Source organism: Photobacterium sp. 270122K (assembly GCF_059941365.1).
This window is the reverse complement of the sequence record NZ_JBPOEN010000016.1, coordinates 57,672-100,847: the sequence shown is the minus strand read 5'-3', so window position 1 is coordinate 100,847 and position 43,176 is coordinate 57,672. Positions and strand designations below refer to the sequence as shown.

Here is a 43,176-nt window from a genome sequence, read left to right as displayed (position 1 = left end):
CACACAGATTGCATGGTCAAATTGTTAAAGAACAACACTGACGGGTTAGCGACTTAAGTTGCCGTTCTCCGTGTCAGTGAGGCGGCATTATAGAGACTTCGCGCACACTGACAAGCCTTTTTTCCTAAAAAAATATCACATGGTGATTAATTGAGCTAACGTGGTAAAACTGACTCTAATTTCAACATTAGAGGGTTGTCACATTCACTCACTAGCAATTCTAAGTCAATAAAAGTAATATCAATGTGACTCTGTTGTTAAAATAACCAATAACGTCTTTCTTCTCTTTTCTTATGACGATGTAGTTTTTAATATGAAATTATCCAATCAAACCCTAATGCCGATTCTTGCAATCGCTGTTGTCGGAGGGATCATCTTTAGTCTCCTTCCTGTTTCAGCCGGCATCGCCTTTGCCCTCGGTGTACTGTGTACTGCTTTTGTTTTGCCGATCATCCCTTCTTTTCAACCTGCCACTTCTACGCAAGACGACACAACGCAAGCCAGTAAAACCCTCTATGTGGGGAACCTGCCTTATCGAGCAAATGAAAATGAGGTCAAACAACTGTTTTCTGAGCATGGTGAAGTGTTTGCGGTTCGCTTAATGAAGGATAAACGAACCGGTAAACGACGTGGCTTTGGCTTTGTCGTGATGAACAGTAAAGATGCAGAAAATGCGATAACGCATTTAAATAATAAAGAGTATGGCCAGCGCACCTTGAAAGTGCGTGAAGCCAATGAGCCTAAAGCCGAGGATAATGAAGAGATGTAACTGCCTCTAGGTGTAAACGCTCGAGACTCCGATTCAGTGCCGCCACGGATTTTCCGGCGGCACTGTTGTATGTCAGGTTCGGTAACGACAACGCCCCCTCCTCGGTTTCCCCCAACAACTCGTTCACTCGTGCTGCTATCGCCCGCCCAGAGTCAATGATCTGTACCGGATCTTGAAAGGCTTCGCGTATTTCCTCTTTTATTAACGGAAAATGCGTACACCCCAACACGATGCTGTCTACCCGTTGCTGCCAAGGACGTAAAATCTCTCGGACTTCCTCAATAAAGATCGTTTGACCGCGAAGCTTTTCTTCGGCCATTTCAACCAAACGGGTTGAACCTATGCGCATGACCTCACAATCGCTGGCAAACTGGTTGATCAACGTATCGATATAGGCACGCCGTACCGTTGCAGGTGTGGCCAATAAACCAATCACTTTACGCTGGCTGGATAACGCGGCAGGTTTAATCGCCGGTACCACCCCTACAACAGGAATGCTCAGTTGTTCTCGTAACGTCGGCAATACAATGGTACTGGCGGTATTACAGGCAACCACGACCAAATCAACCTGATGACGTGCCACCAGCAAAGTAATGATATTGCTGGCGCGTTCGATTAACTCCGCCTCTGGCAGTTCCCCATAGGGAAAAGCGGCATCATCAAATGCATAGATATACTGAAGATGAGGCAATTGCGCGTATATCTCCTGGTATACCGATAACCCACCCACACCAGAATCAAAAATCAGAACCCGCTTCACTCTTCATTACCTTCATCACCGCCTTTCGAGGGGACTTATGATACTGCGAATCCCGATGAGTACCAAAAATCTTACTGTTTATTGCTGCGGATCTTGCAGCTGGTAGCGCTGATAATGGAATCGTGCTTGCCGATCAATTTCCAGCACCTTAATGTTCAGGCGGCCATTAAAACATGGCGCTTCAACCACTAAGGTATGGAATTCCCCATCCTCACCACACGGATCTACGTTTTCTGGCAGTGAGTCAATGAAGGCGTGGCTATACCATTGCCCGCAATGCTCCCCCGACAACTGGCTGGTATCGACCGTAGCCACTAACGTTTTGATCCCACAATCAACAATCTCTCGGGCCAACGGACCACTCGGCTCTCCCATTAACGGAAAAACACACTGCCAACCGGCTGGTTCTATATAGCTACGTCGGTAGTCTGCAATGCCATTACAGAACATATCGCCAAATGCGACGGCATCAATGCCGAGCCCACTATTGCGTAATCCGTCAACAATCAGAGACTGATACACCGCATTGGGCGGGAAGACCTCGGGTAATACAATTTCCACCAGCGGCAAGCCCGCGAGTGCTGCCTGTGCGCGGACAACCTCAATCGGGGTTGCCTGGAACGGCACTTCATCTGCCACATACGAGGTATATAAGCCGACGACGTCATAGCGAGGGTCACGCAGCAGACGTAATAAAGTGAGGGTGGAATCTTTACCGGATGACCAACTCACGATGGTTTTGATAGGAGACATCACTTTTCCTTTCAATCACTGTCAAAAAAGCCACCCGAAGGTGGCTTCTTAGCATTAAAATTCTAGGGTCGCATTCAAGAAGTACATACGCTCTGGCGCTTTATAGCTCTTTGCCATCTCATACTCTTTATCAAATAAGTTTTCCACTCGACCTCTCACGATAATACTATCGTTAACCCAGTATCCTACAGACATGTCCCATAGGCTTACCGATGGTAAGTACTGTTCACTCGTTGGATTAGGAGACGGCAAATCTAAACGCTTACCCGTAAAGGTATAGGTCGAACTAATTTCAAAATCACCAATATCCGCAAGTGCTATCCATTTGTAATTTTCTTCAGCACGTCGAGCAAGTTGAACATCATTATCATCTTTATGATCCTTAAATTCGGCAACCAATGTATGGTTGATTGGACCCGTATCAAAGTTTACATCCAGCTCAATGCCTTTAATTCGCGCATCAACATTGTCTGAATACCAGTTACCTACTGGGTACTCGTACCAGATAATTAAGTTATCAACCTTGTTGTCATACAGAGACAGGTTCCAGCGTGCAAAACTGTAATCACCACTCAAACCTAACTCTAAATTTTTCGCTTCTTCCGGTTTCAGATCTGGTGTGGTAGTTAAATCTGCATATGTTGGCGCTTTATAAGCAGTACCATAACTTGCCCGCACCTTGTGTGCTTCATCAATTTGATAACCTACAGCTAAAGACCAGGTAGTGTAATTATCGTATTCATCATGCTTGTCATAGCGCACATTCGCTTCGAGAGTAAATGGGTTTAAAAATGCTTGTGCTGAAGCGTACACGCCATAGGTATCACGATTTTGCCCCGCTAATACGTGAGGAGAACCATAATTCTTAGCGTTATCCTTTAACTCTTCACGACGACCATCAATACCAGCTCCAAGGAGAATTTTGTCATTCAATTGATATTGGTTGGCCCATTGAACCTGCCACAAATCAATCTCAGCACGAGTTCCTGCGTTGTCATATCCTTCAGCTTGCGAATAATTGGTATTTTCTGTTTGCTGATAATTCACACTCAAAAACGAACGCAATAGATCATTTTGATAGCTCAGCTGAGTAGTTAAACTCTGATTTTCAGAATACCCATGGCTCAAGCCACTAAAAGTATCATAGTCAGACAGGCTCTCAATCCACAGTGCAGAAACGTAAGCTTGCCAATGTTGGTTAAACTGATGGTCATAGCTGGCAAGGATATTCTTTCCTTCATAACCATAATCAATCCCTGTCTCTGGGATCTTAATGTCATAGCCATCGGTTGACTCAAAACCAGCTCCTACCTGAAGATGACCTTTTTCATTCACATCAGAACGAGCAGCAAAACTTGCCATTTTACTGCTGTTACTCCCTATCCCAATATCAAGCTGCTTATGATTATTTCCTCGATAGGTACGTGTAATGATATTAATTACACCACCGATCGCATCTGATCCATATAACGCAGCGCCTGGACCACGAATGACTTCCAAACGTTCAACCAAGCCTACTGGTATATGATTTATGGCAAAACCTCCCGCAGAAGAGTCGATACGCACGCCATCAATCAATACCAACACATGGTTACTATTCGTACCTCGCAGAAAAACTGATGCGTTTTGTCCTAAACCACCGTTGTTTACCACTTCTACGCCAGGTAAACGACGTAATACTTCCGTGATATTGTTGGCTTGATAACGTTCTATCTCATCTCGGGTTACTACAGATATGGGGGCAAGTACAGAAGACTCTGTCTGTTCAAATCGGTTGGCTGTTACCACCATGACTTCATCGGGGGATTGTGCAGCAGCACTGTATGGCAGGCACAGGGGTGCCAACGCCACAGCTAAAAGCGTTTTTTTCATTGTATGGATTACCTTAAGTCGCGTTGATTACTGAGTCGGTGTTGACTCGGTACACTGGTCGGTCTTCGGACTTAAGAGCATGGTTGGATAACCACCTAGGCAACAACTTCCCACTTCAAGCGCTTACTTTGCATAAGCTGTTGAAGCAGTGTTCGGAACTTACGTCCATGTGCTTTCGTTCTCTATCACCGCTGCGCGTCAGTTACGGATTTTCACCGTATTCCCTGTGCCTGAATCATCAGGCTAACCAGCGCAAACGAATGCTAGTTTTCCCCTTGGGCAATGTCTAGTGTCATTTCCCTTAGATAACGAAATATCGTCGGTTTCAACATTTTTATCGGGCACAACACTGGACATCGGTCAACAATGCAATAAAATCTGCGCTCTTATTTTGAGCAGTTTCTGAGGCAACCACTATGGCATCTACCGACATCAATCCAGCTGAGTATCAAGCACAGCTCGATGAAAAGGCAGCGCGTATTCAAAATATCTTCAGTGATTTTGAAACCCCTGAGCTTGAGGTGTTTGCCTCTCCTGCCGAGCATTACCGCATGCGTGCAGAGTTCCGCGTTTGGCACGAAGGCGACGATCTTTACTACATCATGTTCAACCAAGAGACGCGCGAAAAATATCGCGTGGATCAGTTCCCTGCGGCAAGCCGCCTGATCAACGACATCATGCCGTTACTGGTTGAAGCCATCAAACCAATCCCAGCGCTACGCCATAAGCTGTTCCAGGTAGATTTCTTATCAACACTCAGCGGTGAAATTTTGGTGTCTATGCTGTACCACCGTCAGCTTGACGACGCGTGGATCGCAGAAGCGAACGCACTGAAACAGCGTTTGAATGATGAAGGCTTTAAACTGAACTTCATCGGCCGTGCACGTAAGCAAAAAATCGTTCTGGATCAAGAATTCGTGATCGAAAAGCTAAACGTGAACGATCGCGTACTGACGTACAAGCAAGTAGAGAACAGCTTTACCCAGCCAAACGGCGAAGTGGCGCAAAAAATGTTGGAATGGGCGGTCGATTGCACCCAAGACAGCCAAGGCGATCTGTTGGAGCTGTACTGTGGTAACGGTAACTTCTCACTGGCATTGGCGCAAAACTTTGAACGCGTACTGGCAACTGAACTGGCTAAGCCATCGGTAGATTCAGCACAGTTCAACATTGCGGTGAATAACATCGACAACGTACAGATCATTCGCATGTCAGCCGAAGACTTCACCGATGCAATGGAAGGCCGTCGCGAGTTCCGTCGCCTGAAAGATCAAGGCGTGGATCTGCAAAGCTACAACTGCAACACAATCTTTGTTGATCCACCGCGTTCAGGTATGGATGAAGGCACGTGCCGCATGGTACAGGGCTACGAGCGCATCATGTATATCTCGTGCAACCCAGACACACTGAAAGACAATCTGGCGATTTTGAGCGAAACGCACCGCATTACCCGCTTTGCGTTGTTTGATCAGTTCCCATACACCCACCACATGGAAGCCGGTGTGCTACTAGAACGTAAGTAAACGTTCCCTATCACAAACAACCGAGCATAAAAAAAGGCGCATCATCATGATGCGCCTTTTTCGTGCTCGCGATAACGACCGCACAAAGTCTTATGCTTGTGCTTCTGACTCTGCTTTTGGATTCATGATGCCCAGCTTGATGGCCACCCAGAACAACAGACCCAAACAGATCATCAGTGGCAAGAAGTTAGAGCCCATGTCTGGCAACTGTGCGCGCAAGAAGGCTGAGTAACCAAATGCACCCACCAAGAAGCAGGCAAACGCAATCGCTGGCGTACCTTCCGCCATTGGCTTGCTCAGGTATTCTTGGTACAGGCAGTACACTGCCAATGCGAACGCAATCACGGGGAAAACAGAGAAAGCGACAGCACTCGACGTGAAGACCGCCAATGTCGCATTACCACATAAGCCAGCCAGCAGTGACAATACTAATGTTTTACGTTCTGCTTTGATTTGTTCCTTGTTCATATCCATTCACCAACAAAGTTAAAGTTTTTGCCTGAGCTCTCTACGCTCACGCTCTTTACGGTACCAGTAGGCACCCTTCGCAATCATTCGCAATTGCATGATCAATCGTTCAGCATGCTCACCACGCGCATGGCTGTCTAAATCCAATGCTTCCGCGCCCGAACTGAACACCAAGGTGACCGACGCTTCTGCTTGTGTGTACGCCTCTTCGTGCGTCACACCCGTTTTTGCCACTAAGTATTCCGTCAGCTCAGCGACAAAATGTTGGATCTCACGAGCAACGGCCGCCCTGAACGCTGGCGAGGTGCCAGACCGTTCACGCAACAACAACCGAAACACGTTCGGGCTGCTCTCAATAAATTCCATAAAGGTCTCAACAGAGGTACGGATCACACTGCCTTCTTTGGCAATGCGCTGGCGAGCCTGACGCATCAGTTGGCGTAAAATCAAACCGCCTTCATCTACCATGGTTAGACCGAGCTCATCCATATCTTTGAAGTGACGGTAAAAAGAGGTCGGTGCAATACCGGCTTCTCTGGCCACTTCCCGCAAGCTTAAGTTGGAAAAGCTGCGTTCAGCACTCAATTGATTAAATGCAGCATCAATCAGTGAGCGGCGGGTTTTTTCTTTCTGCTGAGCCCTGATACCCATGGGTTGTCTGTTTCTCTTTGAATTATCTTGCGTCAAGGTGAGTGTCACTATACCCGCTTTTTACAGCCATCAAAACATAGTAATTCCTGACCTACGCTTAATCAAAGCCGTTATCGCCAGTTTTTCTACTGGCTCACAAAGTCACGCGAGAACCCACACTGACAAAAACGTCACCTAGCTCCAACTTTTCAACTTTCCCACTACTGACAACGTGATCCGCTCCGCTCTATCAGTGCAGAGTGATTCTACCTGCTTTCATTGAAAGTTAACATAACGAGACGGCAATGTTGCGCAAATGATAAGAAAGGCTAAGCATGACAAATAACACACCGTCTCCTTCCCAACATTATGATGCCATCATCATCGGCAGTGGTCCCGGCGGCGAAGGGGCTGCGATGGGATTAACCAAAGCAGGCTTTAACGTCGCCATCATCGAACGCGAAGAAAGTGTCGGTGGCGGCTGTACCCACTGGGGAACCATTCCCTCTAAGGCACTGCGCCATGCCGTCAGCCGTATCATTGAATACAACCATAACCCGTTATATTGCAAAAACAACGCCACCTTACACAGCACATTCAGCCAAATTCTCGGTCACGCCCAAGACGTCGTCAACAAACAAACCCGCATGCGCCAAGGCTTCTACGACCGCAATAAATGCACGCTGATCTTCGGCGAAGCCAGTTTCATTGGCAGCCACAGCATCATGGTGAAAAAGCCGGACAGCAGCCGAGAGTACTACACGGCGGACCGTTTTATTATCGCCACCGGTTCACGCCCCTATCAACCCGATAACGTCGACTTCACCCATGATCGCATCTACAACAGCGACTCCATCTTGCAGCTCAAGCATGATCCCCGCCATATCATCATTTACGGGGCGGGGGTGATTGGCAGCGAATATGCTTCGATCTTCCGCGGCCTCGGGGTCAAAGTCGATTTGATCAATACCCGTGATCGCCTGCTGGAGTTTCTCGACAATGAAATCTCCGACTCGCTGTCTTACCATTTCTGGAACAGCGGCGTGATGATCCGCAGCGGGGAAGCCTATGAGCAGATTGAAGGAACCGAAGACGGGGTGATCTTGCATCTGCAATCAGGCAAGAAGATGCGCGCCGATTGCCTGCTCTATGCCAATGGCCGTACCGGTAACACCGATACCCTCAACCTTAAACACGTCGGACTGACACCGGATTCACGTGGCCAGCTCACGGTGAACCAAAATTACCGCACAGAGGCAGAGCATGTGTATGCGGTGGGCGATGTGATTGGCTACCCGAGTCTGGCCAGTGCCGCCTACGACCAAGGCCGCTTTGTGGCGCAAGCCATTGCGTATGGCGAAGCCGATAGTCAGCTCATTGACCATATCCCAACCGGGATCTACACCATTCCTGAGATCAGCTCCGTCGGGAAAACCGAACAAGAACTCACGGCGGAAAAAGTGCCGTATGAAGTGGGCCGGTCGCAGTTCAAACACCTGGCACGCGCCCAAATCGCCGGCACCGAAGTCGGCAGCCTCAAGATCTTATTTCACCGTGATACCAAGGCGATCCTCGGGATCCATTGCTTTGGCGAACGTGCGGCGGAGATCATCCACATTGGTCAGGCGATCATGGAGCAAAAAGGCGAAGGCAATACGATCCACTATTTCGTGAACACGACCTTCAATTACCCCACCATGGCCGAAGCCTACCGTGTGGCGGCATTGAATGGATTGAACAGGCTGTTTTAGCCGAGGCGCTTCACGCGCACGACGAAAAGGCAGTAATAAAAAACGGCGCTCTGAGCGCCGTTTTTAGAGATGACTTCTTTTTGCTAACAGTAAGCGGTTAGGCGTTCCCATCCAGCAACCGATCGTCCGGGGTCAAAATGGCAGCCCACGGCAAAGACGCATCCCCCAAGGTGATAAAATTCGGGTTTTCCAGCGTTTCACGCGCATTGTAAGACAGCGGATTAAGGTGGGTATTTAAGATCTTTCCGCCAGCTTCTTCCACGATACATTGGGTCGCTGCGGTGTCCCACTCTCCTGTTGGGCCCAGACGTAAATAACAGTCCACCGCCCCTTCTGCGACCAAGCATGACTTTAACGCTGCCGAGCCCAGTGGAACAAGATCGTAATTCAACGCCGGATCTAACCGGCTAGTGATGCCGCGGATATCTTGGCGACGGCTGATCGCCACCCCCAAAGACTGTACGGGCTGTGCCGGTTTATGGGTACTGATCGCCACGGTCTCCCCCGCAGCAGTGGTTTTCCATGCGCCTTTGCCGCGATAGGCAAAATACACCACATCAGAAATAGGCGCATACACCACCCCCATCACCGGTTGATTATGCTCAACCAATGCAATGATCGTGGCAAAGTCACCGCTTTTCGCGATAAATTCTTGGGTGCCATCAAGCGGGTCCACCAGCCAATAACGTGACCAAGCACCACGCTCACGCAACGGAATATCAGCGTCTTCTTCCGACAGCACCGGAATATCCGGCGTCAACGCCGATAAACGTGTCATGATCAGTTCATGCGCGGCTAAATCGGCACTGGTAACAGGCGTACTGTCTTGCTTGGTGTATTCTTCAAATTGGCCACGCTGATAAATCTCCACAATCACCTTACCGGCTTCGCGGGCGATCTCTGTGACCTGAGGCAATAACGTCGATAGATCCATCTGCGCTCCTATCGGGCTAAATGTTTAAGGGCCAAGAACAATGCCGTAATACTGCGGGCTTCAGCAAAGTCCAAATGTGTCAGCAACTCTTGTGCTTGATTCAACGGCCAACGCACGATTTCCAGTGGTTCCGGCTCATCCCCTTCCAACCGCTCGGGGTACAAGTCTTGCGCCAAGAACAAGGTCATCTTGCTGGAAAAATACGACGGGGCCAGCACCACTTCTTTCAGGGGCTGTAGCTGATGGGCACCAAAACCAATCTCTTCTTTCAATTCTCGATTGGCAGCGGCTTCTGCACTTTCACCGGGATCGATCAAGCCTTTCGGGAAACCCAGCTCATAGCGTTCGGTCCCGGCGGCATACTCACGGATCAACAACAGATCGCCTTCTGCCGTCACAGGCACCACCAGCACCGCATGACGCCCTGACGGTTTCATCCGCTCATACGTCCGCTCTACGCCATTGGAAAAGCGCAGATGAAGGGACTCAATTTTGAATAACTGAGATTGGGCAACCACGTCAGTGGCAAGAATTTGAGGTTTTTTATGATCGGCAGCCATGTTATGTCCTGTTTGAAGGCCTGTTACGACATCAAACCGTAACCCTGACACTGTCTTTCATTTAATGGTAATAGGCTGACGAAATAAAGCACTTTCTGAGGAAAACGTTAACCCGGCAAGCGCTGCCGGGTTAACGGGAGAGGCGTTCTGTTAGAATCGACCGCTGTAAGTAATGCGGTATTGCCCTTTCGCATCTGGGCTGCCCAGCCACTTCAACTGCTGACCCAACTGTGGAGGAAATTCAGCCCCCGGCTTGAACCAACCCGCCAATGCGTAGTTATTCCCTTTGGCTAACGAGGCATTCCATTCACTCACCACTTCCGGCGAAGTTTGCGCCATCGCCGCCAGCACCTTGCCCTGATCACACGACAGATCGGCAATCACCGGCCCAGGGTTCAACGCCCCAAGTGGCGATGACACCTGTGCACCACTCCATGCCAAACTACCGTCTAAGGTCTCACAGTACGGCGCCGCAAACTGGTAATCGCGCAGCGTCAGTTCAAGGTTACCGGACAACGTCACCGGTACACCCGAAGGGGCAAATTGCATCATTTCACGAGCAGGAACAGAGACCAGCAAGTTTTCGGCAAACGGACCGGCACTGCGGTAACCGACTAATCCACGTCCGGTCAGGCCCATATCACTGCCCTGACCAAAACGCACATCCAGCTTCACACTGCCCGTCAGCAACGGCAACACACGCATGTCCCACTGTACACGGCCAAGGTTTTTCCCCTGCCAACGCACCTGACTCGCGGCACCTTGCCACAGCGTGCCATCAATCCCTGAGATCTGTACGCTGGCCAATTTTGGCACTTGTTGCCATACCCAGCTGGCAGGCACATGCGCAATCAAACTGCCTGTCAGTACGACCCCAAATGACACACCTAATAAGACTTTATATTTCACGTTTACCCCCGCCCTAACTGCAAGCGGTTCACTTCTACCATGCCAGCCTGATCCGTTTTAGACACATCCAAAAACTGGGCATCAATGCCATGCTCATCGCGTAAAAAAGCCAACCAACTGATCAATGTATTAAATGGCAATGGCTTGACCCACACCTGCACCGCTTCACTGCGCGGCTGCATACGGATCAATTCAATACGGTAGCGTCCCGTGGTTTCATTGATCACTTGGTTCAAGCCCTTGCTGCTGACTGCCCCCGTAGAGCCGGACGTGCCGCGTAAACTGACAATCTCATCCGCTTTGGTACTGACCCACGTCAGCAACTGGCGCTCTGCTTGCAAACGGGTTTCCGTCGTCTGCGCCGACGCGGCGAGCGGTTGCCAAATGCCCCAATACAAGATGGCCAGCAATAACGCGCTGCCGCCACCCAAGACTAAGCGTTGTTCACGCGCGCTGAGCCCTTTCCACCAGGCATTCATGACTTTCTCCTCAAGACCACGGCACCGGTCACCTGATTGCCATCTCGATTAAGCTGGCCTTGCTCGACCGTGAAATTCTCAGCCAGCAGGGTACGTAGTTGTTCAAAGTGCTGGAACTCTGCCGCCACGGCCTGAAAACGGATCTCACCGCGATTCTGATCGTACTTGAAATTCTGCATCGACAACTGGGGGACTTTGGCCAATACCGGCTGCAATTGTGCCAACCAAGGCAATAAGCCCTCACCGTCACTGCTGCCACCCAAGCGCGTCAGTTCACTGTTCATCTGGCGTTTCAGGTAGCTGGGCGAAGGCACTCGCTTAAACTGCGGTAACACCTGACGGAAAATACGTTCACTTTCGGCTTTGTATGCCAGTGCCTGTTTGTCCATCGCTTGCATCGAGATAACGTGTTGTGCGATCAACACCGCCCCTACCACACCCGCCGCAATTGCCACCTTACGCCATGGCTTAAGGTGTTTACGCCACGCCGGTTGCTGCTTATATACGCCGGAAAGCAAATTGACCTTACTGGCCAAGGCACCTTCTGCCAGCAATTGCATCACCAACTCTGGCGCCTCTGGCTGCCAACGTCCCGGCATCTCTGCCGGTGCTGGCGTAAAGTGGTGGATCACAATATCTTGTGCCGTCAGTGGTGCCGCCTCTTCGCTTGCCATGGCGTCAACCGCAGCGTCGATGTCTGCCGCTTTCACGGTCACATCATCAGCGGTGGCCTTCTCCGCCTCGTCGTCTATTGCGTCATCCACCGCCGGTACGATCGGGGCTTGTTGCGCAGACAGCCAGGCGGCCAGCCATGAGGCTTCTGCGGCAATGCCTTGTACCGCCGATTGACGGATCAACCATTGGCCTTCAATTTCAGCCGCTGAATAGCTGTGATCAAAATGCGGCAAGCACAGACAGTCAGGCAGCAAGGCTTTAATTTCAAAGCCAGCGTCAGACAATGCCGCCAGCCATTCTTCCATTTTACGGTGTTCGACCACCGCCACTTGTGCTAACTCGCCGTTCTTCTCCAACAAATGCACATGCAGATTATCCACATCCTGTGCCAACTCTTCTTCAAGGAGAAATGGCAGTACGTTGGCCAACTGACGGCTACTTCCCGCAGGAATCGCGACCTGAGTCATCAGCACATCACTGGCTGGGATCAAGGCATACACGGTTCGCTGAGCGGCATAGTCCGCGATCTCACCCAGTAAGCTGATATTGTCCAGCTGACCCGATGCGATCACTTCGTGTTGTTGTGGCGACCAGACAAGCCATTGCACCGGCTGTTCAGCACGGCTACTTAGCCTGATTGTCAGAAATTCGCTCACTGATTCCTCCATAACGGCGACGTACAACTGTCACCTTGTCTTCACTATCTCGCTTGAGCAAGGCTACAAGCCGCACTCGGGATCTATCGACCACAATCTCGGTATCTAACTGAAAGTAATCACTCGTTACCGATAAAAAGGCTTTTGCCTGCTTTTTGGCTTCGGCATCCAAACTGGCGAACTGAGGCTCAGCCAAGAAATCGTCCACTGCATTCCAGCCATCATACGGGCGCTCTTGCAATAATGTCTGAGCATCCGACAATGACAAACTTGGTGCAAATAGTCCGACTAAAATCGCGGCCTGACTCTCATATAAGGTGTTTACGTTAATGGCGAGAGACGTGGTCGGAATAGCACACAATAACGGCTGCACTTTCTCGAAGATCGCCCCTGTCACGCCGTTAACGGCACGCAGTTCACTGATATCGGCCATCCAGTCGCGCGGGGGTAAGTAAGGCGGACGGAACCCTTCATAGGTACTGTCGCCTGCGCCAAACGAGGAATTCACCGCCTCGGCGGGATCCACGTATTCCCATACCGACTCTGCGACGACTTCCGCGTCATAACTTTCGACGCCCACTTCTTCCATCATTGCCTGCAAGGCTTTGACCAAATACGGGGGACTGCTGCGATCGGTCATTGGGGCGAGGCCTGATAACGCATTCAGGTTGAAACAGGCTTGGCGGTCAAAAATATTTCCCGTGGCACTGCCCCCGTCCAGCGGGTAACGCTGATCTTTTGTCGCCCACGCCTGACTTAGGTTCACCGTGTCGCTGTCTTCAATGCCTTGCTCTATCGCCACCTTGCCCAGTGCTTCCATTCCTTGGGCGAACCAATAGGCTTGCTGGTTTTGGATTTGGCTTTCCACGCGGTAAAAATTCAAGTGCAGGCGCTCGCTCATCTGTGCCGCTAACGCTGTCATCAATGCCAACAGCAATAACACGACGATCAGTGCGACGCCTTTTTGTTTCTGCTTGGTCGCCATCACTCTTCTTCCTCCGCACTTAATACAGAGTCAGGCAGCATGTAGACCCGCTCGATTTCGCCGTAATCTTCCAGCGTCAGTTGAACAATCACCCCTTGTGGCAAGGTCGCTGCTTTATCCCACTTATCGGCCCACTTCTTCTCGCTGTAGAAACGAAACGCCAGTTTCTCTACGCCCGTCAGAATAGGACGCACCAAGGCTTCCGTGCCCACCACCGTATCGGGATAACGGAACCATACGCGCTCTAAAGTATCGTCCACCACGCGGTAGCCGACTTTCAGCACCTCACCCCGCGGAAACATCTGTTGCGGGTTTTGCCAGCCTAAGCGCGTAAACAAGATCCCATCACTGGATGAATCGAGCAGGTATTCACTGCTTTGCAATAATTTGTCGCTGGCGGTCTCGCCTAAGTTACGGGTCTTGCGCGCGACAATCTGACGGAAATCATTGTCCATCATTACCATCGCACGCTGGATCTCTTGTAAGCGTTCGTTGTGTTCGCGCGACTGAGCGTCACTGCGCTGTACCCCGTTCATCACCTGATAGGCCGATAAACTCAACATCGAAAACACGGCGATGGCCACCAGCACTTCCAACAGGGTAAAACCGGCGGCAGGGCGAGAGCGGAACAAAGACCATGGGGTATTCACGGTGTGTGACGTCGCGTTTTGCTTAGTTTTTAACATTCGCTTTTAACATTAGTTTTCAACATAGGTTCTCAGCGTGACGATGGAGTTCTTTCTGGCTTCATCGGTCGTGACCGTGACATCTAACGCACGCAAAAAGCCATCGGCGGTTTTGGTGCTTTTGATGGTCCAGTACCATTCTCGCCCTGCCAGTTCTGACTTCCCTTTCTTCGCTGAGGTCGGGACGTCACCCGACAGGCGCATTTTCGCTAATTCGTTATCTGCCACCATGGCGGCAAAGGTTTTTTCTTCCAAATAACTGAGGGTATAGAGGTGCTGGCTGACGGCCTTCATGACACTCAAGGCCGCAGTGGCAAACACGGCGAGCGCGACCAGCACTTCCAGCAGGGTCATCCCCCGCTGGCGATTACGCCGATGACGCAGGAAATTCACGGCCACTCCTCATCTTTTTCTTGGAGGCTTTCAATGGTTTCTCCCGGTGGTAGAAGGTACAACTGACCCACTTCGTCAGCCTGTACACGCCAGAATTCATTTTCCCCCTCGATTTCAAATTCAAGGGTGAACGGGGTGTACTCCCCACTGGCCATCACCACCACCTGAGGCGGTTTAATTTTGTCTTTATCAGCTTGCTCAGCAAACAAGTCTTCATCAAACAGGGAGCCCGGCTTGAACAAACGATCTTTGTCCTGCCACGAATAACTGCCTATCTCAACGCGCAAACGGACGCCTTCCGGCATCTCAACTTGGGTAAAAAAGCGAGAGGCTTGCATTGGCTGCCAGTCTTGACTGGTTAGCTGAAGAAACTGGTACTGATCACGCTCGACACGGATGCCGTAATCCCTGCCGTTCAGCAGGGACTCCTCGCCCAATAACTGGACGAGGTGACGAAAACGTGCCGCTTCTTCCTTGACCGCATCTTCCTTGTTATCCGGCAATGAGATGATCACCGCCACGGCGCTGCTTGCCAGCAGCACCAATACCAATAATATTTCGATCAGGGTAAAACCTGCGGCACGTTTCTGCATGCTTAGTAGTCCAGCATGTTCCAGTTACCGATATCAGTGTTCACACCTTCACCGCCTTCTTGGCCATCGGCACCCAGGCTGAAGATATCCACTGCACCGTTTTCACCCGGCATGATGTAGCTGTACTCGTTACCCCAAGGATCTTTTGGCAGACGTTTGATGTAACCATCATCACGGTAGTTACGTGGCTCAGGGCTGGCAGATGGCTTGCTGACCAATGCATCCAGACCTTGATCAGTCGACGGGTACACGCTGTTATCCAGCTTGTACATGTCCAGTGCATTCTCCAGCGCACCAATGTCGGTCACGACTTTCTGTTGGTCAGCCTTTTCCTTGTTGCCCAGTAGGTTAGGCACAACCAAGCTGGCCAGTACGCCAAGGATGACGATCACGACCATAACTTCCAATAGCGTAAAGCCGCGTTGTTTGCGTTGCATTGAGAAAACCTCCAAAAAATTACATCCCGACCATGTTGTTCAAAGCAATGATCGGCATAAGGGTAGCAATAACAATAAACATCACGATGCCTGCCATCGCGACGATCAATAAGGGTTCAAACACCCCGAGTGCCATGTTCACCAGCGACTCAAAATCACGATCTTGGTTATCCGCTGCGCGTGTTAGCATTTGCTCTAACTCCCCACTGCGTTCCCCACTGGCAATCATATGGAGCATCATAGGCGGAAACAGCTTGGTTTGCTCCAATGACACCCGCAAACTTGCCCCTTCCCGTACCTTATCGGCGGCATCGCAAATTTGTTTATTCACCCAGGTGTTGGTCATCACGTCCGAAGCGACTTTCATCCCCTCAAGCAGCGGGATCGCACTCGAGGTACAAATCGATAGCGTACGCGCAAAGCGTGAGGTACTCAGGCCACGGGCCACCTTGCCGATCACCGGCAACTGTAGCACGCGTCGATCCCACGCAAGGCGAAAGTGAGGACGGCGCAAAGCAAACTTAATGCCCGCCACCAGCGCCACAATGCCAATCACAACCAACAAGCCCCAGTTCAGGACAAAGTCACTGGCCGCCAGCAAGATTTCGGTAATGGTTGGCAGCTTTTGCCCCATCTGCACAAACTGATCGACAATTTTTGGCACCACGGTCGCCAACAAGAAGGCGACAACAGATACCGCAATCAAGGTCAGCATCGTTGGATAAATCATCGCCTGCTGCAGCTTGCTGCGCATTTGCTGGCGGTTTTCCGCGTAGTCAGCCAAGCGGTTAAGCACCGTGTCTAAGTGACCGGATTTCTCCCCCGCCGCCACCATGGCGCGAAACAGCTGATCAAACACATGCGGGTATTCCGCCATACTGTCTGACAGCGTGTACCCTTCCACCACGCGCGAACGCACTGCGAGCATCATGTTTTTCAAGCGGGGCTTTTCGCTTTGCTCACCCACCGCTTTCAAACATTCTTCCAGCGGCATCGCCGCTTGCACCAAGGTCGCCAGCTGACGGGTGATCAACGACAATTCATTGGTGCTGATCCCACGGCGCAATTGAAAACCACCGGCGGCTTTTTTCTTTTCTCGTTCACGGGTCTGGGTGACATCGACCGGGATCAAGCCCTGCTCGCGCAGTTGCTGTCTCACCTGACGGGCGGTGTCGCCTTCCAGCACCCCTTTCTTTTGGCGCCCTTTGGCATCGAGCGCCTTATATTCAAACGCCGCCATCTTAGCCCTCTTTGGTCACCCGCATCACTTCCTCAAGGGTTGTGATACCGGCTTTTACCTTCGATAAACCGTCGTCTCGAATACTCGGTGTATGGCTACGAATGGCTTTTTCAATCGCCATCTCACCCGCTTCAGAGTGGATCAACTCTTGCACTTGCTCATCCACAATCAACAACTCATGAATACCGGTACGGCCACGGTAACCTTTTTGGTTACAGGCCTCACAGCCTTTGGCATGGTAAAGCGTCAACGGCGCATCAGGCGTTAAGCCAAACAGCTTCTTCTGCGCGGCATCGGCTTCATACGGTTCACGACAGTTTTTACATAAACGACGCACCAGACGCTGCGCCAGCACCCCCAACAAGGAGGAGGAGATCAAGAAGGGCTCAATGCCCATATCGCGGATACGGGTTACCGCGCCGATCGCGGTATTGGTGTGTAACGTCGACAAGACCAAGTGACCGGTCAACGACGCTTGTACCGCAATCGCCGCCGTTTCTTGGTCTCGGGTTTCACCGATCATCACCACATCCGGATCCTGACGCAAAATGGCACGCAACGCGCGGGCAAAGGTCATGTCCACTTTGGTGTTCACTTGCGTCTGGCCGATCCCGTCGATATCAAATTCAATCGGATCTTCTACGGTCAGGATATTGTTTTCTTTGCCGTTCAGTTCCTGCAAGCCCGCATACAAGGTCGTGGACTTACCCGAACCCGTCGGACCGGTCACCAAGATGATCCCGTGCGGACGTTCGATAATTCGGCGGAAGTTCTCATGGATCGCCGGGGTCATGCCCAAGCTGTGCAGATCCAAGCGAGTCGCGTTCTTATCCAACAAACGCAATACCACACGCTCCCCGTGAGAAGACGGCATGGTCGACACACGCACATCGACGGCACGGCCACCGATACGCAGTGAAATACGGCCATCTTGTGGAATACGCTTCTCGGCAATGTCCAAGCGCGCCATAACCTTAATACGTGAGACCAACAACGGCGCCAATTTACGGCTCGGGTGCAGCACTTCACGCAACACACCATCGACCCGGAAACGGATCGACAATTGCTTTTCAAAGGTTTCGATATGGATATCTGACGCGGCTTCTTTGATCGCTTCGGCCAGCATGGCGTTGATCAATTTAATGATCGGTGCATCGTCTTCCGACTCTAACAAGTCTTCCGTTTCCGGCAGCTCTTCGGCCAGCGCAAAGAAGTCGTCGTTATCCGAGCCCAGATCTTCCATCAACTGACGCGCTTCCGACGAATCTCGCTGATAGGCTTCGGTTAATTTTAGTTCAAAGGCTTGCGGATCCAGTTCACTCGGGGCAAACGGGCGACCGGACACACGGCGGATCTCGGCTAATACCCCGGCACTGAGTTGGCCGGAGTAGAACAAGGTCATGTCGTGGTCGATCACTTCCAGCACCACACGGTGGCGCTTGGCAAACGAAAACGGTAACCGGAAGCGCGGCTGGGCCTCTGGCTGCAAACGCGCGTCATCCATTATTTATCACCCTCTAGCTGCGCGACAAAGGCACGCACTTCAGCCGGTAGCGCGATGTCATCGCCGTACTTCGGCAGCAACGGAGTGTCCGTGTTCGGCATCAAGCGCAGGCCTTCCTCCTGACGGTACAACTGCTCCGCGCGGATGTAGTTGTACTTACGCTGGGTAATACCGTCCGCCGTCACGCCATCACGAATGATGGTTGGCTTGATGAACACCATCAAGTTGGTTTTTGCTTTGGTGGTATTGGTCGACTTGAACAGATGACCCAATACCGGGATATCGCCCAACAATGGAATTTTCTGCTCACTTTCGTTGGTCTGCTCTTGGATCAAGCCACCCAACGCAATCATCTGGCCATCTTGTACCAAGACGGACGTGGTGAGCTGACGCTTGGAGAAACGGACATCCACCGCCCCGTCTGCGCCCAATACGTTTGATACTTCTTGTTCAATTTTCAGCTGGACCGAGTCACCTTCGTTGATCTGCGGCGTCACGTTCAGCTTAATACCCACTTCCTTACGTTCAACGGTCTGGAAAGGGTTGTCATTGTTTGAGCTGGAGGTCGAGCCCGTTACCACCGGCACTTCTTCACCGACAATGAACGAGGCTTCACCGTTATCCATCACCGTGATGCTTGGTGATGACAGAATATTAGAATTACGATCGGACGCCACGGCATTCACCAGCATGGTCCAGTCGCCCATCACGATACCCAGCGCCGCACCGTTCACGCCGCCCAGTACACTGGCCAGCGTACTGAAATCACCGTCTTCGGTAATGGTACGGACTTGTTCGATACCGTTGGCATCAATATAGGTTTCGCTACGGGTGGTTTCTTTGGCATCTTCCAGACCGACGGCGTACTGCGAAATAGGGACACCGGAGTTACCAAACTGCACCACGCCCCCATCGAGCGTGCCCCACTGCACCCCAAAGTTGATACCGTCACCTTCTGACAGTTCAACAATCATGGCTTCAATCAAAACCTGCGCACGACGAATATCCAACTGCGCAATGATGTTTTCCAGCGCGCGCATAATATCTGGCGGCGCGGTCAGGATCAGCGCATTGGTATCGACGTGGGCGGAAATCATCACATCATTTTTGCTACGGGCCGATTTGCCGTTACCGGTCTTCTCAGCCTGCAGGTTGTCTGATACCCCTTTCAGGACATCGACCATGTCTTCGGCATTGGCGTACTTCAAGTACACCACGCGGTTATTACCGGATGATGCCATTTCTTTATCTAGCTGACGGATCAAACGCTTCAGGCGCTCACGCACTTTCGGATCGCCGGATAGCAAGACCGAGTTAGTACGGTCATCCGCCACCAATTTTGGCTGCAAGAATTGCGGGGTCGATTTCGCGTCTGCTGTTTTGTTCAGGGCATCGACAATACGGACCATTTCTGCGGCCGAGGCATTACGCAACTCGACCACGTCGATTTCTTTATCGCCCGCACGGTCAACACGCTCAATGATTTCCGCCAGACGGTTCACGGTAGCGGCACGGCCCGTGATCATGATGATGTTGGCCGGATCGTAGTGCACCACGTTACCGGCACCGGCGTTATCGTTCAGCTGACGCAATAGCGGTGACAACTCACGCACCGACACGTTACGTACCGCAATAACACGCGTGACCACTTCATCACCTTTTACGGTGTTGTCGTCACCCACCACAGGAATAGCGGAAATTTTAGCGTCTTTGTCGCGCACGACTTTCAGCACGCCATTATCCATTTCAACCACAGCGAAACCGTAGACTTCAAGCACGTTGAGGAAAAATTGGTAATACTGTTCATCATTAAGCAGATCATAGCTGCGCACATTCACTTGGCCACGCACTGCAGGGTCGACAATGATTGTCTTTTGCAGGTTACGACCAACAATGTTGATGAACTCCTGAATATCGGTTCCTTTGAAACTGGCACTAAACTCACTTGCGAGTGCTGAGCTACACATCAAGCTGCTCAGTAGCCAGAGGGCACTTTTACCCATCCATTTTTTCACAAATAACTCCTGCGCTATCGCATGTTCGCCTTGAACCACTACTACTGCAGTTCAATGTAAATATCGTGTAACTGACCTTCTCGTTCGACAGTCAGCGTAAAGTCCGTGGCATTTGACAATTCCGTCCACAATTTTGCCATCACGGCCGCATCGGTTAAGTCATTGCCGTTTAGACTTACCGCCAGATCATTGGTTTGCAGACCCACTGCATCAAACAATGCCCTGTCTTTACCGGGATTCACACGGTACCCCACCAGGGCACCATCCCGCTTCACCTGAGACAACCGAATATAGCTAAACAGCGATTGCGGTTTCTCAAGAATTTCTTGCTTAATACGCCCTAACTCAGAAGCGGGTTTCGCTGCTGGCTTGGTCGCCGGTTTCTTTGCAACCGCAGGACGTGCAGGCGTTGATTGCGCCGACTTATTAAAGTCGACGCCATCGAGCATCAAGGTTTCATCACGACCGCCGTTACGGATGATCACACGGTCGGCATACACCGCCTGCAACGTCGCGCGGGTGCCATCGATGTTCTCGTCAATGCCGTAGGTATTTTGTTTGCCACGGTGCGTGATCACCGCCAGGGCCGTTTTGGCGTTCGTGCTCGCCACCAAGCCAACTAAGGTGAGATTTAAGCGGGTTTCTGGCGCATCTTGCTTCACCGGCTGTTTTTGCTCAATCACGGGGGCATTTTTCTGATAACGGCCGAACAAGTTCATGGCCAAAATCTGCGGTACATCATCACGCCCCGCGGCAACAGGGCTGCTGGCGGTGACCGGTGCCGGTTGCCAACGGGCAGGCGCCACTGTCGGTTGCAAAAATGCCCACACAAGGCGCCCTAGGATCCAAGCAAAGATAATGACCAAGAACCACGTTAGGAGGCGAGTGAGTGAGCGAATGGAAACCCCGCGCTTCGACTGCAGTGCCCCTAACCAATTTGCTGCTACCATGAAAAATCCATTGTCCTGCGGAAATTAATAAATAAGCGTGAAGCTAAGGACTTCACAGGATACCGTTACAGCGGTGAAACAGCATCGTAAAATTGCTATTAGATAACATATTGCCAAAAGAGATCACGGAAAAATCACATCAACTATCAATAGACTAGCTATTTTATGCAAGATATTCCGAAATTGTCGTTGAAATCCCGAGTCAATATCACCATTTAATTACTCTTGACCACCTGCTGACGCTGTGTCGGCAATATGGTACTTTTAGCGCCCTTTGGCGAAGGAGCAAATTGTGGGCCAGCACACATCCCATTCGGACACCTTGCAAGTCCGTCTTGATAAATGGCTATGGGCAGCACGTTTTTACAAAACACGGTCCATTGCCCGCAATATGATCGATGGCGGCAAAGTGCATTACAACAGTCAACGTACCAAACCCAGTAAACTGGTTGAGGCGGGGGCTGAACTGCGCATCAGACAAGGTAATGAAGAAAAAACCATCATTATAGAGAAAGTGTCTGACAGCCGTCGCGGCGCTCCTGAAGCACAAACCCTTTATCGGGAAACGGAAGAAAGTCTGAAACTACGCAGTGAGCAGGCGACCTTACGCAAGCTCCATGCCTTTGACAGCCCGAGTCCCGTGAAGCGTCCAGATAAAAAACAGCGACGCGATATAATTAAGTTTAAAAGTAATTCCAATTAGAGAGATTAGGTAACAAGATCGTGAAATAGTTTCACGATCGTGGAACTAAGCCGCAAATTGGAACTTCTAGTCACTTGCTGGAGAATACAAGCTAATGACAAATGACAGTCTACACCGTTACCTGTTCGACGGTGCATCCGTACGTGGTGAACTGGTTCAGCTCAGCGACACCTACCACCAAATTATTGCTAGTCAAGCCTACCCAGCACCCTTACAAACCCTGCTTGGTGAACTGCTTGTGGCCACCAGCCTACTGACAGCCACCCTGAAGTTTGAAGGGTCTATCACCGTGCAACTACAAGGTGATGGTCCAGTAAAACTGGCGGTGATCAACGGTGACCACCAGCAGCAACTACGCGGTGTGGCACGTTGGGACGGTGAGCTACCGACCACGGGCTCTATCCATGATTTGATGGGTAAAGGCCACATGGTGATCACGATTACACCAAACAAAGGTGAGCGTTACCAAGGCGTGGTTGGCTTGGAAGGCGACAGCCTAGCGGCGTGCCTAGAAGGTTACTTCAACAACTCTGAGCAGTTAAAGACGCGTATCTGGCTGCGTACTGGCGAATTCGAAGGCGAAGCAAAAGCCGCAGGCATGTTGCTACAAATCATGCCGGATGGCCAAGGTCAGGAAGGCGACTTCGAGCACCTAGAGCAATTGACCAGCACCGTGAAAAACGACGAGCTGTTCAGCTTGGACGCGCAAGATGTCCTTTACCGCCTGTACCACCAAGAAACGGTACAGCTGTTTGACCCACAAGCCGTATCGTTCCAGTGTGGCTGTTCTCGCGAGCGCAGCGCAGCAGCGATCTGCTCCATTGACCGTGCGGAAATCGAACGCATTGTCGCAGAAGACGGTAAAATTTCTCTGCACTGTGACTATTGCGGTAGCAGCTATGATTTCGACAACGTTGATGTCGCTGCGCTATTTGAAAATGCGACAGACAGCAACAGCAACCAGGTGCATTAATTAGTCGCCCTAATTAAGCCTGAAAGATAATTACATAAAGCCAGCGCCCTGCTGGCTTTTTTTATACCTTTTCCGCATCGACCCACCCGTCCTGTAATTGAGTAACACGCTAACTCCCGCTTTTTTCAGGAGAAATATTAATCACATGCGCTGGCGCACACCCTTCACAGCACGGTAAACTTATTTGCTCTAATCATTCAAAACTTTTACTTATCCTTAACTTTTTAATGGTTAATTTTTGATAAACCTCCCTGATTTACCCCTTTAGGGTTGCTAGCATGGTCAACAGTTAAACAACATCTTACCCAAGGAGCACCTATGACAGTCATGAACGTCGAAAAAAAGGTTGCAAAAAATATGGACCTATCACAATACGGTATCAGCAATGTTACAGAGATTGTTCGTAACCCGAGTTATGAAACTCTGTTCGAGGAAGAGACCAAACCGGGCCTAGAAGGATACGAAAAAGGTATCGTTACGGAGCTTGGGGCTGTTTCTGTTGATACAGGTATTTTCACCGGCCGTTCACCGAAAGACAAATTCATCGTCAAAGATGACACCACTAAAGATACCCTCTGGTGGGCAGACCAAGGCAAAAACGATAATAAGAGCATTGGTCAAGAAGCGTGGAATGATCTGAAAGCACTAGTCACCAACCAACTGTCAGGCAAACGTCTGTTTGTGATTGATGGTTACTGTGGCGCCAACCCTGATACCCGTCTTTGCATCCGCGTTGTGACTGAAGTAGCTTGGCAGGCACACTTCGTGAAAAACATGTTCATCCGCCCTACCGATGAAGAATTGGAAAGCTTTGAACCCGATTTCGTCGTGATGAACGGCGCGAAGTGCACGAACCAAAACTGGGAAGCGCACGGCATGAACTCGGAAAACTTCACCGTGTTCAACCTAACAGAAAAAATGCAGCTGATCGGCGGTACCTGGTACGGCGGTGAAATGAAGAAAGGCATGTTCGCTATGATGAACTACTTCCTTCCGCTGCAAGACATCGCATCCATGCACTGTTCAGCCAACATGGGTAAAGACGGTGACGTGGCCGTGTTCTTCGGCCTGTCTGGTACCGGTAAGACAACCCTGTCTACCGATCCAAAACGTGCCCTTATCGGTGATGATGAGCACGGCTGGGATGACAACGGCGTGTTCAACTTCGAAGGCGGCTGCTACGCGAAGACCATCAACCTGTCGAAAGAGGCTGAGCCTGACATCTACAATGCGATCCGCCGTGATGCACTGCTAGAAAACGTCACAGTACGCAGCGACGGTGCGATTGACTTCGATGACAACTCGAAGACAGAAAACACCCGTGTGTCTTACCCGATTTACCACATTGAAAACATCGTTAAGCCCGTATCAAAAGGCGGTCACGCAAACAAAGTGATCTTCTTGTCTGCCGATGCCTTCGGTGTGCTACCACCTGTGTCTAAGTTGACACCGGAGCAAACCAAGTACCACTTCCTGTCTGGCTTTACCGCTAAACTGGCCGGTACTGAGCGCGGCATCACTGAACCAACGCCAACGTTCTCTGCGTGTTTCGGTAACGCGTTCCTGACGCTACACCCAACCAAGTATGCAGAAGTACTGGTTAAGCGAATGGAAGCCGCGGGCGCTGAAGCTTACCTCGTGAACACTGGCTGGAACGGCTCTGGCAAGCGTATCTCTATCCAAGATACACGCGGCATTATCGATGCGATCCTTGACGGCTCTATCGATACCGCTGAAACCAAGCACATTCCAATCTTCAACCTGGAAGTTCCAATGGCATTGCCAGGTGTGGATGCAGAAATTCTTGACCCACGCGATACGTACACTGACCCACTACAGTGGGAAAGCAAGGCAAAAGATTTGGCAGAACGCTTTATCAACAACTTCGACAAGTACACGGATACGGCCGAAGGTGCAGCCTTGGTGGCAGCGGGCCCTCAGCTAGACTGAGCCTGACTCCCGTCAATAAAAGCCCCTTATCATAAGGGGCTTTTTTCGTTGTGTTTGCGATACGCTGACAAAAAGCACCGCTGCTCACCTTGCAGCGCACCCACTTTTCCCGCTTAATATTGATATCGACTGTCACCACGTCAGAGAGTGTGTATGCGCCTGTTCGGGAAACTCACCGCTACTATTGTTATTCTTTTATTGCTTGCGGGAACCGTGGGATTGACCCTGCTGCACACCCGTTTTGCCACGCCGCTGGTCCTCTGGACAGTCAACCAATTCAGCCCGTATCCGGTGAGCGCGGCACACATCGACTACCACATTCGCCAACCACTCACGCTGATCATTGATCAGCCACAGCTTCAGCTCGATGACACACAAACGATCCGCGCCAAACGCCTGTCCTTGTGGCTCAGTCCGCGTACATTTGTACCGAGCGCCCTGATTCCGACTACCTCAATGCCGAGCAATCGCTGGCACTGGCAATTTGATACGCTGCTCATTGAGGCACCGCATCTGCCGGCCACGCTCACCCCTGCGGCGCTCACACAACTTGACGTCACACTGCCCCGCCTGCACACACGTCGTCTGGCGATCCGAGATTTCACCGGTCAATGGGATGGCGTACAGTTCACCGACAGCCAATTAGAATGGGATAACTGGTCCACGCAAGCCGATGCGAGCTCCCCTTTTTGGCAGCACTTTACTGGCAATGTGCGTGTCTCAGCCAACGCCATCCAGTGGCAGGACATCACGCTCGACAACGTGCTGATCGATGGCGAACACCACGCGGGACACTGGACCCTCTACGGGGTATCGGCCAACGGGCAACACGCCAACTTCAATGGCCAAGCGGTGTACGATGCCACGCGTCATCACCTTACTGTGCCACAATTCACCGTGTCTGACGGGCAATGGCAATCCTCCGATCCGTTATCGGTTCTTCAGCCCTACCTCGATCGTTTAGTCGCTTCCCCGCTCACGATCACCCTTGAGCGGGTCGATATTCTCGACAGCAGTGTGGAATCGCCGTCTCTGACTCTCAATCATGCCAGTCTGTCACTGGAAAATTGGCACTGGCCACACGGGGTGTATGCCCAGTCTGACGCGCTATTTTCCTTCAGCGCCGACAGTGGGCGCTGGCAAGAGACCGCCTTTTCTGAGCCCTTGCTGGAACTGACCTTCTCGCCGCAGCAGATCAGGTTGCAAGGCGGATCTATTCACCTGCTTGAGGGGTACCTGCAAGCCGAAGGCACAGCCCGCCCCGACCGCCTTGATCTTCAACACCTCACCATCAACGGCGTCAAAGGCTTCTTACCGCCATCGGCAAGCACGGCCCTGACACACGCTTGGACCACGGTACGCAGCAGCGAGATCGGGCGTACGTTGACCACGGTCACCATCGATCAACTGGACATCAAGCATACTCATCTCACTGCCAGTGATCCGGCGTGGCCGTGGCAGATCAGCGGATTACAGGTCGACGGAAAACAGCTCACACTCATGCAGCAAGGGCTGCTTGGCCTGTGGCATGGTTCGCTCACCAGCAGCGCCCATTTTGCCAGCCTGAATACAGTGGATGTGCTTGAACCTTGGATTGAAATCACGGCCGATCAGGGGGCGTGGCAACTGCGCCAAGCCATCATTCCGTTTAAGGACGGATTACTCACGGCGAATGGACAATGGGCGCGCAATCAGGAAGGGCAACCGTGGCAGATGCAACTGACCGGTGACAGCCTGCCAACCCGATTACTGACACAATGGCTGGCGATACCGTTACCACTAGCAGGAAAAATGGATCTCGAAGGGGAAGCAAAAGGACTGGGCGAGAACCGCGCCAGTTTGGCGTATAGCCTAGCAGGATCGCTGACGGCCGCTTTCCGCGACACCGCCTTAACCGTCACACCCGACCATCTTTGGCAGCAATGGGCACAAAAAGCAACAGAGTCAGCACCCACACCTGCAATCACAGAAGCCGTCACAGAAGCAACAACAGCAACAACCGCGGCGGCAGCGACCGCGACCGCAACAACGACACCGATCACGGGATCCCCCGTTACCACCGAGGCACATCAACCGGTGGCGCTGTCCCCGCTGCAGATAGACAGTGAACGCGGGCAAATTGTCATTGCCCCGTTAACCTTGAGCAGCCACACCTTGCAGGCCACGCTCAATGGGACCTGGGATATGGCCGATCCGAACGCCCAAACCTTGCACATGGAGGCTCAGCAAGGGTGCCAGCAGCTACAGCGCCACTGGCAAGCCGATCACGCCTCGTTATCCGTGTCGACATCCTCCGCATCGGCGTGCGACGGAAATAACATATAGGTCCCCGAAAAGGTGGCAGCCAGGGTTTCATCACTGTACACCTGTACCTTAACCATCACGCGCCCTTTACGGCGCTGGGCCAGACGTTCGACATCGCCTTGCAGATCTTCCACCGTCACCACCGCCCGCGGCCGTTCACGCACCGGGGACAGATAACGGATGTGGCTGTCAGCCAAAATGATATCAGCGTCGAGTTTGCGCTCTTTAAGCAGCATCCAGACAAACCCCCACCCGGCCAACGTGGCCATGGTGAAAATACTGCCGGCAAACATGCTTTCATTGGGGTTAAGATTGGCATTGATCAGCGCACTGACCTCAAACCGGTAACCGGTGTACTGGCTGATCCGCACCCCCATTTTTTCACTGATGGGGATTTGTGCTTGCCACAAGGCTTGCAGTTCCTGACACCATTCAGGGTGGCGTACCACCTCATTCATCGGATCCAAATGCTTGAGCATTTGTTGATGACGCACCGGCCCGCGCTCTTCACTCAACTCACCCTGACTGGCAAACCCACTGCGGGCATAAAACGGGATCGCATCCTCCCGTGAATTACACACCAAACGCTTGGCGCCTTCCTGGCGCGCCAGCGACTCAAGCGCCATCAGCACAATCGCGCCCATGCCTTGATGACGGTGATCCGGGTGCACCGCCATATAGCGGATCTGACCATCGTTATCGGGCGTCATGTACAGCCGCCCAATCGCAATGGTCTGCCCGTTGTCGCTCACAATCATCCGGTGACAGCTCATCGCATCATACGCATCACGTTCCGATCCCACCGGCATCCGCCAAGGCTCTCGCAGCATCCGCCAGCGAAAATCGTAATAGCGGGCTAACTCGTCGTCCGTTTTCGGTGTGATCAGTCGAAACATGCCATCCCTCTCCTGCTTATTTCTGGGCCTGCGCCCGTGTCTTTATCTGTGCTTATACCTGCAACCAGAATGTCACCGGCCCATCATTGAGCAAGGCCACTTTCATGTCTGCCGCGAAAATACCCGTTTCCGTTGGCATGTCTTTCTCTTTGCAGATCGCCACAAAGTGATCATACAAACGCTCAGCCTCTGTCGGGTGTGCGCCCGCCGAAAAGCCCGGACGCATACCGCTTTTGGTATCCGCCGCCAACGTAAACTGCGACACCACCAGCACACTGCCACCGGCTTGTTGCACATTCAGGTTCATCTTGCCGTTGTCATCTTCAAACACACGGTAGCCCAGTACCTTATCACGCAATCGCTGCGCTTTGGCTTCATCGTCCCCTTTTTCGACGCCCAGTAACACCAACAATCCTTTGCCAATCGTGCCAGTCACCTGACCGTCTACCGTCACACTGGCTTCGCTGACGCGTTGAATAAGTGCAATCATGTTTTCCTTACCTTTCCTGTTCTTTACTGGCGTGTTCACTGCCAGCTTGTTCGTAATGTGTTTTTGCGTGACTCACCGAGGCCGCGTGATCGGGCGTTGAGGTACCATGATGAGAATGCATAAGCGCGTCTAATTCCGCCACCGTCGGGACGGTCGCTTGAGCCATTTTACAGTCAGGGTGCCAATGCTTACGTTCCCCCAGGCTGGCCGTGATCTCCGCGCCAAACAGCACGATACACCAGCACAGATAGACCCACACAAACAGAATAGGCACCACCGCCAACGCCCCGTAAATCACCTGATACGACGGGAAATTGGAAATATACAGCGCAAAGCCTTTTTTACTGAGCTCAAACAACACACTGGCGGTCACCGCCCCGATCAAGGCATGGCTAAACCGGACCTTGGTGTTCGGCACCAACAGGTACAGCCCCAAAAAGGCACTGCTCGACATTAAGACCGGCAGCCAACGTAACGTGCGCTGGAATAACCCCGTCACGGCTTCACTACCGAGCAGGTTCATCGATCCCAAATACGAACTGACGGCAATGCTTGACCCCACCAAAATCGGCCCCAGCGTGAGTATCATCCAATAAATCGAGAATGACGTGACCAGCCGGCGCTTTTCGTGCACCCGCCAAATGTAATTAAGGGACTGATCGATAGAAGAAATCAGCATCATCGCCACCACAAACAGGGCGCCGATCCCCACTGCTGTCATCTTGCCGGCATTGGCCACAAACTCATTGAGGTACTCTTTCACTACCTCCCCCGCCGCGGGCACAAAGTTCTCAATCACAAAGTTTTGCAACAGCTCGCCCAACCCGGCAAACACCGGAAAGGTCGATAACGCCGCAATCACCACCGTGATCAACGGCACCAAGGAGAGCAGGGTCACATAGGCCATCGAGCCTGCCGTCACCGTTAAGCGGTCGTGGCTAATACGGTGGTGAAGATAGCCCGCATACGCTATCACAGTCTGCACGGATTGCGACCACCCGTGCTTGCCAGTTATGTTTTTGTCAGCCATAGTCATGTCAATACTTGCTTGTTTTCTCTTTTAAAAAACCCGTTAGAGAAGATTCTAGAACACTTGGAGATCCTTATGCCCTATCTACTTGCCATCCTACTCAGTCTGACCACATTAACGGGGTGTCAAAGTGCCTATTATTCTGCCATGGAACAAGTCGGCATACATAAGCGTGAGATCATGGTTGATCGCGTCGAAGAGGCCAATGAAGCCCAACAAGAGGCACAAGAGCAATTTACCAGCGCGCTGGATGCCCTGAAGGCGGTGACCCAGTTTGATGGTGGTGATCTGGAAACCGTGTACAACCAAATCAATGATCAATATGAAGCCAGCAATGATGCCGCAGAAAGAGTGAGCGAGCGCATTGCCGCCATTGAAGATGTCGCCGGTGCCTTGTTCGATGAGTGGCAAGATGAACTGTCACTGTACACCAGCGCGTCGCTGCGTCGCGACAGTGAACGCAAACTCAACAGCACCAAAGCGTCTTACCAGCGCATGCTGACCGCAATGCACCGTGCAGAAAAGAAAATGACGCCGGTACTCGATACCCTGCGCGATAACACCCTGTACCTCAAGCACAACCTCAATGCGGCCGCGATTGGATCGCTGCAAGGTGAGTTTAGCAGCCTGCAGCGAGATATTCAGCGCGCCATCACCGATATGGAAGCGGCCATTGCCGAGTCTGAGCGTTTCATCTCACACCTCAACAAAGCCTAATCTACCGCGACCGCATTAACGCGTAAGTCGGGCCAGCACCCAGTTGGCCCGCTCCGCGACCGTTCCCCATGGCACCTCAACCACCTCATACCCCAACGCCTGATACGTCATGAGTAACTGCTGATGGATCTGCACCGCTTCCGCAAAGCTGTGCGGGCGCTCATCATCTTGCACATAGATAGCCTCATGCGGCGCACAGAAGAACACCACGGGGTGGTAGCCTTTCGCCGACGCAAGGTAAGCCTCACTCACAGGCACGCCGCCAATGGTCAGGTACGCGCAAATATCGCCAATGGCACGATCCACAAAAGCCGGTACTGTACCGCGTGCCGCTTGCGCGCGTTGCTGTCCCATAAGATCCAAGCATAACGCCGCAAAGCGCGGCAGATCGGTCCACGGCAACGCCCCGTCAGGCAGTTGTGCCTGTTCACGGATCAAGGTGCGAGATGCTTCTGGAAAGGTCAGGTAACCCCGATCAGCCAAGGCCGCCAGCAAGGTGGTTTTCCCCGCCCCGGGCCCGCCGGTAATAATCATCGGTTGCATCATGTTTTCTTCTGTCGGTGTTAGGTAAGCGCACTTTTCTCGGCGCCAGATACAACAATCCCCCCATGGTCAGACCGATGGGGGGATTGAATTAACGGCAATTAACTAGTAATTACTTACCAGCACGACCTGCACGTTTACGATCGTTTTCAGTCAGAAGCTTCTTACGAATACGGATGCTTTCTGGCGTTACTTCTACTAGCTCATCGTTATCGATGAATTCTAGTGCCTGCTCAAGGGTGTACTTGATTGCAGGAGAAAGTGTTTGCGCTTCATCAGTACCAGAAGCACGAACGTTTGTTAGCTGCTTACCTTTAAGACAGTTAACAGTCAGGTCGTTAGAACGGTTGTGAATACCGATGATCTGACCTTCGTAAACTTCGTCTGCGTGCTCAGCAAATAGACGACCACGCTCTTGTAGGTTGAACAGTGCGTAAGTCAGTGCTTTACCGGTTGCATTTGAAATCAATACGCCGTTGTTACGCTGGCCGATAGTACCGCCCTTGTGATCGCCGTAGTGATCAAATGAGTGGTAAAGCAGACCTGAACCTGAAGTTAGCGTCATGAACTCAGTCTGGAAGCCGATAAGGCCACGAGAAGGCATCATGAAGTCCATGCGAACACGGCCTTTACCATCTGGTGCCATGTCAGTCATCTCACCTTTACGTAGGCCGATGTTTTCCATGATACCGCCCTGATGCTCTTCCATCACGTCGATAGTTACGGTTTCAAACGGTTCCATTAGCTGGCCGTTCTCTTCTTTCAGAATTACTTCTGGACGAGATACTGCAAGCTCGAAGCCTTCACGACGCATGTTTTCGATCAGGATAGACAGGTGAAGTTCACCACGGCCTGATACGCGGAATTTATCTGGATCTTCAGTTTCTTCAACGCGTAGTGCAACGTTGTGTACCAATTCTTTCTGCAGACGCTCAAGAATGTTACGTGACGTTACGTACTTACCTTCTTTACCCGCGAACGGAGAGGTGTTTACCTGGAACGTCATCGTTACTGTTGGTTCATCAACAGATAGCGGAGTTAGCGGATCAGGGTTGTTCACATCACAGATAGTGTCAGAGATCTTAAGCTCGCCAAGACCAGTGATCGCGATGATATCACCAGCAGTTGCTTTCTCGATATCGTGACGCTCAAGACCTAGGTAACCTAGAACTGTACCCACTTTACCGTTACGCTTCTTACCGTCAGCACCAACAACACAAACCTGCTGGTTTGGTACTACAGAACCACGCGTTACACGCGCAACACCGATAACACCTACGTAAGAGCTGTAGTCAAGCTGAGAGATTTGCATCTGTAGCGGACCATCAACGTCAACGTTTGGCGCGTCAACGTTATCAACGATAGCTTGGAACAACGGTTCCATGTTCTCGCCAGTCTCGCCTTCTTCTAGGGTTGCCCAGCCGTTTAGTGCTGATGCGTAAACCACTTTAAAGTCTAGCTGTTCGTCAGAAGCACCTAGGTTGTCGAATAGGTCAAAGATTTGATCCATTACCCACTCAGGACGTGCGCCTGGACGGTCAATCTTGTTGATTACAACGATTGGCTTCAGGCCGTGTGCGAACGCTTTCTGTGTTACGAAACGCGTTTGAGGCATAGGACCATCAACGGCATCAACGATAAGAAGCACAGAGTCAACCATTGACATGATACGCTCAACTTCACCACCGAAATCGGCGTGTCCTGGGGTATCTACGATGTTGATACGGTAGTCATTCCAGTTAATCGCTGTGTTCTTAGCAAGAATGGTAATACCACGCTCTTTTTCGATGTCGTTTGAATCCATTACGCGTTCTTCAACTTCACCGCGAGACTCTAACGTGCCAGACTGCTGAAGCAGTTTGTCAACCAGGGTAGTTTTACCGTGGTCAACGTGTGCAATAATTGCGATATTTCTTAATTTGTCGATCTGTTGATTAGACATGGATTTCACATTCACTCAGAACATGCAGCGGCCGGATGGCGCCACTTGGTTAAAAAAACGGCTCATAATCTAACAGATTTTACGCTAAAACCCACCTAATATGTGATTTATATCACCGCCTTTTTTTCATCCGCTGTTTATTCCCTGTTTTTTTCTGCTTTTTCCGTCAAGAATTCTCACAAATTTGCCGTCTTTTACCGATTTATTCGTCATCACGCTGATTGACAATATGCCGGGGTGGGCTAATGTAGATACGCATCGCCCTGTCGGGAATGTCAGGCACCTGCACTACAATGGTGCAGCATTTCCCCACAATGGTGCGAACAAAGGAATTTTACGCCCCTAAAACGCCAAGAATGCGCTATTTTGGGGCTTTGAAAAGTTGGCACGGTTCTCGCTTATATCAAATCATGCGAGCGAATATCGCTCTCACCTATTTTGTTGCGGCCCGCTGCCCAATCTAACACCGGAGGTTACTCAAGATGTCAGTTGAAAACGTACTCGCGCTGATCCAGGAAAACGAAGTGAAGTTTGTTGACCTACGCTTTACCGATACCAAAGGTAAAGAGCAGCATATCTCTATCCCTTCTCACCAAATCGACGCTGACTTCTTTGAAGAAGGTAAGATGTTCGATGGTTCTTCAGTAGCTGGCTGGAAAGGTATCAACGAATCAGACATGGTGATGATGCCGGACGCAGCAAGCGCAGTGCTTGACCCATTCACTGAAGATGCCACGCTGAACATCCGCTGTGACATCCTCGAGCCTGCTACCATGCAAGGCTACGACCGTGACCCGCGCTCTATCGCGAAACGTGCTGAAGATTTCATGCGTTCAACCGGTCTTGCTGACACCGTATTGGTTGGTCCTGAGCCAGAATTCTTCCTGTTTGACGACGTGAAATTCAACACTGACATGTCAGGCTCTTTCTTCAAAATTGATGATATCGAAGCCTCTTGGAACTCGGGTTCTGACATCGACGGCGGTAACAAAGGTCACCGTCCAGGCGTGAAAGGCGGTTACTTCCCAGTCGCACCTGTCGATTCATCACAAGACATCCGTTCTGCGATGTGTTTGATCATGGAAGAAATGGGTCTGGTGGTTGAAGCACACCACCACGAAGTGGCGACAGCGGGTCAGAATGAAATCGCAACGCGTTTCAACACCCTGACAACCAAAGCCGATGAAATCCAAATCTACAAATACGTCGTGCACAATGTCGCTCACGCCTTTGGCAAAACAGCGACCTTCATGCCAAAACCACTTGTCGGTGATAACGGCAGCGGTATGCACGTTCACATGTCACTGAACAAAGACGGTCAAAACCTCTTTGCCGGCGACAAGTACGGCGGCCTCTCTGAAATGGCACTGTTCTACATCGGCGGTATCATTAAGCACGCACGTGCAATCAATGCGTTCGCAAACCCTGCAACGAACTCGTACAAGCGTCTTGTACCGGGCTACGAAGCCCCTGTTATGCTGGCTTACTCTGCCCGTAACCGTTCTGCGTCAATCCGTATCCCAGTGGTACCAAGCCCGAAAGCACGTCGTATCGAAGTGCGTTTTGGTGACCCAGCGGCGAACCCATACTTGGCATTTGCAGCAATGCTAATGGCTGGCCTTGACGGTATTAATAACAAGATCCACCCTGGCGAAGCCATGGACAAAGACTTGTATGACCTACCGGCAGAAGAAGCGGCTGAGATTCCAAAAGTGGCTGAGTCACTACAAGGTGCCCTACAGGCGCTTGACGAAGATCGCGAGTTCCTTACAACAGGCGGCGTGTTCTCTGATGACTTCATCGACTCTTACATCCAGCTAAAATCAGCCGATGTTGAGCGCATCAACATGGCAACACACCCACTAGAATTCGAACTGTACTACTCTGTATAAGTAACGTACTGAGAGAACACACTAGAGAATATGGCCAGCCTCACACGCTGGCCTTTTTTGTATTGCTGATCCTTCAATGCCTGCCAACAATGGACAGATCATCCATAGCCATGCCCTAAACTTATGAAAATACGTCACCTCACGCTCTTGATCGGACTTGGACTTGTCACTGGCATGTCAGGCATGGCCGTGGCCGATACCATTTACACCTGGAAAGATGAAAATGGTGTTACCCACTTTACCGATCAGCCCAACCCCGAGGCTGAGGTGCTGGATATCAAGCCGCCAAAACGCCAAAATTCCCCTGCGCCACAATCCGACACCGCGGCCAACGATCCCACGGCACCGGCCACCGGCGAAGAGGATGATGCGAACTTACCTAAAGCCGGCATCACCCTGTTAAGCCCCACTCACCAGCAAACCTTGCGCGATAACAGCGGCAATATTCAGGTCACCGCCAGCAGTACCCGACAATTGAAAAAAGGCCATACCGCCCGTTTGCTGCTGGATGGCAAAGTCGAAGGCCGCGCCCAAACCCAACTGCAGTGGCAGCTGAACAATATCAATCGCGGGAGCCATACCCTGCAAGTCCAATTGCTCAAATACGGCAAGGTAATTGCATCGTCTGATAAAGTAACGGTTTACCTCCACCGTGCAGGCGTCAACCAACGGCCAACCATTCCACAGCCGCGCTAACGTTCTTCACATATTTTCGTTCACGATACCGGGTAGACACGCTACACTTGAATGCACCAATTTGGTGCATTGGTACTTTCATGCACCACCATGAATGGCATCCACAAGGACGGTAATTGTGACGGTCGAGTTTTCTTCCCTGATTGTAGATAATCTGGTGACGGCGATTGTGCTGCTGGATGAGCAGCTAACAATCCATTACGTCAATCCCGCCGCCGAGCAACTGCTCGCCTGCAGTAAGCGCCGCTTAGATCAGACCCGCCTGTCAGATATCTTGCAGCACAGCTCCCTCGAATTGAGCTTGCTGCCCGCCATTCTGCACAGCGGACAAGGCTTGGCCGACAGCGATGTCACTTTTGTCATTGATGGTCGCCCCCATCGGCTTGAACTCAATGCCAGCCCATTATCGTGGCAGCGTGACTTGCTGATTTTGCTTGAACTCAAGCCCATCGACCAACAACGCCGGATCAGCCAAGAGCTCAACCAACACGCCCAGCAACAAGCCGCCAAAGAGCTCGTCCGTGGGTTAGCCCATGAAATCAAGAACCCGCTGGGTGGACTGCGGGGCGCCGCCCAACTGCTGGAAAAAACCTTGCCGGATCCCAGCTACACCGAATACACCCAGATGATCATCGCCCAAGCTGACCGCTTGCGTAATCTGGTCGACCGTTTACTCGGGCCCCAACGTCCCGGCACCCGCCATGACGGCAATATCCACGCCGTGCTGGAAAATGTCCGTCAGTTGATCAGCCTTGATGGCGGCGACAACGTACAAATTCATCGCGATTACGATCCAAGCCTGCCCGATTTCACCATGGATCCCGAGCAGCTTGAACAAGCCATTCTCAATATCGTCAGCAATGCCGCACAAGCGTTGCAACCGCACGGAGGCGGGAACATTACCCTCAAAACCCGTACCGCTCACCAAGCCGTGATCCACGGCCAGCGTCACCGCGTGGCAGCCAAAATCGACATCATTGATGATGGGCCTGGGATCCCGCGAGATATTCAAGACACCTTGTTTTACCCCATGGTGACCGGACGTGAAGGCGGCACCGGGTTGGGCTTGTCCATTGCTCAGAACCTGATTGATCAGCATCAGGGCAAAATCGAAGTCGTGAGTTGGCCGGGGCACACCAAGTTCACGCTCTATCTGCCGATCAAATGATCCCCGTCACGCTGAAAGGCATCAACAGAATCATTCGCTTCGCACCATTATGTGGGGCGTACAACACGAGGAATGCTCATGAGCAAAGGATTAATCTGGGTCGTCGATGATGACAGCTCAATCCGCTGGGTTCTCGATAAAACCCTCACCGCGGCCGGACTGGCCTGTGAGACGTTTGCCGATGCTGACAGTGTGATTGCCGCGCTGGAGCGCAGTGTGCCGGATGTGTTGGTCTCCGATATCCGCATGCCCGGTATGGATGGCCTGACGCTATTAAAAAACCTGCAACGCGACCACCCGACCCTGCCGGTGATCATCATGACCGCGCATTCCGATCTCGATGCGGCGGTCAATGCCTACCAAGAAGGCGCGTTTGAATACCTGCCAAAGCCGTTTGATATTGATGAAGCGGTGAATTTGGTGGAACGTGCGGTCACCCACAGCCAAGAGCAGAAACGTCAGCAGCAGCCCGAACCGCAAGCCCCTAATGCGCCGGAAATCATCGGTGAAGCCCCGGCGATGCAGGAAGTGTTTCGTGCCATTGGTCGCCTGTCTCGCTCGTCGATTTCCGTGTTAATCAACGGCGAATCCGGCACCGGTAAAGAGCTGGTCGCCCATGCGTTGCATCGCCACAGCCCGCGCAGTCACAATGCGTTCATCGCCCTGAACATGGCCGCGATCCCCAAAGATTTGATTGAATCTGAATTGTTTGGCCATGAAAAAGGCGCGTTTACCGGCGCCAACAGTGTGCGCCAAGGCCGCTTTGAGCAAGCCAACGGCGGCACCCTGTTTTTGGATGAAATCGGCGACATGCCGTTAGATATCCAAACCCGTTTGTTACGGGTATTAGCGGACGGGCAGTTCTATCGCGTGGGCGGACACTCGCCGGTCAACGTCGATGTGCGGATCATCGCCGCGACCCACCAGCATCTGGAAAAATTGGTCGCTCAGGGAGACTTTCGTGACGATCTGTTCCACCGTCTGAACGTGATCCGCATTCACTTGCCGTCACTCAAAGATCGCCGTCAGGATATCCCGCAGCTTACGCGTCATTTTCTGCAACGCGCCTCCGACGAATTGGGCGTGGAAGCCAAAACCCTGCACCCTGACACCGAACAGCTGCTCACCACGTTGGCGTGGCCGGGCAACGTGCGTCAATTGGAGAACACCTGTCGCTGGCTGACCGTGATGGCCAGTGGCAATGAAATCCTGCCGGCCGATTTACCCACCGAACTGTTGAGCCCCACCGCGGCAGAAACCGGTGATGCACGCCCGCAACACTGGCACCACGCACTGGAGCAATGGGCACTGGATAACCTGCGCCAAGGCCAGCATAACTTGCTCGGTGACGCCTTGCCGGAGTTTGAAAAGATCTTGCTGGAAGCGGCGCTCACCCATACCCATGGCCATAAACAGGAAGCGGCCCGTCTGCTCGGTTGGGGACGTAATACCTTGACCCGAAAACTCAAAGAGCTGAATGTCACCTGCGATTAAGCCCGCCATCCCCAAGCCCCCAGCACACTCATCGTCTGAGTGTGCTGGCGACACCGTACTTTCTCACTTCCCTCGATCAACAGCCCACGTAAGCATCAACACAGTTTCTTCCTCCATCAACACACGGACTCATTAACTATAATGATTGTCATTGTCGACTTGCGTATACTGTTCAACCAGTTTTTTGTGGGATAAGCATAATGATGATTACTAAGCAGCTTCCTTTAACGGATCTTCACCGTCACCTTGATGGCAACATCCGTATTCAAACCATTCTTGAACTTGGCCAACAGTTTGGGATGACCTTGCCCGGCCACGATATCGAGTCACTGCGTCCACACGTACAAATCGTCGAAGCCGAGCCAAGCTTGGTGGCCTTCTTATCCAAACTGGACTGGGGTGTGGCGGTACTGGGTGATCTGGATGCCTGTCGTCGTGTCGCATATGAAAACGTGGAAGATGCCTTAAACGCACAGATCGACTATGCAGAGCTGCGCTTTTCCCCTTACTACATGGCGATGAAGCACAACCTGCCGGTCGCAGGTGTGGTGGAAGCCGTTGTTGATGGCGTGCGTGCCGGTTGCCGCGACTTCGGTGTGCAGGCGAACCTGATCGGCATCATGAGCCGTACCTTTGGCACGGCGGCTTGCCAACAAGAACTCGACGGCTTACTAAGCCAGAAAGACCACTTGGTGGCGATCGATCTGGCCGGTGATGAACTGGGTCAGCCGGGCGAGCAGTTTGTCTCTCACTTTAAGCAAGTCCGCAATGCAGGCTTGAACGTGACCGTACACGCTGGCGAAGCCGCAGGCCCTGAAAGCATGTGGCAAGCAATCCGCGATTTGGGTGCCGTGCGTATCGGTCATGGCGTAAAAGCCATCCATGATCCCAAGCTGATGGACTACTTGGCACAACACAAGATCGGCATCGAGTCGTGCATCACCTCTAACATTCAAACCAGCACCGTGGCCTCTTTTGCCTCACACCCGGTCAAAGCCTTTTTGGAACACGGCATTCTGGCTTGCTTGAACACCGATGATCCGGCCGTCGAAGGCATCGAGCTACCGCACGAATACAACGTCGCGGCACCTCAAGTCGGCCTGACGCCGGCACAGATCCGCCAAGCACAAATCAACGGTTTGGAACTGGCGTTCTTGTCTGACAGCGAAAAACAAGCACTTAAAGATAAAGCCGCTCAGCGCTAATTAGCGTTTTATCAACAAATCTCCGCGGGGCGGGCGTTTTTTAACCGCCCCCCATTCCATTCTTGCCTTTTTTGCGTAAAATGCCCCCACTATCAGGCCATCCTGAACAAGAACTGTCTTGCTGCATCCGGCTGAACAATGCCGCGACAACGACGCGTTCTCCCCCTTTTTGCTTCACACACCTCTGGGAACCACCATGCTGGAATCACTCTTTTCCTTCAGCGTGGCAATGCCAGCCGTCAGTGAACTTGCCGCCAATGGTCCAGGCCATTTTGCCGCAGGTGTACTGGCGCTGATTGCCGCGGTGAACATGTTTAACGGCTAAGTGCCCGAACATTCACACCACAAACAAAAAGCCCCCTGACCCATCGCAATGGGTAAGGGGGCTTTTTCTTGTCTGACTGACGCTATCGCGAGCGATTAAATCACGCGGGAGAACTGCTGCTGACGGGCACGATCACGCAAGTATTTATCGAAACACATACAGATATTGCGGATCAACAAGCGGCCTTTCAGGGCCACGGTGATCGAGGTGTCATCCACCGCCACCAACTCGTCGTTGATGAAGGTTTTCAGCAAGCCAAGATCTTCCGCAAAGTAGCTATCGAAGTCGATATTAAAGCGCTCTTCAATCTCTACTTTATTCAGCTGGAAATTACAAATCAGCGATTTGATCACTTCACGACGCAACAGGTCATCGGCATCCAATGACACGCCTTTCCACAACGCTTCACGCTTCTCATCCACGTTCGCGTAATAGTGTTTCAGCTCTTTTTGGTTTTGCGCATAGCAATTGCCAATCATGGAAATCGCCGATACCCCTAACCCCAACAGATCACACTCGCCTTGCGTGGTGTAACCCTGGAAATTACGGTGCAAAATGCCTTCACGCTGCGCGACCGCCAATTCATCATCCGGCAACGCGAAGTGATCCATACCAATGAACTGGTAACCGGCACCGGTTAAGGTCGCAATGGTGTCTTGCAGGATCGCCAGTTTTTCTGTCGCGCCCGGCAAGTCTTCATCTTTGATTTTACGCTGGGCGGCAAACAAGGTCGGCATGTGGGCATAGTTGAAAATCGACAAACGCCCCGGACGCATGGTCAGCACTTGCTCAAGGGTGTCGGCAAACAAGGCTTGTGTTTGCTTCGGCAAGCCATAGATCAAGTCCAGATTGGTGGAGCGGAAGCCTAGTTCACGGGCACGTTCGACCATGGCAAAAATGAAGGCTTCATCTTGCTCACGGTTCACCAATTTCTGTACTTCTTTGTTGAAGTCTTGCACCCCAATGCTCAGGCGGTTAAAGCCTTCACCGCGCAGGTGATCGAGAATATCCAGCTCAATTTCACGGGGGTCAACTTCAATGCTGATCTCGGCATCGGCGGCAAAGCGGAACTGATCACGAAGCAAATCCATCAAACGGCTGATCTGCGCCTTGGTCAAAAAGGTCGGTGTACCGCCGCCCCAATGCAGTTGGCTCACTTCACGATCGCCCAGCAAGGTCGCACGCTGGCGAATTTCCTGCTCTAACGCATCCAAATACTGATCGGCTTTATGCTGATGGCGGGTGATGATTTTGTTACAGCCACAGTAATAGCAAAGCTTGTGGCAGAACGGAATGTGGACGTACAACGAAAGTTTGCGATCCGGGTATTGGGCGCAAGCCATATCAAATTCCGCAGGGGTGAATGCCTCATGGAATTCTAAAGCGGTCGGGTAAGAGGTATAGCGCGGGCCGGAGTAGTTGTACTTCTCGATAACGGCCTGATCCCAAATAATCTGCGTCTCTGACATGACATACTTCCACTAAATAACGAGGGAAAAGAATACAAGCTATCGAGTGTGCCATAACTCAATAACAATGTAGATAAAAGTTCATGGCGCTGTCGCACCAACAAAAAATCCCCCCGCTCTACAGAGTATAGCGAAGGGGATTTTAGAGGAGACTTGACGGTCAGGCAGTCGCTTTACCGGCAAGGATGTGCTCAAGCTCGGCCTTGATGGCATCGAGCAAGCGGGCTTCGGTTTTCATTCGCTGTAAATCAAGCGTCATACGCTCTTTTTTCGCCAGCGACTTGCGCGCATCACCGCGAGGCATGTCTTTGACAACATCGTAAAGTGCATACATCGCCGGATACTGGGTCGCAAAATCCACCTGCTGATCGCCCTGCAACACTTCCATCAGTTTATACAGACGGATCGTGATTTCAGACATATCACACTGATCTTGCTTGCCCGCCTCTGCAATGATCATCACGCTTTCCATGATGTTGGCATTACGCTGTTTAATGCCTTCTACTTGCTGTTGTTCTGCCCGCAGTAAAAATGCCTGATGGCGTTTATGCTGCTGGTACACTTTCAACCACAAATAGGCGGCATAGCTCGCCAACATAGCAATGATCAAACCGGCCAATCCTAGCCAAAGCGTCATATCCTGCAAGGGTTACTCCTTGTCGAAATCGTCAAAATCCATGTTTTCAAATGCATCCAGCAAATCGTCGTCAGAGCGTGGGCCCGACTTCTTCACTGGCGCAGTCTCTGCTGCCGCTTCTGGCGCGTCGTCGTCCAACAGACCCAACTGGCTCATCAAGCGTTCGATACGATCGAGCTTCTGATCCACTTGTTTCTGTAGGCCTGCACCCAGTTTTTCACCGGCATCAATGCGATCCAACAACACCATCAATTGCGCGTCATTCTCTAGCATCGCCAGTTCCTGCTCGGCACTTAGGCGACGTTCTTTCTTCGTTTGCGGCTTCTTCGGTTCAACAATCAACGGCACGAGCTTCTTACTGCCGTGACGGGGATCTTTTGCCTGAGCGGCTTTGCGTGCACTGCCTGCTTCAACCACAGAGTGACGGCTACCTGATTTCAGGCCTTTACGCTTGCGATCTTTCTTACGCTGCAAACTGTCACGATCAACCTCGTTACGGCTTTTCTCAGAGTAAACTGCAGGACCTTCTGATCCTACCTTGCGTGTTCTTTTCTTACGTGTCATTACTGGGTTTTCCTCAGCAAAATTACATCATTCCCAACAAACTCAACGTCCAGACCGTCTCTTTGGGCCAAGTAATGGAACGTTTCGCGGCTAAAAAAGCTCACGTGGGTTGGGTCGTTCTTGTAATGCCATTGCGCAAAGGCATCTGCATCTTTTGCTAACTTGGTCATTAAGCCTAGCCATCCGCCAGGTTTAACCAGACCAAGTAGCAGCCCCCATTCCTTCGCAGGCGTATAAAAGTGTTCAATCGCCTCGGTACAGGTCACAAAGTCATACTGTGTGTCCAATACCTCAGGGTGAGCCGCAAAATAAGGATCATAAATTGCCATCTGATGACCCGCTTCAGCCAGCATCAACGACAATGTCGGCCCTGGGCCACAACCAAAATCCAATCCGTGAGAAGCCGGTGCGACACGTTCAAGCATCGGGGCCGCCAAGCGATTAAGAAAACCACGGTAGCCGTGATCCTCGGGATCATTCTCATGAAGATCATAGTGGGCTTTTTCTTCTTCCGGTGACAATCGTGCCGCCGGATCGGCAAAAATCAGCGCACATTCACCACAGCGGAAATACTGACGTCGCTTGTCCTGATGAAATGTTTCAGCGCCATGACGCTGGCACAATGGACACGTCTGC

At 51.7% G+C, this 43,176-nt stretch carries 41 protein-coding genes, 1 pseudogene and 1 riboswitch (1 of these 43 cut by a window edge); of the genes and pseudogenes, 14 read left to right on the top strand and 28 right to left on the bottom strand.

Going from position 1 to position 43,176, the window contains the following annotated elements; translation table 11 throughout:
• Positions 1–313 precede the first annotated feature (313 nt).
• On the top strand, positions 314–769 hold the full coding sequence (locus tag ACSF8W_RS22480) for an RNA-binding protein (RefSeq protein WP_500849323.1): 456 nt from the start codon (positions 314–316) through the stop codon (positions 767–769).
• Here ACSF8W_RS22480 and murI read toward each other — a convergent pair.
• The 3 genes from murI to ACSF8W_RS22465 form a co-directional block, all read right to left on the bottom strand.
• A complete protein-coding gene (gene murI / locus ACSF8W_RS22475) occupies positions 741–1,529 on the bottom strand; it encodes a glutamate racemase (RefSeq protein WP_500849322.1) in 789 nt (262 codons plus the stop codon). The genes ACSF8W_RS22480 and murI overlap by 29 nt on opposite strands.
• Before the next feature lie 78 nt (positions 1,530–1,607).
• Positions 1,608–2,282, bottom strand: a complete 675-nt coding sequence (locus ACSF8W_RS22470; protein ID WP_500849321.1) for a Dph6-related ATP pyrophosphatase — start codon at positions 2,280–2,282, stop codon at positions 1,608–1,610.
• A 54-nt stretch (positions 2,283–2,336) separates the two neighbouring features.
• The gene (locus ACSF8W_RS22465; RefSeq protein WP_500849320.1) at positions 2,337–4,154 is read right to left on the bottom strand and encodes a TonB-dependent receptor domain-containing protein; all 1,818 of its coding nucleotides are present in this window, start codon (positions 4,152–4,154) and stop codon (positions 2,337–2,339) included.
• Positions 4,155–4,193: 39 nt separating this feature from the next.
• Positions 4,194–4,421: riboswitch (cobalamin riboswitch) on the bottom strand.
• 149 nt (positions 4,422–4,570) lie between these two features.
• Between ACSF8W_RS22465 and trmA the strand changes: the two genes are divergently transcribed.
• Positions 4,571–5,677 carry a tRNA (uridine(54)-C5)-methyltransferase TrmA gene (gene trmA / locus ACSF8W_RS22460; RefSeq protein ID WP_500849319.1) on the top strand — a complete coding sequence of 369 codons (1,107 nt, stop codon included), beginning with the start codon at positions 4,571–4,573 and terminating at the stop codon, positions 5,675–5,677.
• Between the two features lie 90 nt (positions 5,678–5,767).
• On the opposite strand, the gene ACSF8W_RS22455 is transcribed toward trmA, so the two are convergent.
• Both ACSF8W_RS22455 and fabR read right to left on the bottom strand, forming a co-directional pair.
• Positions 5,768–6,145: a YijD family membrane protein gene (locus ACSF8W_RS22455; protein ID WP_500849318.1), complete on the bottom strand. Its 378-nt coding sequence runs from the start codon at positions 6,143–6,145 to the stop codon at positions 5,768–5,770.
• Between the two features lie 18 nt (positions 6,146–6,163).
• Positions 6,164–6,796 (bottom strand): HTH-type transcriptional repressor FabR, encoded by a 633-nt coding sequence (gene fabR, locus ACSF8W_RS22450; protein WP_428477610.1) that lies wholly within the window; start codon positions 6,794–6,796, stop codon positions 6,164–6,166.
• 314 nt (positions 6,797–7,110) lie between these two features.
• On the opposite strand from fabR, the gene sthA reads away from it, so the two are divergent.
• Positions 7,111–8,526 carry a Si-specific NAD(P)(+) transhydrogenase gene (gene sthA, locus ACSF8W_RS22445; RefSeq protein ID WP_500849317.1) on the top strand — a complete coding sequence of 472 codons (1,416 nt, stop codon included), beginning with the start codon at positions 7,111–7,113 and terminating at the stop codon, positions 8,524–8,526.
• A gap of 97 nt (positions 8,527–8,623) precedes the next feature.
• Here sthA and cysQ read toward each other — a convergent pair whose 3' ends face one another.
• The 14 genes from cysQ to gspC all read right to left on the bottom strand — a co-directional run bounded on the left by cysQ (position 8,624) and on the right by gspC (position 21,542).
• A complete protein-coding gene (cysQ, locus tag ACSF8W_RS22440) occupies positions 8,624–9,460 on the bottom strand; it encodes a 3'(2'),5'-bisphosphate nucleotidase CysQ (protein WP_500849316.1) in 837 nt (278 codons plus the stop codon).
• Between the two features lie 8 nt (positions 9,461–9,468).
• A complete protein-coding gene (nudE, locus tag ACSF8W_RS22435; RefSeq protein ID WP_500849315.1) occupies positions 9,469–10,020 on the bottom strand; it encodes an ADP compounds hydrolase NudE in 552 nt (183 codons plus the stop codon).
• 150 nt (positions 10,021–10,170) lie between these two features.
• Positions 10,171–10,929: a type II secretion system protein N gene (locus tag ACSF8W_RS22430; RefSeq protein WP_500849314.1), complete on the bottom strand. Its 759-nt coding sequence runs from the start codon at positions 10,927–10,929 to the stop codon at positions 10,171–10,173.
• A gap of 2 nt (positions 10,930–10,931) precedes the next feature.
• The gene (locus ACSF8W_RS22425; RefSeq protein ID WP_500849313.1) at positions 10,932–11,408 is read right to left on the bottom strand and encodes a type II secretion system protein M; all 477 of its coding nucleotides are present in this window, start codon (positions 11,406–11,408) and stop codon (positions 10,932–10,934) included.
• Positions 11,405–12,739 (bottom strand): type II secretion system protein GspL, encoded by a 1,335-nt coding sequence (gspL, locus tag ACSF8W_RS22420; RefSeq protein WP_500849312.1) that lies wholly within the window; start codon positions 12,737–12,739, stop codon positions 11,405–11,407. The genes ACSF8W_RS22425 and gspL overlap by 4 nt, the downstream gene beginning before the upstream one ends.
• Positions 12,708–13,724, bottom strand: coding sequence for a type II secretion system minor pseudopilin GspK (gene gspK / locus ACSF8W_RS22415; RefSeq protein WP_500849311.1), 1,017 nt, complete (start codon positions 13,722–13,724; stop codon positions 12,708–12,710). The genes gspL and gspK overlap by 32 nt, the downstream gene beginning before the upstream one ends.
• Entirely contained in the window at positions 13,724–14,410 is a 687-nt protein-coding gene (gspJ, locus tag ACSF8W_RS22410; protein WP_500849310.1) for a type II secretion system minor pseudopilin GspJ, read from the bottom strand. The genes gspK and gspJ overlap by 1 nt, the downstream gene beginning before the upstream one ends.
• 12 nt (positions 14,411–14,422) lie before the next feature.
• Positions 14,423–14,764, bottom strand: coding sequence for a type II secretion system minor pseudopilin GspI (gene gspI, locus ACSF8W_RS22405; protein ID WP_428477621.1), 342 nt, complete (start codon positions 14,762–14,764; stop codon positions 14,423–14,425).
• 35 nt (positions 14,765–14,799) lie between these two features.
• Complete coding sequence (gene gspH / locus ACSF8W_RS22400; protein ID WP_500849309.1) at positions 14,800–15,396, bottom strand: type II secretion system minor pseudopilin GspH; 597 nt, start codon at positions 15,394–15,396, stop codon at positions 14,800–14,802.
• A gap of 2 nt (positions 15,397–15,398) precedes the next feature.
• A complete protein-coding gene (gene gspG, locus ACSF8W_RS22395; RefSeq protein ID WP_500849308.1) occupies positions 15,399–15,833 on the bottom strand; it encodes a type II secretion system major pseudopilin GspG in 435 nt (144 codons plus the stop codon).
• Positions 15,834–15,852: 19 nt separating this feature from the next.
• Entirely contained in the window at positions 15,853–17,073 is a 1,221-nt protein-coding gene (gene gspF, locus ACSF8W_RS22390; RefSeq protein WP_500849307.1) for a type II secretion system inner membrane protein GspF, read from the bottom strand.
• Position 17,074: 1 nt separating this feature from the next.
• Entirely contained in the window at positions 17,075–18,577 is a 1,503-nt protein-coding gene (gspE, locus tag ACSF8W_RS22385; protein WP_500849306.1) for a type II secretion system ATPase GspE, read from the bottom strand.
• Complete coding sequence (gspD, locus tag ACSF8W_RS22380) at positions 18,577–20,592, bottom strand: type II secretion system secretin GspD (RefSeq protein WP_500849305.1); 2,016 nt, start codon at positions 20,590–20,592, stop codon at positions 18,577–18,579. The genes gspE and gspD overlap by 1 nt, the downstream gene beginning before the upstream one ends.
• 41 nt (positions 20,593–20,633) lie before the next feature.
• Positions 20,634–21,542: a type II secretion system protein GspC gene (gene gspC, locus ACSF8W_RS22375; protein WP_500849304.1), complete on the bottom strand. Its 909-nt coding sequence runs from the start codon at positions 21,540–21,542 to the stop codon at positions 20,634–20,636.
• 292 nt (positions 21,543–21,834) lie between these two features.
• On the opposite strand from gspC, the gene hslR reads away from it, so the two are divergent.
• The 4 genes from hslR (at position 21,835) to ACSF8W_RS22355 (ending at position 27,493) form a co-directional block, all read left to right on the top strand.
• Positions 21,835–22,245, top strand: coding sequence for a ribosome-associated heat shock protein Hsp15 (hslR, locus tag ACSF8W_RS22370; RefSeq protein ID WP_500849303.1), 411 nt, complete (start codon positions 21,835–21,837; stop codon positions 22,243–22,245).
• Between the two features lie 94 nt (positions 22,246–22,339).
• Positions 22,340–23,218: an Hsp33 family molecular chaperone HslO gene (gene hslO, locus ACSF8W_RS22365; protein WP_500849302.1), complete on the top strand. Its 879-nt coding sequence runs from the start codon at positions 22,340–22,342 to the stop codon at positions 23,216–23,218.
• Positions 23,219–23,536: 318 nt separating this feature from the next.
• Positions 23,537–25,168: a phosphoenolpyruvate carboxykinase (ATP) gene (gene pckA / locus ACSF8W_RS22360; RefSeq protein WP_500849301.1), complete on the top strand. Its 1,632-nt coding sequence runs from the start codon at positions 23,537–23,539 to the stop codon at positions 25,166–25,168.
• A gap of 153 nt (positions 25,169–25,321) precedes the next feature.
• Positions 25,322–27,493, top strand: a complete 2,172-nt coding sequence (locus tag ACSF8W_RS22355; RefSeq protein WP_500849300.1) for an AsmA family protein — start codon at positions 25,322–25,324, stop codon at positions 27,491–27,493.
• On the opposite strand, the gene ACSF8W_RS22350 is transcribed toward ACSF8W_RS22355, so the two are convergent.
• The 3 genes and pseudogenes from ACSF8W_RS22350 to ACSF8W_RS22340 form a co-directional block, all read right to left on the bottom strand.
• On the bottom strand, positions 27,433–28,368 hold the full coding sequence (locus ACSF8W_RS22350) for a bifunctional GNAT family N-acetyltransferase/hotdog fold thioesterase (protein ID WP_500849299.1): 936 nt from the start codon (positions 28,366–28,368) through the stop codon (positions 27,433–27,435). The two genes, ACSF8W_RS22355 and ACSF8W_RS22350, sit on opposite strands and share 61 nt — an antisense overlap.
• Before the next feature lie 52 nt (positions 28,369–28,420).
• Positions 28,421–28,858 carry a D-aminoacyl-tRNA deacylase gene (dtd, locus tag ACSF8W_RS22345; protein ID WP_500849298.1) on the bottom strand — a complete coding sequence of 146 codons (438 nt, stop codon included), beginning with the start codon at positions 28,856–28,858 and terminating at the stop codon, positions 28,421–28,423.
• Between the two features lie 127 nt (positions 28,859–28,985).
• A pseudogene (locus ACSF8W_RS22340) lies at positions 28,986–29,888 on the bottom strand (virulence factor BrkB family protein); the annotation flags it as partial.
• A 75-nt stretch (positions 29,889–29,963) separates the two neighbouring features.
• Between ACSF8W_RS22340 and ACSF8W_RS22335 the strand changes: the two are divergent.
• Complete coding sequence (locus tag ACSF8W_RS22335; protein WP_428477589.1) at positions 29,964–30,605, top strand: DUF2959 domain-containing protein; 642 nt, start codon at positions 29,964–29,966, stop codon at positions 30,603–30,605.
• A gap of 15 nt (positions 30,606–30,620) precedes the next feature.
• Here the strand turns inward: ACSF8W_RS22335 and ACSF8W_RS22330 are convergent, their stop codons facing one another.
• Together ACSF8W_RS22330 and typA are read right to left on the bottom strand one after the other, a co-directional pair.
• Positions 30,621–31,148 carry an AAA family ATPase gene (locus ACSF8W_RS22330; protein ID WP_500849328.1) on the bottom strand — a complete coding sequence of 176 codons (528 nt, stop codon included), beginning with the start codon at positions 31,146–31,148 and terminating at the stop codon, positions 30,621–30,623.
• Positions 31,149–31,260: 112 nt separating this feature from the next.
• Complete coding sequence (typA, locus tag ACSF8W_RS22325; protein ID WP_500849297.1) at positions 31,261–33,090, bottom strand: translational GTPase TypA; 1,830 nt, start codon at positions 33,088–33,090, stop codon at positions 31,261–31,263.
• A 482-nt stretch (positions 33,091–33,572) separates the two neighbouring features.
• Here typA and glnA point away from each other — a divergent pair, with 482 nt between their 5' ends.
• The 6 genes from glnA (at position 33,573) to ACSF8W_RS22295 (ending at position 39,870) form a co-directional block, all read left to right on the top strand.
• Positions 33,573–34,982, top strand: a complete 1,410-nt coding sequence (gene glnA / locus ACSF8W_RS22320; RefSeq protein WP_428477587.1) for a glutamate--ammonia ligase — start codon at positions 33,573–33,575, stop codon at positions 34,980–34,982.
• A gap of 123 nt (positions 34,983–35,105) precedes the next feature.
• Complete coding sequence (locus ACSF8W_RS22315; protein WP_500849296.1) at positions 35,106–35,678, top strand: DUF4124 domain-containing protein; 573 nt, start codon at positions 35,106–35,108, stop codon at positions 35,676–35,678.
• Positions 35,679–35,796: 118 nt separating this feature from the next.
• Positions 35,797–36,846 carry a nitrogen regulation protein NR(II) gene (gene glnL / locus ACSF8W_RS22310; protein WP_500849295.1) on the top strand — a complete coding sequence of 350 codons (1,050 nt, stop codon included), beginning with the start codon at positions 35,797–35,799 and terminating at the stop codon, positions 36,844–36,846.
• Positions 36,847–36,924: 78 nt separating this feature from the next.
• Positions 36,925–38,340 carry a nitrogen regulation protein NR(I) gene (gene glnG / locus ACSF8W_RS22305; RefSeq protein WP_500849294.1) on the top strand — a complete coding sequence of 472 codons (1,416 nt, stop codon included), beginning with the start codon at positions 36,925–36,927 and terminating at the stop codon, positions 38,338–38,340.
• Between the two features lie 203 nt (positions 38,341–38,543).
• On the top strand, positions 38,544–39,545 hold the full coding sequence (add, locus tag ACSF8W_RS22300; protein ID WP_500849327.1) for an adenosine deaminase: 1,002 nt from the start codon (positions 38,544–38,546) through the stop codon (positions 39,543–39,545).
• Between the two features lie 196 nt (positions 39,546–39,741).
• Positions 39,742–39,870: a hypothetical protein gene (locus ACSF8W_RS22295; protein WP_500849293.1), complete on the top strand. Its 129-nt coding sequence runs from the start codon at positions 39,742–39,744 to the stop codon at positions 39,868–39,870.
• A gap of 95 nt (positions 39,871–39,965) precedes the next feature.
• Here ACSF8W_RS22295 and hemN read toward each other — a convergent pair whose 3' ends face one another.
• From hemN to ACSF8W_RS22275, 4 genes are all read right to left on the bottom strand, one after another.
• Positions 39,966–41,339: an oxygen-independent coproporphyrinogen III oxidase gene (hemN, locus tag ACSF8W_RS22290; protein ID WP_500849292.1), complete on the bottom strand. Its 1,374-nt coding sequence runs from the start codon at positions 41,337–41,339 to the stop codon at positions 39,966–39,968.
• Between the two features lie 160 nt (positions 41,340–41,499).
• Positions 41,500–41,976: a DUF2489 domain-containing protein gene (locus ACSF8W_RS22285; RefSeq protein WP_500849326.1), complete on the bottom strand. Its 477-nt coding sequence runs from the start codon at positions 41,974–41,976 to the stop codon at positions 41,500–41,502.
• Positions 41,977–41,988: 12 nt separating this feature from the next.
• Positions 41,989–42,540, bottom strand: a complete 552-nt coding sequence (yihI, locus tag ACSF8W_RS22280; protein ID WP_500849291.1) for a Der GTPase-activating protein YihI — start codon at positions 42,538–42,540, stop codon at positions 41,989–41,991.
• Positions 42,540–43,176, bottom strand: the 3' portion of a protein-coding gene (locus tag ACSF8W_RS22275) for a class I SAM-dependent methyltransferase (RefSeq protein WP_500849290.1). The gene runs 2 nt beyond the window's last position; the window shows 637 of its 639 coding nt (coding positions 3–639); its start codon straddles the right edge of the window (only 1 of its three bases is visible, at position 43,176); its stop codon occupies positions 42,540–42,542. Before ACSF8W_RS22275 ends, yihI begins: the two co-directional genes overlap by 1 nt.

Coding starts and splice junctions, on each gene's coding strand:
- ACSF8W_RS22480 (WP_500849323.1), top strand. CDS start 314: ATGAAATTATCCAATCAAACCCTAATGCCGATTCTTGCAATCGCTGTT.
- ACSF8W_RS22470 (WP_500849321.1), bottom strand. CDS start 2,282: ATGTCTCCTATCAAAACCATCGTGAGTTGGTCATCCGGTAAAGATTCC.
- ACSF8W_RS22465 (WP_500849320.1), bottom strand. CDS start 4,154: ATGAAAAAAACGCTTTTAGCTGTGGCGTTGGCACCCCTGTGCCTGCCA.
- trmA (WP_500849319.1), top strand. CDS start 4,571: ATGGCATCTACCGACATCAATCCAGCTGAGTATCAAGCACAGCTCGAT.
- ACSF8W_RS22455 (WP_500849318.1), bottom strand. CDS start 6,145: ATGAACAAGGAACAAATCAAAGCAGAACGTAAAACATTAGTATTGTCA.
- fabR (WP_428477610.1), bottom strand. CDS start 6,796: ATGGGTATCAGGGCTCAGCAGAAAGAAAAAACCCGCCGCTCACTGATT.
- sthA (WP_500849317.1), top strand. CDS start 7,111: ATGACAAATAACACACCGTCTCCTTCCCAACATTATGATGCCATCATC.
- cysQ (WP_500849316.1), bottom strand. CDS start 9,460: ATGGATCTATCGACGTTATTGCCTCAGGTCACAGAGATCGCCCGCGAA.
- nudE (WP_500849315.1), bottom strand. CDS start 10,020: ATGGCTGCCGATCATAAAAAACCTCAAATTCTTGCCACTGACGTGGTT.
- ACSF8W_RS22425 (WP_500849313.1), bottom strand. CDS start 11,408: ATGAATGCCTGGTGGAAAGGGCTCAGCGCGCGTGAACAACGCTTAGTC.
- gspK (WP_500849311.1), bottom strand. CDS start 13,724: ATGGCGACCAAGCAGAAACAAAAAGGCGTCGCACTGATCGTCGTGTTA.
- gspJ (WP_500849310.1), bottom strand. CDS start 14,410: ATGTTAAAAACTAAGCAAAACGCGACGTCACACACCGTGAATACCCCA.
- gspI (WP_428477621.1), bottom strand. CDS start 14,764: ATGACCCTGCTGGAAGTGCTGGTCGCGCTCGCCGTGTTTGCCACTGCG.
- gspH (WP_500849309.1), bottom strand. CDS start 15,396: ATGCAGAAACGTGCCGCAGGTTTTACCCTGATCGAAATATTATTGGTA.
- gspG (WP_500849308.1), bottom strand. CDS start 15,833: ATGCAACGCAAACAACGCGGCTTTACGCTATTGGAAGTTATGGTCGTG.
- gspF (WP_500849307.1), bottom strand. CDS start 17,073: ATGGCGGCGTTTGAATATAAGGCGCTCGATGCCAAAGGGCGCCAAAAG.
- gspE (WP_500849306.1), bottom strand. CDS start 18,577: ATGGATGACGCGCGTTTGCAGCCAGAGGCCCAGCCGCGCTTCCGGTTA.
- gspC (WP_500849304.1), bottom strand. CDS start 21,542: ATGGTAGCAGCAAATTGGTTAGGGGCACTGCAGTCGAAGCGCGGGGTT.
- hslO (WP_500849302.1), top strand. CDS start 22,340: ATGACAAATGACAGTCTACACCGTTACCTGTTCGACGGTGCATCCGTA.
- pckA (WP_500849301.1), top strand. CDS start 23,537: ATGACAGTCATGAACGTCGAAAAAAAGGTTGCAAAAAATATGGACCTA.
- ACSF8W_RS22355 (WP_500849300.1), top strand. CDS start 25,322: ATGCGCCTGTTCGGGAAACTCACCGCTACTATTGTTATTCTTTTATTG.
- ACSF8W_RS22350 (WP_500849299.1), bottom strand. CDS start 28,368: ATGTTTCGACTGATCACACCGAAAACGGACGACGAGTTAGCCCGCTAT.
- dtd (WP_500849298.1), bottom strand. CDS start 28,858: ATGATTGCACTTATTCAACGCGTCAGCGAAGCCAGTGTGACGGTAGAC.
- ACSF8W_RS22335 (WP_428477589.1), top strand. CDS start 29,964: ATGCCCTATCTACTTGCCATCCTACTCAGTCTGACCACATTAACGGGG.
- ACSF8W_RS22330 (WP_500849328.1), bottom strand. CDS start 31,148: ATGCAACCGATGATTATTACCGGCGGGCCCGGGGCGGGGAAAACCACC.
- typA (WP_500849297.1), bottom strand. CDS start 33,090: ATGTCTAATCAACAGATCGACAAATTAAGAAATATCGCAATTATTGCA.
- glnA (WP_428477587.1), top strand. CDS start 33,573: ATGTCAGTTGAAAACGTACTCGCGCTGATCCAGGAAAACGAAGTGAAG.
- ACSF8W_RS22315 (WP_500849296.1), top strand. CDS start 35,106: ATGAAAATACGTCACCTCACGCTCTTGATCGGACTTGGACTTGTCACT.
- glnG (WP_500849294.1), top strand. CDS start 36,925: ATGAGCAAAGGATTAATCTGGGTCGTCGATGATGACAGCTCAATCCGC.
- add (WP_500849327.1), top strand. CDS start 38,544: ATGATTACTAAGCAGCTTCCTTTAACGGATCTTCACCGTCACCTTGAT.
- ACSF8W_RS22295 (WP_500849293.1), top strand. CDS start 39,742: ATGCTGGAATCACTCTTTTCCTTCAGCGTGGCAATGCCAGCCGTCAGT.
- hemN (WP_500849292.1), bottom strand. CDS start 41,339: ATGTCAGAGACGCAGATTATTTGGGATCAGGCCGTTATCGAGAAGTAC.
- ACSF8W_RS22285 (WP_500849326.1), bottom strand. CDS start 41,976: ATGACGCTTTGGCTAGGATTGGCCGGTTTGATCATTGCTATGTTGGCG.
- yihI (WP_500849291.1), bottom strand. CDS start 42,540: ATGACACGTAAGAAAAGAACACGCAAGGTAGGATCAGAAGGTCCTGCA.